At 71.5% G+C, this 57,671-nt stretch carries 47 protein-coding genes and 2 riboswitches (2 of these 49 only partly in view); of the genes, 25 read left to right on the top strand and 22 right to left on the bottom strand.

Annotated features, from left to right (window positions below; translation table 11 throughout):
* From pdxA to E1B22_RS12830, 7 genes are all read right to left on the bottom strand, one after another.
* On the bottom strand, positions 1-82 hold the beginning of the coding sequence (gene pdxA / locus E1B22_RS01420) for a 4-hydroxythreonine-4-phosphate dehydrogenase PdxA (RefSeq protein ID WP_207669932.1). It extends 959 nt beyond the left edge of the window; the window shows 82 of its 1,041 coding nt (coding positions 1-82); the start codon lies at positions 80-82; its stop codon lies off the left edge, out of view.
* A gap of 38 nt (positions 83-120) precedes the next feature.
* Entirely contained in the window at positions 121-1,476 is a 1,356-nt protein-coding gene (locus tag E1B22_RS01415; RefSeq protein ID WP_135224267.1) for a four-carbon acid sugar kinase family protein, read from the bottom strand.
* A 40-nt stretch (positions 1,477-1,516) separates the two neighbouring features.
* On the bottom strand, positions 1,517-2,458 hold the full coding sequence (locus tag E1B22_RS01410) for a 2-keto-3-deoxygluconate permease (RefSeq protein WP_207669905.1): 942 nt from the start codon (positions 2,456-2,458) through the stop codon (positions 1,517-1,519).
* Positions 2,459-2,567: 109 nt separating this feature from the next.
* Positions 2,568-2,936, bottom strand: coding sequence for an adenosylcobinamide-GDP ribazoletransferase (locus tag E1B22_RS01405; RefSeq protein ID WP_135224265.1), 369 nt, complete (start codon positions 2,934-2,936; stop codon positions 2,568-2,570).
* Between the two features lie 30 nt (positions 2,937-2,966).
* On the bottom strand, positions 2,967-3,653 hold the full coding sequence (gene tenA / locus E1B22_RS01400) for a thiaminase II (RefSeq protein ID WP_135224264.1): 687 nt from the start codon (positions 3,651-3,653) through the stop codon (positions 2,967-2,969).
* Between the two features lie 102 nt (positions 3,654-3,755).
* Positions 3,756-3,871: riboswitch (TPP riboswitch) on the bottom strand.
* Between the two features lie 113 nt (positions 3,872-3,984).
* The gene (locus E1B22_RS13680) at positions 3,985-4,326 is read right to left on the bottom strand and encodes an aspartyl-phosphate phosphatase Spo0E family protein (protein WP_167758819.1); all 342 of its coding nucleotides are present in this window, start codon (positions 4,324-4,326) and stop codon (positions 3,985-3,987) included.
* Positions 4,241-4,489, bottom strand: coding sequence for a hypothetical protein (locus tag E1B22_RS12830; protein WP_207669903.1), 249 nt, complete (start codon positions 4,487-4,489; stop codon positions 4,241-4,243). Before E1B22_RS12830 ends, E1B22_RS13680 begins: the two co-directional genes overlap by 86 nt.
* 987 nt (positions 4,490-5,476) lie before the next feature.
* Here E1B22_RS12830 and E1B22_RS01390 point away from each other — a divergent pair.
* The 4 genes from E1B22_RS01390 (at position 5,477) to E1B22_RS01375 (ending at position 10,256) form a co-directional block, all read left to right on the top strand.
* A complete protein-coding gene (locus E1B22_RS01390; protein WP_243123570.1) occupies positions 5,477-6,895 on the top strand; it encodes an ABC transporter substrate-binding protein in 1,419 nt (472 codons plus the stop codon).
* Between the two features lie 224 nt (positions 6,896-7,119).
* A complete protein-coding gene (locus E1B22_RS01385) occupies positions 7,120-8,109 on the top strand; it encodes a carbohydrate ABC transporter permease (RefSeq protein ID WP_207669902.1) in 990 nt (329 codons plus the stop codon).
* Positions 8,110-8,211: 102 nt separating this feature from the next.
* Positions 8,212-9,048, top strand: coding sequence for a carbohydrate ABC transporter permease (locus tag E1B22_RS01380; RefSeq protein WP_135224261.1), 837 nt, complete (start codon positions 8,212-8,214; stop codon positions 9,046-9,048).
* On the top strand, positions 9,045-10,256 hold the full coding sequence (locus E1B22_RS01375) for an ABC transporter ATP-binding protein (protein ID WP_135224260.1): 1,212 nt from the start codon (positions 9,045-9,047) through the stop codon (positions 10,254-10,256). Before E1B22_RS01380 ends, E1B22_RS01375 begins: the two co-directional genes overlap by 4 nt.
* 286 nt (positions 10,257-10,542) lie before the next feature.
* On the opposite strand, the gene E1B22_RS01365 is transcribed toward E1B22_RS01375, so the two are convergent.
* The 5 genes from E1B22_RS01365 to thiD all read right to left on the bottom strand — a co-directional run bounded on the left by E1B22_RS01365 (position 10,543) and on the right by thiD (position 16,126).
* A complete protein-coding gene (locus E1B22_RS01365) occupies positions 10,543-11,901 on the bottom strand; it encodes an MFS transporter (RefSeq protein ID WP_243123568.1) in 1,359 nt (452 codons plus the stop codon).
* Positions 11,902-12,301: 400 nt separating this feature from the next.
* Positions 12,302-13,423, bottom strand: coding sequence for a thiamine phosphate synthase (gene thiE / locus E1B22_RS01360; protein ID WP_243123567.1), 1,122 nt, complete (start codon positions 13,421-13,423; stop codon positions 12,302-12,304).
* The gene (thiM, locus tag E1B22_RS01355) at positions 13,420-14,370 is read right to left on the bottom strand and encodes a hydroxyethylthiazole kinase (RefSeq protein ID WP_135224259.1); all 951 of its coding nucleotides are present in this window, start codon (positions 14,368-14,370) and stop codon (positions 13,420-13,422) included. The genes thiE and thiM overlap by 4 nt, the downstream gene beginning before the upstream one ends.
* Before the next feature lie 162 nt (positions 14,371-14,532).
* Complete coding sequence (thiW, locus tag E1B22_RS01350; RefSeq protein ID WP_135224258.1) at positions 14,533-15,132, bottom strand: energy coupling factor transporter S component ThiW; 600 nt, start codon at positions 15,130-15,132, stop codon at positions 14,533-14,535.
* Complete coding sequence (gene thiD / locus E1B22_RS01345; RefSeq protein WP_243123563.1) at positions 15,125-16,126, bottom strand: bifunctional hydroxymethylpyrimidine kinase/phosphomethylpyrimidine kinase; 1,002 nt, start codon at positions 16,124-16,126, stop codon at positions 15,125-15,127. Before thiD ends, thiW begins: the two co-directional genes overlap by 8 nt.
* A gap of 134 nt (positions 16,127-16,260) precedes the next feature.
* Positions 16,261-16,370, bottom strand: a riboswitch (TPP riboswitch).
* Between the two features lie 536 nt (positions 16,371-16,906).
* Here thiD and E1B22_RS01340 point away from each other — a divergent pair.
* From E1B22_RS01340 to E1B22_RS01305, 8 genes are all read left to right on the top strand, one after another.
* Positions 16,907-17,266, top strand: coding sequence for a hypothetical protein (locus tag E1B22_RS01340; RefSeq protein ID WP_135224257.1), 360 nt, complete (start codon positions 16,907-16,909; stop codon positions 17,264-17,266).
* Entirely contained in the window at positions 17,251-18,429 is a 1,179-nt protein-coding gene (locus E1B22_RS01335) for a lysine exporter LysO family protein (RefSeq protein ID WP_135224256.1), read from the top strand. Before E1B22_RS01340 ends, E1B22_RS01335 begins: the two co-directional genes overlap by 16 nt.
* A gap of 564 nt (positions 18,430-18,993) precedes the next feature.
* Positions 18,994-20,847 carry a Mur ligase family protein gene (locus E1B22_RS01330; protein ID WP_243123561.1) on the top strand — a complete coding sequence of 618 codons (1,854 nt, stop codon included), beginning with the start codon at positions 18,994-18,996 and terminating at the stop codon, positions 20,845-20,847.
* A gap of 895 nt (positions 20,848-21,742) precedes the next feature.
* Complete coding sequence (locus tag E1B22_RS01325; protein WP_135224255.1) at positions 21,743-22,399, top strand: hypothetical protein; 657 nt, start codon at positions 21,743-21,745, stop codon at positions 22,397-22,399.
* Between the two features lie 158 nt (positions 22,400-22,557).
* A complete protein-coding gene (locus tag E1B22_RS01320) occupies positions 22,558-23,403 on the top strand; it encodes a metal ABC transporter ATP-binding protein (RefSeq protein ID WP_243123558.1) in 846 nt (281 codons plus the stop codon).
* Positions 23,400-25,253 carry a metal ABC transporter permease gene (locus E1B22_RS01315; RefSeq protein ID WP_135224254.1) on the top strand — a complete coding sequence of 618 codons (1,854 nt, stop codon included), beginning with the start codon at positions 23,400-23,402 and terminating at the stop codon, positions 25,251-25,253. The genes E1B22_RS01320 and E1B22_RS01315 overlap by 4 nt, the downstream gene beginning before the upstream one ends.
* A gap of 145 nt (positions 25,254-25,398) precedes the next feature.
* Positions 25,399-26,361, top strand: a complete 963-nt coding sequence (locus E1B22_RS01310; RefSeq protein ID WP_243123556.1) for a metal ABC transporter solute-binding protein, Zn/Mn family — start codon at positions 25,399-25,401, stop codon at positions 26,359-26,361.
* Between the two features lie 140 nt (positions 26,362-26,501).
* On the top strand, positions 26,502-27,131 hold the full coding sequence (locus tag E1B22_RS01305; protein ID WP_135224253.1) for a hypothetical protein: 630 nt from the start codon (positions 26,502-26,504) through the stop codon (positions 27,129-27,131).
* A 317-nt stretch (positions 27,132-27,448) separates the two neighbouring features.
* Here the strand turns inward: E1B22_RS01305 and E1B22_RS01300 are convergent, their stop codons facing one another.
* Positions 27,449-28,432: a transketolase family protein gene (locus E1B22_RS01300; protein ID WP_135224252.1), complete on the bottom strand. Its 984-nt coding sequence runs from the start codon at positions 28,430-28,432 to the stop codon at positions 27,449-27,451.
* 92 nt (positions 28,433-28,524) lie between these two features.
* Complete coding sequence (locus E1B22_RS01295) at positions 28,525-29,397, bottom strand: transketolase (RefSeq protein WP_135224251.1); 873 nt, start codon at positions 29,395-29,397, stop codon at positions 28,525-28,527.
* A gap of 300 nt (positions 29,398-29,697) precedes the next feature.
* Between E1B22_RS01295 and E1B22_RS01290 the strand changes: the two genes are divergently transcribed.
* Positions 29,698-30,003, top strand: coding sequence for a metal-sulfur cluster assembly factor (locus E1B22_RS01290; protein ID WP_135224250.1), 306 nt, complete (start codon positions 29,698-29,700; stop codon positions 30,001-30,003).
* A gap of 82 nt (positions 30,004-30,085) precedes the next feature.
* Entirely contained in the window at positions 30,086-30,652 is a 567-nt protein-coding gene (locus E1B22_RS01285) for a thioesterase family protein (protein WP_243123554.1), read from the top strand.
* A gap of 223 nt (positions 30,653-30,875) precedes the next feature.
* Here the strand turns inward: E1B22_RS01285 and E1B22_RS01280 are convergent, their stop codons facing one another.
* On the bottom strand, positions 30,876-31,871 hold the full coding sequence (locus E1B22_RS01280; RefSeq protein WP_256369302.1) for an ROK family protein: 996 nt from the start codon (positions 31,869-31,871) through the stop codon (positions 30,876-30,878).
* A gap of 101 nt (positions 31,872-31,972) precedes the next feature.
* Here E1B22_RS01280 and E1B22_RS01275 point away from each other — a divergent pair, with 101 nt between their 5' ends.
* Together E1B22_RS01275 and xylB are read left to right on the top strand one after the other, a co-directional pair.
* Positions 31,973-32,467, top strand: coding sequence for a hypothetical protein (locus E1B22_RS01275; protein ID WP_135224248.1), 495 nt, complete (start codon positions 31,973-31,975; stop codon positions 32,465-32,467).
* A 9-nt stretch (positions 32,468-32,476) separates the two neighbouring features.
* Positions 32,477-34,060, top strand: coding sequence for a xylulokinase (gene xylB, locus E1B22_RS01270; protein WP_135224247.1), 1,584 nt, complete (start codon positions 32,477-32,479; stop codon positions 34,058-34,060).
* A 196-nt stretch (positions 34,061-34,256) separates the two neighbouring features.
* On the opposite strand, the gene E1B22_RS01265 is transcribed toward xylB, so the two are convergent.
* Entirely contained in the window at positions 34,257-35,486 is a 1,230-nt protein-coding gene (locus tag E1B22_RS01265; RefSeq protein ID WP_135224084.1) for an IS256 family transposase, read from the bottom strand.
* A 96-nt stretch (positions 35,487-35,582) separates the two neighbouring features.
* Here E1B22_RS01265 and E1B22_RS01260 point away from each other — a divergent pair, with 96 nt between their 5' ends.
* Positions 35,583-36,281: a glycoside hydrolase family 5 protein gene (locus tag E1B22_RS01260; protein WP_135224246.1), complete on the top strand. Its 699-nt coding sequence runs from the start codon at positions 35,583-35,585 to the stop codon at positions 36,279-36,281.
* Here E1B22_RS01260 and E1B22_RS01255 read toward each other — a convergent pair.
* Complete coding sequence (locus E1B22_RS01255) at positions 36,212-37,498, bottom strand: IS256 family transposase (protein ID WP_135224104.1); 1,287 nt, start codon at positions 37,496-37,498, stop codon at positions 36,212-36,214. The two genes, E1B22_RS01260 and E1B22_RS01255, sit on opposite strands and share 70 nt — an antisense overlap.
* A gap of 140 nt (positions 37,499-37,638) precedes the next feature.
* Between E1B22_RS01255 and E1B22_RS01250 the strand changes: the two genes are divergently transcribed.
* A complete protein-coding gene (locus tag E1B22_RS01250) occupies positions 37,639-38,157 on the top strand; it encodes a hypothetical protein (RefSeq protein ID WP_135224245.1) in 519 nt (172 codons plus the stop codon).
* Between the two features lie 13 nt (positions 38,158-38,170).
* On the opposite strand, the gene E1B22_RS01245 is transcribed toward E1B22_RS01250, so the two are convergent.
* Positions 38,171-38,878: a TlpA disulfide reductase family protein gene (locus E1B22_RS01245; protein WP_135224244.1), complete on the bottom strand. Its 708-nt coding sequence runs from the start codon at positions 38,876-38,878 to the stop codon at positions 38,171-38,173.
* 382 nt (positions 38,879-39,260) lie between these two features.
* On the opposite strand from E1B22_RS01245, the gene E1B22_RS01240 reads away from it, so the two are divergent.
* Positions 39,261-41,627: a thioredoxin domain-containing protein gene (locus E1B22_RS01240; protein WP_135224243.1), complete on the top strand. Its 2,367-nt coding sequence runs from the start codon at positions 39,261-39,263 to the stop codon at positions 41,625-41,627.
* Positions 41,628-41,762: 135 nt separating this feature from the next.
* Here E1B22_RS01240 and E1B22_RS01235 read toward each other — a convergent pair whose 3' ends face one another.
* Positions 41,763-43,262 carry a class I SAM-dependent methyltransferase gene (locus E1B22_RS01235; RefSeq protein ID WP_135224242.1) on the bottom strand — a complete coding sequence of 500 codons (1,500 nt, stop codon included), beginning with the start codon at positions 43,260-43,262 and terminating at the stop codon, positions 41,763-41,765.
* A gap of 543 nt (positions 43,263-43,805) precedes the next feature.
* Between E1B22_RS01235 and E1B22_RS01230 the strand changes: the two genes are divergently transcribed.
* A complete protein-coding gene (locus tag E1B22_RS01230; RefSeq protein ID WP_135224241.1) occupies positions 43,806-44,825 on the top strand; it encodes a nitronate monooxygenase family protein in 1,020 nt (339 codons plus the stop codon).
* Positions 44,826-45,093: 268 nt separating this feature from the next.
* Positions 45,094-45,360, top strand: a complete 267-nt coding sequence (locus E1B22_RS01225; protein WP_135224240.1) for a hypothetical protein — start codon at positions 45,094-45,096, stop codon at positions 45,358-45,360.
* Positions 45,361-45,527: 167 nt separating this feature from the next.
* On the opposite strand, the gene E1B22_RS01220 is transcribed toward E1B22_RS01225, so the two are convergent.
* Positions 45,528-46,841, bottom strand: coding sequence for an acyl-CoA desaturase (locus E1B22_RS01220; protein ID WP_243123548.1), 1,314 nt, complete (start codon positions 46,839-46,841; stop codon positions 45,528-45,530).
* Between the two features lie 492 nt (positions 46,842-47,333).
* Positions 47,334-50,186, bottom strand: a complete 2,853-nt coding sequence (locus E1B22_RS01215; protein WP_135224238.1) for a DEAD/DEAH box helicase — start codon at positions 50,184-50,186, stop codon at positions 47,334-47,336.
* A 306-nt stretch (positions 50,187-50,492) separates the two neighbouring features.
* Between E1B22_RS01215 and E1B22_RS01210 the strand changes: the two genes are divergently transcribed.
* Positions 50,493-50,966, top strand: coding sequence for a type I restriction-modification system subunit M N-terminal domain-containing protein (locus E1B22_RS01210; protein WP_207669901.1), 474 nt, complete (start codon positions 50,493-50,495; stop codon positions 50,964-50,966).
* Here the strand turns inward: E1B22_RS01210 and E1B22_RS01205 are convergent.
* Positions 50,866-52,152: an IS256 family transposase gene (locus E1B22_RS01205; protein ID WP_135224104.1), complete on the bottom strand. Its 1,287-nt coding sequence runs from the start codon at positions 52,150-52,152 to the stop codon at positions 50,866-50,868. The genes E1B22_RS01210 and E1B22_RS01205 overlap by 101 nt on opposite strands.
* Positions 52,153-52,308: 156 nt before the next feature.
* Between E1B22_RS01205 and E1B22_RS01200 the strand changes: the two genes are divergently transcribed.
* The 3 genes in view from E1B22_RS01200 to E1B22_RS01190 are tightly spaced (at most 10 nt apart) and all read left to right on the top strand, a layout consistent with a single transcriptional unit that may run on beyond the window.
* Complete coding sequence (locus E1B22_RS01200) at positions 52,309-53,556, top strand: N-6 DNA methylase (RefSeq protein ID WP_243123547.1); 1,248 nt, start codon at positions 52,309-52,311, stop codon at positions 53,554-53,556.
* Positions 53,549-54,889: a restriction endonuclease subunit S gene (locus E1B22_RS01195; protein ID WP_135224236.1), complete on the top strand. Its 1,341-nt coding sequence runs from the start codon at positions 53,549-53,551 to the stop codon at positions 54,887-54,889. The genes E1B22_RS01200 and E1B22_RS01195 overlap by 8 nt, the downstream gene beginning before the upstream one ends.
* 10 nt (positions 54,890-54,899) lie before the next feature.
* Positions 54,900-57,671 carry the 5' portion of a type I restriction endonuclease subunit R gene (locus tag E1B22_RS01190; protein ID WP_243123545.1) on the top strand. Its footprint extends 93 nt past the window's final position, so the window shows 2,772 of its 2,865 coding nt (coding positions 1-2,772); its start codon is at positions 54,900-54,902; its stop codon lies off the right edge, out of view.

Below are 57,671 nucleotides of genomic sequence, written 5' to 3'. Positions count from 1 at the left end.
GAGCGAGCGCCTTAACGATGATCTCAGGCCCGATGCCGGCCGCATCGCCCATGGTAATGGCCAGAATGGGACGGTTGTCCACCAAGGTTGCATCCCCCCACACCACGCGGTGGAAGGTCGTCACGGAAGACGCAAGAGATACTCCACTGCCAGGGCCAAAGCCTCCCGGCTTCCAAAGCCACCCGCTTTAGTTATTACCCACAACCCGGGCCGCCGGCCGCTATTGAGCGTGCCAGCCGGGATGCCGGGTTGAACCTCCGAAATCAGGTCGATGCCAGCTGCCCCAAGGCGGTCCAGAAGCGCCCGGGCCGTGTCGCCACCGGTGAGAACGACTCCAGCCACCTTCAGCCGATCCAGAGCTCCTGCCGCAACCTCAGCCAGTGCTTCGGCAATACGCCTAGCTACTTCCACTGCGCCCAGGCTGTGCGCCGAGCCAGCACGGCGCGCGGCTTCAACGTCCGCGGGGTCACCGCGGGTGGTCAACACTAACACACGGCCTTCGGTCGCAGCCCGCCCGACCACTTGCCGTACCGAGTGCTTTGCCTGCTGCCATGCGTCTCCCCCCTGCAGAGCGGCGTTTACGTCCAGGTGCACGACCAGGGTGTCCTGCTGGGAGGTCAGCCAGGCCAGCTGTTCTCGCGAGACAGGGTTTACCGACCCGACCACCACCAACACAATGCGCCGAGCTTCCCGACTCGTTCCAGGATGCCGCCGAAGACCGGCCGTCAGACGACGAGCCAACGGGCGTGCCAGGCCCGCCGAGCCAACCAGCACGACCCCACCCTTCCGTCCGTTTACAACGGAGCCGGCATGGGTCACAAACGACCCGCTTTCCACCATAGAAGCTGCTTCGACGATAACCTCCAAGTCCCCGTCGCTAACGGCGTCGATGACCACCACGCTACCTCCAGGCTGGCGTGCAGCGCCCAAGGCAGTGCACAAACGTTCGGCCCCTGCTTCGACAACCTGCAGGCCGATATGGCGCACGGAACGCCGCGTTTGAGAGGCGAGCAACGTCGGCACGTGGCTTTCCCTGACCGGCGCGACAGGGTCACGACCGATGGCTGTCCGGGCAACGGGCTGACCGCTTACGAGCAAGTACCCTCCTATCAGGATGCGGCCGTTGTCGGGGAAGGCGGGGCACACGATAGCCATGTCCAGTCCGAACATATCCAGCAGTGCGTCGAGTTCTGCGCCCACGGGTCCCCGCATCGTGGAATCAATCTTCTTATAGATTGGGATCGCGCCGGCTGCTCGGAGCTCCGCGGCGGTGCGGGCAATCCGTTCATAGGCTTCCTCTGGTTCTAGCGCTCGGCTCTCCGTATTGATAACAACGACGTCCGCTCCTTGAACCGCATGTACCGACCAGGTTCCGATTAACGCGCGGGTGCGCAACCCAGCGCGGGCAAATTGAACGCCAGTGTCGCCCGCTCCCGTTAGATCATCGGCAATGACAGCGTACAGCGGCTTTTCCATGGCTACCCCTTCTTCACAGTCTGAAGCCTCTGTTGGGTCGTCAGCTCTGTAGCCGACGGTGCAGGTAGTGGGTGATGAGCGGGGTCACGACGGCCGTCACCAACACCGAAACCGCCACCTGCGCCGTTGCGACCGAGACGAAGGGGGTGAAGCTTGGATCCGCCTGGGCCACGATTGCTGGGGTGGCTACGGAGTTTCCTGCCGTGGTGCCAACAGCGAAGCCCACCGCGCTACGCTCGCGCAGCAGGTACCGGTAAGCCCAGTATCCCAGCGCACCCGTTATAAACGCGACTAGAAGGCCCAGCACCAACCCTGTGACGCCGCCAACCGCCAGCGACCGGAGGTCGATGCCGGCGCCCAGGGCAAAGGCGAAAAACGGTACTGTAATAGCGGCAGTCGGCTTCATCATCTCCGCAAACTTTGCATCCAAGTTACCCAGGATGAACCCGATAAGAAACGGAAGGATGGCAGCCACAATGTACTCGAACGGAATGGCCCCAAGCCCACTCAAGCCCAGGAATAGCAGGGTGAAGAAGGGACCGTCGTTGAGGGCACTTGCGATGTACGCTCCACGGTCCTCGTCATCCCCGTACTGGGTCGCCAATGCCAGCCACAGCCCACCGTTGGAGTTGATGAACGCAATCATTGCCGCCAGAAGCGAAATGCCGAGGATACCGTCTCGTCCGAACAGATAACCATAAAGAATGACGAGCAGAGCTGGCAATACCGTCTTGGCCAGCAACAAGACGCCCGTCTTGGCTAGTACAGCCCCGCTCTGTCGGACATTGATTTGAGCGCCGGTGGCGAGGATAAGCAGGGCGATGAGGGGCAGCGCTCCGTCTTTAAACAGCGCCGTGGTGAAGGATCCAAGCTCAAGGAAACCAGGCCAGAAAGTTCGCACTACCGAACCGGCTAACAGAGGGATCAGCATCATACCGCCGGGAACACGTTGCAAAGTATCAACGATAGGAACTCTCCCCACCGGGGTTGGCCCTCCTTTGCTTGGCATCATTGACAACGCCTGTATCCGTGACGGTAGGTTGGAGCGCTATGGGAATTGTACCTGAAACCTAGCAACATGCCACAACGATCTACGATTTCGCGAGGAGGAGGAGGCCGCCTCCAGCGACGCCGAAGGCGCCCACGTGCTCATCCCGCATGATGCGGAGGCGTTCCTCCGGGGTGTGTCCTCCGAACAAGCCGTCGCACGTGTCCAACCACCCGTCGAAGTGGAGGCCGCCGGTCAACGCGAGTCCCAGTCCGACCACGAGGACGGCCCGGACATCGGGGGGGATGACCTCTGTCACGGCGGCGTTGGCGGCTGCGAGGAGTCCTCCGAGGATCACGCCGACCAGGGGGAAGTACCCCACCGCTCGACCCAGCGCGGGTGCCTGCAAGGGGCGCCGGCCGGGCGCAGGCAGGACCGTCAGAAAGCGCAAGGCGGCCCAGAACGCGGTCACGGTGCGGCCTCACCAACCTATCGAACCCCTTCAGACCGGCCAGGCAAGATCGCGGTAGGCCTGGTCCCAGAACATCCACTCGTAACGGAGACTGCGGGCGAACCACCGCTCCATGCGCTCCCGTTCATTGCTGCCGGCGGCCGTCGCAAGCCGATCGATCAGCCTCAGTTGTTCGTCGACGCTGCGGTGGAAATCGCGATCGGCGTAGGTCAGGATCCAGCGCCGGTAGATCTCGTCCTCCGGCAGCCGATTCGCCAGGCGCTCCCCGACCCGGGCATAGACCCAGTAGCAGGGCAGCACCGCCGCGACCAGCTCGCTGAGTCCGCCCGTGTGGGCGACTCGGAGCAGGTGATCGGTGTAAGCGACGGTGACCGGCGCGGGCTCCTTCTGACGCACAGCGTCCCAGTCCAACCCGAGACGCGACGCCAGTTCCGCGTGCAGCCGTTCTTCCACCCGGGCGACGTTGGCCGCGTGGCGGAGGAACATCTCGCGCGTCTTCGGGGTGTCTGCCAGGGTGGCCCCGCGGGCCAGCACCTTGGCAAATTGCTCGAGGTAGAGGACGTCTTGGGCGAGGAAGTAGGCGAAACGATCCCTGGCCAGCGTTCCGGCGGCCAGCTCCTGGAGAAACGGGAGCTGGAAGATGGCCTCCCAAAGGGTACGCGTCTGGGCGTCGAGCCACTGGTGAAACGGCTCGGCCGTGCCCCTGCTCGCCGGCATGGCGTCTCCCTCCCCCGTCCGTGGCGTGGAAGCACCGCGGAGAACGAAAGAGGCCGCCGAGCAGCTCGGCGGCAGGAGGCATGCCCGGCCGCATCCAACGGCCCGGTCCTTGGACCGCGCTCCCGACGCCGGCATGACCCGGATCCGGTGATCGGGGTCGGCGACGCCGATCAGTCGCCCTCTCAGCCCGGTTGACCCGGACTCCCCCCGCGGCCTCTCATCTCACAGTGGGTAGAATACGGCGATCCTCGCCATGTCCCTGCCGGGCCGCGTGGCCCCCGGAAGGCGATGGGCGGAACGCGAACGGAAGGAGGCCTGGGGCCGTCGGCCGTCACCCTTGGCGGACAGGACGCCGTTCGGCCAGGGCCTGCTGGGCGCGGACGATCAGATCGTCGAGCCGTTGGCTGAGGGCCAGGACGTCTTCCCGGCGGAGATCGGTGGGCGCTTGGACGGCGCTCATGAGGGCGCGCCGCAGGTCCTCGACCTCCCGCGCCAGCTGACCCCACGGGGGTGTCCCGTCCCCCCGGTGGCCGGTGCTCGCGCGGTGGCCGGCATCGGAACGGCCATCGCCCTCATTCTGCCCGCCCTCAATCCGCCCGTTGGTCGGAACCGTCGTCGGCGTGCGGGGGCGGACCGCCAGCGGCCGGTTCGTCCCCTGGCTCCTTGCCTCCACGTTTTCCCTCCAACGCTTCCAAGATCTCCAGGGTGCGCAACAGACGAGCCAGGACCTCGAGCTCATCGTGAATCGCGGCCAGGAGCTCGCGGTCTCCTTCGGCACCCATGGCATCGCGCAGGGCCTTCAATCGCCGGAGCTGGTGCCGGATCTGCCTGCGCAATTCAGCCGCTGCCCAACTCGGGGGTTTGTGGCCGGGGCTGCGACGGTCGCTGCGATGGTTGGGTTGCTTGTCCGTAGGCACCACGACGACCATCATACGGTGACGGGGCCGGCCGGCGGCATCGGGTCATCACCCGATTGACACCACCGCGCCGCCTTTCCGTTCGGGCCCAACGCAGATGATCGAGCCCGACGCCAATGCGTGGCGCGGCTCGTCCCCCGTCACGGCCCGGATCGCGATCCGCCAGGGAGTGCCTTAACTTGACATCCCGTTTAGCTTGAGGATATATTCCAATTGCTTGTTAGCACTCGTCGCGCTCGTCTGCTAACAGACCGGTCGTGGACAGGCCGGTCACGTTCACGAGCCTTCCTGTAGCGGTCATTGACGGAGATTCGTCGGCGGCCGGTTCCCGGCGCGTCCCGGGGACCGGTGCGCCAGGCGTGGGCGGCCGCGAGGTCGTCCCGAACGGATCGACCCGCTGGGTCGATCGCAGCGCGCACATCGCATCCCGAACCGGCCGACGAACCGGCCACCTGGACGGGGCCAACCGGCAGAGGGTCGACATGCGAGCCGACCGGGCGTGGCATGTCCGGCTACGGCCTGTCGCGCAACCGGTGGCGGTCCACCCCGTCGTGACCGAAGCCGCGCGACGGGGGACGACGGCTCGCGGCGGATCGCGTGCGCAGATGCGGCCGGTTCGTCATGCCGGGCGAGAGGGACCCGTGCGCCGGGGCGGGTGCGAGGCGCCCGTTCCGTGCGGGGCTCGTTGGCCGGGTCTCCCCGCCAAGCCGTTCATCGCCTCATCGCCGAACCGATGGCGAACCCATCGAGCGCAAAGCCGCGGCGGATCACCCCCGCGGGGTAGCCAGGCGCGCCTGCGCGGGTCCTTGCGGACTGGACCGGAAGGCACGGGTCGGCAGGAACAGGAGGTGACCGTTCGTGGTGGGTCGGTGGACGGAGCGGAGGTCGCGGAGGACGCTGCGCGTCGTGGGCGGGCGCGCGCCGTGGCGGGCGCTGGCTGCCGTGCTCGTGGCGTCGCTGGTGCTCCTGGCCGGTTGCGGCGGCCAGGGTAGCCAGGCGCCGGCCGGCGACCAGGAGGCGGGCGGTGCCGGTTCGTCCGGCGGGGAGCAGGGCGTCCAGACCGTCACCCTGCGCGCCATGACCATCGGCAAGCCCACGGAGCACTGGCGGTTCGACAACCTGAAGGAGGCCGTCGATCGGCTCAACCAGAAGCTCGAGCAGGAGGGCGCCAACGTCCGCGTCCAGCTGGAAGGCACCCACGAGGACCGGCCGTGGGACGAGTATAAGCAGCGCTTCATCCTGGCGGCGGAGGCCGGGAAGGCGCCGGACATCATCCTCAGCGGCCACGAGGACGTGGCGCCGTGGGCCGCGGCGGGGCACATCATCCCGCTGGACGAGTACGTCAAGGACAGCCCGGTGTACCAGGACGTGTTCCCGACGCTGTGGGAGTCCGTGACGCTGGACGGGAAGATCTGGGGCATCCCGCAGGATACCGAGGCGCGGCCGCTCTACTTCTGGAAGTCGCACCTCAAGCAGCTGGGATGGACCGACGAGCAGATCGCCCAGCTGCCGGAGCGCATCGAGAAGGGCGAGTTCACGCTGGATGACCTGCTCGACCTGGCCAAGCAGCTGCAGGATCGCGGCATCGTGCCGGAGGGGCAGGGCTTCTGGACGCGGCCGCAGGCGGGTGTGGACTTCTACATGTTCTACCTGGCCTACGGCGGCGCGATGCAGGATCCCGAGACGGGCAAGCTGGTGCTGGACAAGGAGGCGCTCCTGAAGGAGTACCAGTTCTTCGCACGGGCGCGCGAGCTGGGCGTGCTCAAGCCGTCGCTGCTGGGGACCGACTGGTCCATCTGGCACCGGACGGTGACCAGCAAGCAGGTGGGCCTCTGGGTCGGCGGCTCCTGGCAGGTGGCCGAGTGGCAGGACCAGTACGGCCTGAGCGACGCCGACGTCCAGGATCTGGGCTACGCGCTGCTGCCGGCGGGCGAGAAGGGCAAGCCGGGGGTCACCCTCTCGCACCCGCTGGTGTACATGGTGACGAAGTACTCGCAGCACCCCGAGCTGGCGGCGCGGCTGATCCTGGAGGCGACGAATCCCGAGTTCAACACGCGGCACGCGGTGGAGAGCAACCACCTGGCGATCATGAAGTCGCAGCTCGACCAGCCGGCGTACAAGGAGAACCGGCTGCTGGGTGACCTCGCGTACATGGTCGAGTACGCCGGGTTCGTCCCGCTGCACGAGCAGTTCGGCAACTACGACCAGGCCATCTACCGCGGCCTGTCGGCGGTCGTCGCCGGGCAGATGACGCCCGAGCAGGCCGTCGACACGGTGGTCCAGCAGCTGCAGTCGCAGCTCCGGGACGAGGTGATCATCCGGTGAGCCGGGTTCGGCGGGCGGTCGAACCGGCCGCCGGCGGGGCCGGGGCCGCGGCCGGCGCCGCCGGCGGGCCGGGGAGCGGGGTCGCTGCGGCCACGGCGTGCGAAGGGCCCATCCCGGACCCGGGTCGCGAGGCGCGGCCCGGGGCGGCGGGCCTCGCGGCGGCACCGGGCCGGAGCGGCGACGCCGCGGCGAGGGCGCTCCCTGGGGTCGGCCAGGGAGGCCCCGTGAGTGAATCGGGTGCAGGGACGGGCGCGGCGTCGCATGGCCGGGCGGCCGCGGTCCTCGCGGCCGCCCGGCCGGCGGCGCCGTGGCGGCTGGGGGCAGGGTTCCTCCTGCCCTTCGCGCTGGTGGTGGCCGTGTTCTTCCTGATCCCGGCGGTGCTGACGGTGATCCTGAGCCTGACCGACGTCAGCGTGGTCACGGGGCTCCGGGATTTCCGCTGGGTCGGCCTGGAGAACTACCGGCGCATCCTCACCGACCCGGTGGCGGGCCTGGTGTTGCGCAACACGCTGCTCTACGTGGGCGCCACCCTGACGCTGTTCAACGTCGGGCTGGCGTTGGTGCTGGCGCTGGCCACGGCGTTCCTGCCCCAGCGCTGGGGCGGGTTCTTCCGGGCGGTGTGGCTGTTGCCCCGTATCACGCCGTCGGTGGTCTACGTCTTGATGTGGAAGTACTTCGCGGCCGAGCCGCCCTACGGCGTGATCAACCAGGTGCTGGCCGCGCTGGGCCTGCCGGCGGGCGGCAACTGGCTCTACGAGCACCCGTGGCCCATGGTCATCGCCATCAACGGCTTCGTCGGGGCGTCCATGGGGATGATCATCTTCAGCGCCGCCATCCAGGCCATCCCGCGGGAACAGCTGATCGCGGCCCAGGTGGACGGCGCGGGCACCTGGGCGCTGGTGCGGCGGGTGGTGCTGCCCCAGCTGCGGTGGCCGGCGCTGTTCGTCGCCGCGTACCAGACCCTGTCGCTGCTGGCTTCCTACGAGTACATCCTGCTGGCCACCGATGGCGGGCCGGGCTTCTACACCACCGAGGTCTGGGCGCTCTACGCCTTCCACACGGCGCTGTCCAACTACTTCGGCAACGCCCAGTACGGCCTCGGTGCCGCCCTGGCCACGGTGCTGGTGGTCATCGGGCTGGTGGCATCGCTGCTCTACCTGCGCTTCTTCAACTTCCGGCAGCTGACCCAGCGGCCGCGCATCGAGGTGAGCTGAGCGCGGCGCGGCTCGCGGGCATCGAGGCGGGTGGAGCGCGAGGGGGATCGAGCCCTCAGGTGAGCGGATCGCGGCGCGGATCGCGGGAAGGGAGGTGGCGGCGTGCTCGGCAGCCTGAGCGAGACCCAGCGGCCGGCGCGGTGGGCGTGGCTGTTGCTGGTGCCCGTCACGCTGCCGGTGCTGCTGCTCTATGCGTGGCTACTGCTGGCGTCCTGGAGCGACGGGATGGAGGGCTTCCGGCCGCTGGGATTCACCCTGGAGAACTGGTCGTTCCTTTGGCAGCCCGATCCCTTCGGGCCCAACATCGCCCAGCTGACCCTGAACACGTTGCTCTTCGCCGCGCTCGTGGCCGTGGGGGAGGTCCTCCTGGCCAGCACGGCTGCCTACGCCCTGGCGCGCCTCTCCGTGCCGGGGCGGCGGCTGTGGCTGGCGATGCTCATCGTCCTCCACGCGTTCCCGGGGATCACCCTGCTGGTCGCGCTGTTCCTGCTGCTGCGGCAGCTGGGCCTCTATGACACCCTGGCGGGCGTGGTGCTGGCCAAGATCGCCCTGGAGCTGCCCTTCCACGTCTGGGTGCTCAAGGGCTTCTACGACCAGGTGTCCTGGGACCACGAGATGGCGGCGCTGCTCGATGGCGCCAGCCGCCTGACCACGTGGTGCCGGGTGGTGCTGCCCATCATCCGGCCGGGCCTGATGGCGTCGGCGGTCTTCGCCTTCCTGTCCGGGTGGAGCGAGTTCCTGCTGCCCTACGTGCTGGCGCCGGGCGCCGACGTCCAGACCCTGCCGGTGTACCTGGGGTCGCTGCTCTCCCAGGCCGACGTGGCCCGGTACGGCACCGTGACGGCCGTGGCCGTCTTCTACATGATCCCGGTCATGCTGGTCTACCTGTTCCTGCAGCGCTACCTGATGGTGCTGTACACGGGGGGTGTGAAGCGGTGAGGATCCGGCTGGACGGCGTGACGAAGCGCTTCGGTGCGGTGACGGCCGTCGACGGCTTGACCCTGGAGCTGGAGCCCGGTCGGCTGGTGGCGCTTTTGGGGCCGTCCGGCTGCGGCAAGTCCACCACCCTGTACATGCTGGCCGGGGTGCTGCGGCCGACGGCGGGCGACATCTACTTCGACGACGTGCGGGTCAACGACGTGCCGCCCCAGCGGCGCAACGTGGGCATGGTCTTCCAGAGCTACGCCCTCTACCCGCACATGACGGTGTTCGAGAACATCGCCTTCCCGCTGCGGATGCAGCGGCTCCCCGAGGCGGAGATCCGGCGCCGCGTCCACGAGATGGCGGAGCTCGTGCGGGTCGAGGCGCTGCTGGACCGGCGGCCGGAACAGCTCTCGGGCGGCCAGCAGCAGCGGGTGGCGCTGGCTCGCGCCCTGGTCAAGCGGCCGGCCCTGCTCCTGTTGGACGAGCCGCTCTCGAACCTGGACGCCCAGCTGCGCCAGGCCATGCGCGCCGAGATCCGGCGCATCCAGCGGGAGCTGGGCGTGACCGCGGTCCTGGTCACCCATGACCAGACCGAGGCGATGACCATCGCCGACTGGGTCGTGCTGATGAACGCGGGCCGCTGCGTCGCCCAGGGCACCCCGTACGAGCTCTACCAGACGCCGCCGAACCGCTTCACCGCCTCCTTCATCGGCCACCCGCCCATGAACTGGCTGCAGGGTCGGGTGAGCGGGACGCGCCTGCAGGTGGACGGCCTGCCCGTGTACCTGCCGCTGCCGGCGGCGGCGCGGGACGACGAGGTGGCCATCGGCATCCGGCCGCACCACGTGCAGCTGGTGGCGCCCGGTCGCGGGCACCTGGACGGCCGGGTGACCATGATCGAGCTCCTCGGCCACGAGAAGCTGGTCACGGTGGAAGCCGGTCGCAGCGTGACCTCGATGCCGGCCGGCGCCGGGGATGGCGCGGCCGGCGCGGGCTTGCGGCTGCAGGCCCTGGTGCCGGCGGACGCCGCCGTGGTCGAGGGGGAGGCGGTGGGCGTCCGGCTGCCGGTGTCGCGCCTCCACCTGTTCCGGTTGTCGGACGGCAGCCGCGTGGCTCTGCCGGGCGCGGCGGCGCGCCGGCCGGTGGCAGGGCCGATGGCGGCGGCCCCCGGCGATGCGGTGGCGGACGAACCGGCCGAAGAGAGCGCGGGCACGGCCGGTTAAGCCCGCGGGCCGGCGTCTAGGCTGGCGCGGGCCGGCGTCTACGCCGAGGCCTCGTCGGCCACCGTCCTGGCCGCGGCCCTGCGCCTGCGGGACGAGGGCTGGCTGCGCGCCGGCGACCGGGTGGTGCTGGTGGTGACCTCCCACGGCTTCAAGGACGGTGCCGAGATGGCGCGGGCACCCGGCCGGTGACGGGCGTGCCGTGCACCTTCGCGTCGTGGGCCTCGGGCCGATACGGCGGGCAGAAGACGGCTCGACACCGTTGCTGCGGTGCGGCGTGGCCGAGCCGTCAGGCCGGGGCGTTCCGCAGCGCCGTCCGCCGCTCCTCCTCCCGGTTCTTCAGGAAGAGGGATGCCAGGGCACCGGCGGCGGCGAGGACGCCCAGGACCACGTAAGCTTGCTCGTAACCCGCCACGTCGCCGGCGTGGGAGGCCACCATGGCCCCCATCGCGGCGCTGCCGACGATCTGTCCCATGTTGCTGGCCACGGTCAGGAGGGACTGGGCGGCCGCCCGATGCTCGCCGCCGGCCTCGTTCAACACCACGTAACGCAGGGGTGCGCCGGTCAGGCTGGCCAGTCCGAATCCCACCACCACCCCGTCTGCTACGAAGAGGGGAAGATTGCCGGTGACCCCGGGGACCGCCAGCAGGCCCGCCGCCAGCACGACGGTGCCGCCCACGAGGACCGCCCGCGAACCCAGTTGATCCAGCAGACGGCCGACCACCGGCGCGCCGACCGCACTGGCCAGCACCGCCGGAGCCAGCAGGTACGCGGCGGTGGCGGGCGTGACCCCGAAGGCGGCCACGGCCAGGGACGGCACGAAGACCAGCCCCGCCTGCAGCAGACCGCTCAGGCCCGCCAGGCCGTTGGCCAGCCGCAGCTGCCGATTGCGCCAGAGAGCCGGGTCGATCAACGGCGCCGGCGCCGCGTTCTCGACCCGTTGGAAGGCCACCAGGGCGGCGACGCCCGCCAGCAGCAACCCCCACACCCGCGGTGCGCTGAGGCTGCTCAGGATCTGGCGGCTGTCCACCTGGTTGATCGCCAGGGCGATGGCCACCAGCCCGCCCCCCAGCAAGGCCATGCCCAACCCATCGAAGGCCCGGCGCCCTGCCGGTCGCGGGGGCGGCAGCACGCGGCGGGCCCACACGAGGATCAGCGCCGCCAGGGGCACGTTGATCAGGAACAGCCACGGCCATCCGAAGGGCAGCAGCACGCCGCCGATCACCGGCCCCACCAGGAAGGCCAGGCCGAACATGGCGCCGGTCATGCCGAGGGCGCGCCCCCGGCGCTCGGGCGGGAAGGTCTCGCCGATGGTGGCGCTGGCCACGGGGAAGATGCCGCCCGACGCCAGCCCCTGCACGGCACGTCCGACCAGCAGGACGGCAAAGGACGGGGCCGCGGCCACCACCACGGACCCCAGGGCGAAGAGGCCGACGTCCAGCATGTAGATCGGCCGGCGCCCGTAGAGGTCGGACAGGCGGGCCATCAAGGGATTGCCGACCAGGTTGCAGAGCACATAGGTGGTGAAGATCCAGCTCAGCTGGCGTTCGCTGACGCCCAGGTCCCGCCCGATGGCGGCCAGCGCCGGCCCGACGATGGCGATGTCGAGCGCGCCCAGGAAGACGCCCAGCAACAGGACCCCGAGCACACGCGGGGTGCGGTCCTGCGTGCCGCGGTGGGCGGTCCCGGCCCGGCGAGCGTTCCCCACCGTGGACGAACCGGCACCGCGGCCCGTCGCGGTCGGTGCGCTGGGACCCGACGAGGACGACAGGCGGCGCGACACGTCCCCTCATCTCCCATCCCTCAACCGGCCGGGAGCGTCTGGTCGCTCCCGCCCCTGCTCCACGGCCACAACGGGAGTGTAGCACGGAGCAAGATGGCGTGTGCCATCGGTTGGAAGAAGAAGTACGCCATCCTCTAGGGGGCCGGGGCGCAAGCCTGGTTACAGCGTCAGCCTGGAGATCGTCGTGCGTTCCGCACGTCGTCGTACGCGGGTTCGCGTAGGTCGCCATGCCGGGACTCGAACCGCACCGGAAGGCGACGCAGCATCAGCCGGATGCCCTCTGCCATGCCCGGACGAACGCGGCCGCCGCCCGGCCGGGATCGGGCGCCCGGGCGATGGCCGACGCCACGGCCACCCCCGCCATGCCCGCCCGCCGCAGCGCGGGCAGGTCGGCCACGGTGATCCCCCCGATGGCCACCACCGGCAGGCGGGTGGCCGTGGCGACGCGCTCGAGTCCCTCGAGGCCGATGACCCGGGCGTCGTCCTTGGTGGCGGTGGATCGCAGGGCGCCGGCCCCCACGTAGTCCGCCCCCGCGGTCTCGGCGGCCCGGGCCTCCGCCGGCGTTCGCACCGATACGCCCAGCAAGCCGTCGGGCCAGAGCCGCCGCACCACGTCGGCGGGGAGGTCGTCCTGGCCGACGTGGACGCCATCGGCGCCCACCGCCAGGGCGAGGTCGAGGCGGTCGTTGATCACCAGCAGGGCGCCGTGGTGCGCCGTGAGCCGGCGCACGGCGCGCGCCAGCCGGTAGGCGAGGCCGTCGGGCACCGCCTTGGCCCGGAACTGGACGGCCCGCACCCCCGCCCCCAGCACGGCCTCCAGCACCGGCGCCGGATCGCCCGTCCCCACCAGGCCGACGTCGTAGACGAAGTACACCGCCAGCTCGCCGGTGCGCCGACGCGGCGCCCGCGGTGCCCGTCCATCGGCGTCGGCGCCCGCGGCGTCCTCGGCCCCGGTGGTCGCGGCGGGGGGCTCGAGCCCGGTGAGCCCTTGGGCGCCCTCGTGAGCCTTGGCCGTCGCATCCGCCGAACCGTGGTCCGGGCGCTGGGGCGCGAGCGGTCCCCTGGGATCCCCGGTGGGTGGCGCGTCGCCGACGGACTCCGGACCGCGGCTCGGTCCCCCGCCGGGACCGCGACCCTCCGGTGACATCGGGGTCCACCACCCACCCGGCCGGATGACCGTCCCCGCCGGCACCGGCATGCGCTGCTGCCCACCCGGCCGGATGGCCGTCCCCGCCGGCACCGGCATGCGCTGCTGCCCACCCGGCCGGATGACCGTCCCCGCCGGCACCGGCATGCGCTGCTGCCCGCCCGGCCGGATGGCCGTCTCCCTTGGCACCGGCGCCGGACCGGGAGCGGCGCCGGACCCCATGGACCTTGGCCCGCTCATCGCGCCGCCTCCTCCTCGTTCCATCGGATGTCAAGTCCCTCCGGTTCTTCCGTCCCCGCCGCGCCGAGGGCGTAGAGCGCATCGAGGAACGCCGGCTGGAAGGAGCCGGGGCCCGCCGCCCGCGCCGCAGCCCGCTGGGCCGCCAGCCCGTAGACGGCCATGGCCAGGGTCGCGTCCCGCAGCGGATCCGCCGACCCGGCCAGGAAGGCCGCCACCGCCGTGGTGGCGCCACAGCCGCCCCCGGTCACCGCCGTCAGCCACGGGTGGCCGTTGGCCACGCGCCAGACCTGGTGCCCGTCGGTGACCACGTCCACCGGCCCGCTGGCCACCACGACGCAGTCGTACCGCCGAGCCAGCGTCCGGGCCGCCGCCGCCACCTCGGCCTCGGCCACCCGGCCGCTGTCGACGCCGCGGGTGGGGCCCTTCCCGCCGCCCGCCAGGGCGAGGATCTCGCCGCCGTTGCCCCGGAGCGCGGTCACCCCGCCCTCCAGCAGCTGCCGGGCGACGTCGGTGCGCAGGGGCGTGAACCCTGCCCCGACCGGGTCCAGCACGACCGCCAGTCCACGGCGGCGCGCCTCGGCCTGCGCCGCCCGGAAGACCGCGGCGTCGTGCGCCCGCAGGCTACCGATGTTGAGGACCAGGGCCCCGGCGGCCCCCGCGATGGTGGGGAACTCGGCGGGTTCGGGGGCCATCAGGGGCGACGCCCCGAGTGCCAGGGTGATGTTGGCCGTCCAGTGCATGACCACCTGGTTGGTCAGGTGGTGGATCAGGGGACGACGCCGGCGCAACCGTCCGAGCACCTCGCGCGCCGCCGCCTCCCATGGCGGCGGCGTCGACGCGGGCTGGACGGGCGACGCCTCCGGGTTCCGCCCCCGGGTGGGGTGGGGTCCCACCGGGGATGCGGACGCCGGGCTCCGGTCGTCGACGGGCGTTTCGCGATGGATCATCGAGGGCCCCTCCTTCGCACGGCTCTGCCCAGGCCGCAGCCGGCCCGAGCCCCCCTGCCGCCTCCGCCGCACGCCCTTCTCCCGCGGCCGACGGCGAACCGAGCGCCGGGGCCGGTTCGTCGCGGGACGAACCGGCCCCCAGGCCCCACCTGCTTCCCGCCATCAGCGGGCGGCCGGCCCCTGCCCGCCGCCAGGGGGTTCCGTCGATCGCAGGCCAGGGGGCTCCATCGGCGGCAGCCAGCGCAGCAGCAGGCCTGCCACCAGGGCCCCCAGCAGGCTGCTGACGCCGAAGGGCACCACGTAGAAGAACCAGGCCCCCGTCGTCTGGCCCAGGAGCCACCGGGCCAGGGGAAAGGCGACGAGGCCGCCCACCAGGCCGGTCCCCAGTACCTCGCCGGCCATCGCGGCGACGGGACGACGCCAGACCCGGTGTGCCAAGCCGGCCAGGGCCGCGCCGAAGAGGCTACCGGGGAACGCCAGGAGCGTGCCAAGGCCCAGCAGGTTGCGCAGAAGACTGATCCCGAAGGCCACGGCGACGGCACCGCCGGGGCCGAACCAGACGGCGGCCAGCACGTTGACGGCATGCTGCACGGGCGTGGCCGTGGCCACGCCGACGGGGACGCGGATCATCCCCGCCAGCACGGTGCCGAGGGCGATCAGCACCGCGGCCCGGGCCAGGGTGCGCAGCTGGCTGGCGGGACCCGCTGGCGCTTCCGCCGGTCCGTCGCCCTTCGCCGAGGCCGCGGCGGGAGCCCTACGCATCCCTCGCCACCCGGCCCGCACCACCCGGTGGCGCCCCCTCCTGGTTCGACGTGGGGGGCTGCTCGCCGCGTCCCCCGGTGCCTCCGTCGGGGTCCGCCGGGGATGCGGCCGCGGCGGCCGATGCGGGCCCGGCCGCCGGCTCCCAGGGGTAGAAGGAGCACGTCGGGCCGTGGCCGCGGCCGATGGCCGGCGCGCGTCGGATCGCCTCGGTGATGTACGCCTTGGCCTCCTGCAGGGCGCGCAAGACCGGGTAGCCCCGGGCGAGGTACGCGGTGATGGCCGCCGAGAAGGTGCAGCCGGTGCCGTGGGTCGACCGGGTGACGATGCGGGGCGCCCGGAGCAGGTGCCACTCCCGGCCGTCGTAGACCACGTCGACGGCCTCGGCGGCGTCTTCCGCCACGTGGCCGCCCTTGACCACCGCCCAGCGCGCCCCCAGCGCGTGGAGCGCCCGGGCCGCGCGCCGCGCGTCGTCCAGGCTGCGGACCGGGATGCCGCTGAGTTCCTCCGCCTCGTGGCGGTTGGGCGTCAGGACCGTGGCCAGGGGCAGGAGCAGCCGCCGCACCGCGTCCCGCGCCGGTTCGTCCAGGAGGGGGGCGCCGCTCTTGGCGATCATCACCGGGTCGACCACCAGGGGGAAGGGACCCAGGCGATCCCGCCAGTAGCGGATGCGCTCGGCCACCGCCTCGACGATGGCCGTGGTGCCCAGCATGCCCGTCTTGGCGGCGTCGGTCCCGATGTCGTCCAGGACTGCGTCGATCTGGGCGGCCACCATCTCCGGGGGCACCAGGTGGACATCCCGCACCCCCTCGGTGTTCTGGGCCGTCAGGGCGGTGATGGCCGACGTGCCGAAGACCCGCAGGGCGTTGAAGGTCTTGAGGTCCGCCTGGATCCCCGCGCCGCCGCCGCTGTCGGAGCCGGCGATGGTCATGGCCCGGGGCGGGGGGGCCGCGGGGCCGGTTCGTCCGGAGGAACCGGCGAGGGTCGAGGCGACCATGGCGCGTCGCTCCCTTCATGGCGTCGGTGGGGGTCCCGGCTGCCGGGGAAGGACGGGGTGCGGGGCATCACGAAAGAAGGGCCGCGGGAAGAACGCGGCCCCGGTGCCTGGAAGCGATCGAGCGGCGATCGTCGAGGCTGGACCGCACCGTTCCCTCCGGTGGCATTACCCACGTCAGGTTCGAGGGGTTCGAGCCGCTGGGCTCGTCTCAGCCGGCGTGACGCCAGCACCCCCACGGTGCTACCATCTCCAGTATCGGATCCCGCCGGCCCCAGGTCAACGGCTCCCGGTCGACGGGGGTCGGAATCGGCGCCTGCCCCGCCCGAGCGGGAGTGGGGACCGGTACCCCAACCCCGCGAGCGGGAGTCGCAACCGGTGCCCGACCCCGCGAACGGGAGCCCGAGCCGTCGCCCGACCCGCCCGTCGAGCGCCGTCGCGGCGGGGGCCGCCACCGGCGGCATGTCCACGATGAAGGGCGCCAGGGTGACCCGCCCGCGCGGCGCGGTCGCGGCGTTGGGGGGGCGGCGCGCGGCGCCGGCCGCGGCGGCCGGGCAGCGGCGCGCAACGGTCGCACGGCGGGTGGGCGGGAACCGCGGTGACCGGGGTGAGGGGAGAACGGACGTGCAAGGAAAGCAGCGGTCAGCCCGACGCCCCGGCAGCGCGGGGGCGGGAACCAGGGCGCGTCCGACGGAGCGGGGCCGCCGACGCACCCAGCGGTCCGACGCGCCTGGGGACGCGACGGCGAGCACCGGCGGGACGCCGGGGAAGCGAGGGAACGACGTGCGGGAACGACTGAAGCCCCTGGTCCGGGGCATGGCGTTGGTGGCGTTCGCGGCGATCGCCGTGCTGTGGCAGCGGCGCACCGGCGGCTCCGTCGCCGGGCTGGTGGTGGCGACGGCGGGGATGGCGGTGGCGCTGGTGGCCGCGGTGGCGCTCTTCGCCCGGGTGATGTCCGGACTCCAGCGGCGGGGCGCGGAGGTGGGTGCGGGCGGGGTGCCGGCGGGACCGTGGCCCCCGGCTGGCGCGGGCGACCGGGGCGGCTCCCCCGCCCGTCGAGGTCGGGGAGCGGCCGTCGCCGGCTCCCGCCGTCCCCGGCGCCCCACCCGGAAGAGCGGGGGAGGCCCATGGCGGGCGTCCTGATCGCCCTCGCCGCCGGCATGGCGGCGGGGCGGGCCGGCCTCGTCCGGCACCGCGTCGAGGCCTGGGGGCCGACGGCATCCCGCTGGGCGTTGGGGCTCATGCTGGCGTGCATCGGATTGCGGCTGGGCCTCGATCCGGCGGTCGGCGGGCAGCTCGGTCGGCTGGGCGTCCAGGCCGCGGTGTTCGCGGTCGCGACGGCCGGCGGCGCGGTGGTGGCGGGGATCCTCGCGGCGGGCGGGATGGCCCTGGTGCGGAGGCGGCTTGCACGGGGCCGGATCGCGCCGCGACGGGTCCCGGGGCGCGGGACCGCTCCCACGGCGTCAAGGACGGACTCGGGGGCCGACGGGACGGCGGCCGGGGCAGGGGCGCCCCGCCCGGTGGCACCGGGCCCCGCGGTCGCGGCGCTGCGGATGAGCGGGGCGGCCGTGCTGGCGGTGGCCGCCGGTTGGGCGGCCGGAGGGCTCGTCCTCCACCTGGCGGGCTCGCCGGACGCGGTGGCCGGAACCCTGGCCGGGACCCCGGTCGCGAGCGGCTTCGATGCCGGGGCCGTCGCAGCCGGTTCGTCCGCAGTCGCCGACCCGACCAGGGACGGGGCGGGGCCGGGGATCGCCCTGGTGCACTGGGTCCGCCGGATGGCGGGAGCCGCTGCCGGCTACGCCCTGCTCCTGCTGATGGCCCTCTTCGGCTGGGAGTTCGGTCGGCAGTGGCCCGCGACCCGCGCCAGCCTGCGGGCGGCCCGGGCCAAGGCGGTGGTCCTCCCGGTGGTGGGCGGGCTGGGCAGCCTGGGCGGCGGTTGGCTGGCCGGTCGGCTGCTGGGCGAGCCGCCCGGCCTCGCCCTGGCCGTCGCCGCCGCCTTCGGGTGGTACAGCATGGCGGGCGTCGTGGTCGCCCAGCTATGGGGACCGGCCGCCGGTGCCCTCGCCTTCCTGGCCAACGTGTTCCGCGAGCTGCTCACGGTGGTGGCCGTCCCCCTGCTCGCCCGCCGGGCGGGCGGCCGGGCGTGGCTGACGGTGCTGCCGGGCGGCGCGACCACCATGGACACGACCTTGCCGGTCATCGCCGCCGCCGTCCGCGATGCCGGCATCACGGCCCTGGCCTTCGTCCACGGGTTGGTGCTCACCCTGGCCGCTCCGGCCCTGATCGGTTGGCTGGCCCGCCCGTAGCCCGCCTCGGTGCGGCCCTTCATCGGCTGCCTGACCCGCTCCGGTAGCCCGGCTTGGTGCGGCCCCCCATCGGCTGCCTGACCCGCCCGGTAGCCCGCCTCGGTGCGGCCTTCATCGGCTGCCGGACCCGCCCTTAACGTGCCTCGCTGCAGCCTTCATCGCCGGCCTGACCCGCCCCGCCCTCGTCGCGCCGCAGCGCGCGGCGCCGGCGAACGGCCCTCGGCGCCTTCGCGGGCCTCTGCCTTGAACCCGCCCTGGTCCCCGACCGGCCGACGCCGTGCGGCTGGCCGCCCGCCCTGTCGGTCCTCGGGGCATCCCCTCGACCCCCGACCCCTCGACTCGGTTCGCGACGCCCGTGTCGGTTCGCGACGCCCGTGGACGGCCGGCTCGTCCGGGCCGCGGGCCTTCGGCGGTGCCGCCTCTCGCCTCCGACCTCGCTTCCGTCCGCGGGCGGCGCCTTCGGCCCCGAGGTGCCGGTGCGGGAGGAGCCCATTGCCCTGGCCCGTGACACCCGCCCGGCGGATGCGACATACGCCTATCGGGGAACCCCAGGGAGGGGGGCGGATGGGCTCGATGGCGCTGGACCTCGGGCAGCTGCTCGACGGCTTGACCTTCGTCGCCAGCGGCGATCCGTTGCCGGCGCGGGTGGCGGAGATCCGCAGCCACTCGGCGCAGGTCGAACCCGGCGACCTCTTCGTCGCGGTCCCCGGTCGTCGTCACGACGGCGCGGCCTTCGCGGGCGAGGCGCTGCGCCGCGGCGCGCGGGTGGTGGTCGCCGAGCAGGCGCCGGCGCTGCCGCTTCCGCCCGGCGTGACCTGGCTCCGGGCCCCCTCGGCGCGCAGGGCCCTCTCGCGGCTGGCGGCCAACCGCTACGGCCATCCCTCCCGCCGCCTGGTGGTCGTCGGCGTGACGGGCACCACGGGGAAGACGACCACCACCTTGCTGTTGCACCACCTGCTGACGGCGGCGGGGATCGCGACCGGCGTGATGGGCTCACTGGTGGTCGACACCGGCCGTCGCCGCCGGCCGGGCCACTTGACGACCCCGGACCCCCTCGACCTCCACCGCCATCTCCGGGAGATGGTGGACGACGGCTGTCGGGCGGCGGTCATGGAGGTGTCGTCCCAGGGCGCCGATCAGGGACGGGTCGACGACGTGGCCTTCGACCTCGGGGTGGTGACGAACCTCGCGCCGCTCGAGCACCTGGAATACCATCCCACCTACGAGCACTACGCCGCCGCCAAGGGACGATTCGTGGCGATGGTGCCCGCCGACGGCGGCCTGTTGATGCACGCCGGGGAGGCGGCCCTGCGGCTCGGTCGCTTCGCCCGGGCGCCGGTGGTCCCGTTTGGACGGGGCCCCCAGGGAGCGCTGCGGCTGCTCGCCGAGGCGATGGTGCCGTTGGCGGAACCCGGCGGGCACGGGGCCGGGGCCTGCCGCGATGGCACTCCCCCGCGGCGCGACGGCGCCCTCCCCCACGGTGCGCAGGGGCCGGCCCCGGCCTCCCTCCCCTGGACGAACCGGCTCTGGCTGGAGCTGCCGTCCGGGTGGCCGTCGTCCGTGCGTAGGCGCGCGGCCGACCTGGCGCCGCCGGCGGGCCGGGTTCGTCCGGAAGAGGGGACCGCGGCGCGGCGCCTTGCCGTCGACACCCAGCTGCTGGGCTCCCACCACGCGCTGAACGTGGTGGCGGCCGTCGGCGCCGCCCTGTGGCTTGGCCTCAGTCCGCAGCAGGTGGCCCAGGCGGTGCCGCGTTTTCGCCCGCCACGGCGGCGCACCGAGGTGGTCCTGCGCGAACCGTTCACGGTGATCGACGACACCGCCGGCCGGCCGGACAGCCTGGCGGCCTGCTTCGGCGTGGCCTCCCGCCTGCCCCACCGGCGGTTGGTGGCGGTCTACGCCGTGCGCGGTGGACGCGGGGAGGCGATCAACTACGCCAACGGGCTGCAGCTGGCCTGCGAGGCGCGGCGGACGGGGGCGGAGGTCGTGGTGACGGCCAGCCACGGCGACACGGCGCCCCGTGATGCGGTGCAGCCCGGCGAATGGGAGGCGTGTCTGGCGGGCCTGGCAGCCGGAGGCCTCGAACCGCCGCAGGTCCTCACCTTCGCCCGGCTGCCCGACGCCGTGGCCGCGGCCGTCGCGCGCCTTGGAGCGGGGGACCTGCTGCTGCTCCTCGGGGCGCAGGGGATGGATGCGGGGGCCGCCTATCTACGCGCCATCCTTGCCGAGGGCCGGGGTGCCGACGGGCGACGGCACGGGCCCGATGCCGCCGCGGCGCTGGACGGCTCCGTTGCCGAGGCCGTCCCCCCTGCGGCGGGTCGCCGGGTCGTCCCAGGCGGGGCGGCCGGGCCGGCCCGCGGGGCGGTGACGATGCCCGCCCGTCAGGCCTTGGCACGGACCCCCGGCGGCGACCGGCCGTAGCCTGGGCCGGGTGGGATGGGCGGTAGAGGGGGCCGCGCCGGTGGTGGGTGGGCCGGAGCAGGGCGTTTTGCCTTTCCGCCGGCGGTCGAACCGGCGCCCGCTCGGGCGCGGGGGCGTCACCTGGGGTCATATGGGGACGTGCGGCCTCGGCTTGTCGGGCGTCGAGCGTGGGGTCTCGGGCCGCCGCGCATCGGGCGCGGGGGATCGGCGTGGGGTCGGCCGGGGACGTGGGGTCGTGGGGACGGAGCCGTGGGGTCGTGCGGGGCCGTGGGGTGGTCGGGGCGGGGTGTAGGGTCGCGGGGGCGACGGGCGGGCGTCGGGACGGGGTGGGGGGTGTGGGGGTGGGGGACGGCCGTCGGGGCGGCCGGGGGTCGTGGGGGCGACGAGCGGGCGTCGGGACGGGGTGGAGGGCATGGGTGTGGCGGACGGCCGTCAGGGGGCCGCGGGTCGTGGGGGTGTGGGGGCCGTCGTCGGGCCTGCGGGGGGAAGGCTGTGCTATCATTCATCGTTAGGCGACGGAGGCGAGCCCCGGTCGGCCAGGGGGCCGCGAGGCCAGGCCGACCAGGGGCCCGCCGGCCGAGGTCGGCCAGGGCCCGGGCTCGGGACCGCCGGCCCGTGGACGGGCGGCCCCAGGGCCAGCGGGATCCGCCCCGGACGCGACCTGGCCCCGCTCCCGGATCCGGCGCGAGACCCGCCCTCGGCTCGCCCCGGGTCCGGCAGGGCGGAACCCGCCCGAGCGTCCGCTGCGGCACCCGGGTCGGCCGGCGGGGCGGGCCAGCGCGGGCGGCCTGCCCGGCGCGGCGGGCGGCACCGTCGCCCGAAGGCGTCCGCGGTCCGGGTGCAGGCCGGGAGGGCGTCCCGCCCTGCCGCGGGCCGACAAGCGAGGCGACGTGTCATGGATCGAGAGCACGGGGACCACGGGGCACCCTCCCCCGACGGGTCTCCCGAGGCCGGAGGCGAAGGACCCGGCGCCGAGCCCGGCCGCCGCCCCGGCGCGGGGCGGCCGGTGCGCCAGGGCTACTCCCGCCCGCGCCGCGACCACCCCTACGACCCGCGGGTGCTGAACGATCTGGCCCAGGTCTTCATGGAGACCACGCTGCGGGAAGACGGCACGGTGGTCCGCCCCGACCGCCGGGAGGCGCTGGCCCTGGCGGAGCAGGTGTTGGACATCCTGTACTACTCCGGCTTCTACAACGCGGCGGACGTCGCGGGACTGCGCTTTCACCTCTACCCCCGCCTGGAGGCGGACGGGCAGCCCGACCTGATCTACGCCAACACCTGGATGGACGGCCGCTGGATGGAGATCGCCGTGATCGAGGTGCCGCGGCCCAACGCGCGCCCTCCCGAAGACGGCGGCGACGCGGATCCCGGCGGCGGAGAGGCCGGTTCGTCCCGCCCCGGGACCGGCGGGGCTGCCCCCAGGCGGACCGCCCAAGGCGGACGGGACCGCATGGCGGACGAACCCGGCCGCAACGGCCGCGTCCCCGCCGACGCGCGCGTCCGACCCGCGGTCCCGCGCCCCCAGGGCGGACCGACGGGCTGGGACGGCTAGGGTCGCCGGCGACACGCCGCGGCCCGCCTCTGCGCCTCGCCGGCGGCACTCGGGGCGACGGGGCTTGCCCCGGATTTGCACTTGTGCAAAAATGTTGGGTGAAGCGAATTCCGCAGCGATTCCGCAGCGCATCCGTCGAAGGAAACGGGGGCATCGCCATGGATGACCCGAAGGGCCGCGACGGGCCGAGATCCCCCGCGGCCAAGGCACGACGGGCGTGGGCGCCGTCCAGGGGGGATTCGGCGTCCGCACCGCCGCCCGCCGTCGAGCTGCGCAACCTCTACGTGGCCTACGATCACCGACCCGTGCTGCGCGGCGTCCGCCTGACCGTGCCGCCGGGGCTCTTGGTGGCCTTCGTCGGCCCCAACGGGGCCGGCAAGTCCACGCTCTTCAAGGCGATCCTGGGACTGGTGCGGCCGGCGGCGGGCACGGTGCGCATCTTCGGCAAGCCCGTGGCCACCCAGCGGCGGCGCATCGCCTACGTGCCCCAGCGGGAGCTGATCGACTGGGACTTCCCGGCCACTGTGGCCGACGTGGTCATGATGGGGCGCGTGCCGCACCTGGGGTGGTTGCGCCGCCCCGGCCCCGCCGACCGTCGCCGGGTCGCGGAGGCCCTGGAGGAGGTGGGGATGGCGGCCTACGCCGACCGGCCCCTGGCCGCCCTCTCCGGCGGCCAGCAGCAGCGGGTGTTCATCGCCCGCGCCCTGGCCCAGGACGCCGATCTCATCCTCCTCGACGAGCCCTTTGCCGGCGTGGACGCGGCCACCCAGGAGGTGGTGCGGCGGCTGCTGGCCCGGCTGCGGGACGCGGGCCGGACGATCCTGGTGGTCGACCACGACCTGGGCGGGATCGACCACTACGACCGGGTGGCGCTGGTCAACGGGCGCATCATCGCCTTCGGGCCGCCGGCCGAGGTCATGACTCCCGAGCGGCTGCGCCAGACCTACGGCGGCCGCCTGACCTACCTCGATCGCGTCGCCCTGGCGGGGGTGGTGCGCCCGTGAGCGGTGAGCCCGGCTGGCTGGGGATCCTGGTGGAGCCGCTGCGGTACCCCTTCATGGTGCGCGCCCTGCTGGCCGGCGTGCTGGTGGCCGTGGCCGGCGCCGTCACCGGCAGCTTCCTCCTGGTCCGCCGCTGGTCCCTCCTGGGCGACGCCATCTCCCACGCGGTGCTGCCCGGCGTCGCTGTCGCCTACCTGCTCGGCTGGCCCTACTTCACCGGCGCCCTCGCCAGCGCCCTCCTGACGGCGGTCGGCATCGGCTTCCTCGAGCGCAACACCCGCCTCAAGTCCGACGCGGCGACGGGATTGCTGTTCCTCGGCGCCTTCGCCGCGGGTCTCGCCATCCTGAGCCGCGCCCGCAGCAGCGTGGACGTGTTCCACATCCTGTTCGGCAACGTGCTCGGCGTGTCGCGGACGGACCTGGTGCTGATGGTCGGGGTGGCCGCGGCCGCCGTGGGGCTGGTCCTGCTGCTCTTCAAGGAGCTGCAGCTGTGGGCCTTCGATCCCCTGACCGCCGAGGTGGCGGGCCTGCCCACCCGCGCCCTGCACTACCTGATGATGCTGCTCGTCTCGGCGACGCTGGTCGCCGCCCTGCAGGCCGTCGGGGTGGTCCTGGCCCTGGCCATGCTGGTGACACCGCCGGCCACGGCGTATCTCCTCGTGCGACGCTTCCCGGCGATGATCGGGCTGGCGGTGGGGCTCGGCGTCGTGGCCGCCATCACGGGGCTCTACCTCTCGTTCTACCTCAACGTGGCCTCGGGACCGGCCATGGTGCTGGTGGCCATGGGGGCGTTCGCCGTGGCGCTGGTCCTGGCGCCGGAACAGGGGCTGCTCGCCCGCACCCTGGAGCGTCGTCGCCTGGCGCGAGTGGTGGCGGCGGAGGACGTGCTCAAGGCGCTCCACGAGCTGGGCACCGAGGAGGGCGCGGCGGACGGCAGGTCGGCTGCGCCCGTGGCAGTGGAGGCCCTGGTGGCCTGGACGGGTCTCTCCCGGCGCGAGGTGCACGGGGCCCTGGCTCGCCTAGTGGCCCGCGGACTGGCAACGTGGGAGGCCGGCGACCGCCCCCGGCCCGGTGCCCGCCGCGCCGGGGGACTGGCAAGCGTCCGCCGGCTCGGCCGCTTCGGCCGGCTCGCCGGGCTCGGCATGGGGGTCCCCGGGGGCGCCCGCCTGACGGCGGCGGGGGTGCGGGAGGCGCGCCGGCTCATTCGCACCCACCGCCTCTGGGAGCGGTACCTGACGGACGTGGCGGGCATGGCGTGGGAGGACGTCCACGAGGTCGCCCACCAGCTGGAGCACGCCACGCCGCCCCACCTGGCGGAGGAGATGGCCGAGGCCCTGGGCCATCCCGCGCGGGATCCCCACGGGGCGCCGATCCCGACCGCGGCGGGCGAGGTCCCGGGGGAGGCGGGGCCCCGGCCGGTCGGCCTGGATCGAATCCCGGCGGGTCGGGAGGCCGTGGTGGTCCGGGTGGACGACGAGGACTCGCACCTCCTGGCCCGGCTCCGCCGCAGCGGCCTGGTGCCGGGCGCCCGGGTCCGGGTGCTGGGGCGGGAGGCAGGGCGCATCCGGCTCCAGGTGCGGCCGCGGGACGCAGGCGACGGGCAGCCGGGGGCCGGCGCACCCGCCGGGCCCGGCTCCACCCTCTGGCTGGGCGACCGGGAGGCGGGCTGTCTCTACGTCGCCCCGGTGGACGCGGCGCCTGCCGAGGGGGCGCAGCGCGCCTCGGACGAGGGGCCGCCCAGTGGGGCGGCGGGGGCGGCGGGGACGGTGGGGACGGCCGACGACGGGGATCCCCCCGGCGAAGGGTCGACGCGGCCGGGCGACGGTGCCGACGGCCCGGTGAAGCGGCCATGAGGGGCACCGGCCGGCGGACGGGGTACGCCCTGCCCGCCGAGGGACGCGACCCGTGCTCGTCCGGGCACGGGGCATCGCGGCCCCGCGGCGTGGGGCAGGCCGCCCCCCGCCGGCCCATGGGGCCGGCGCCTCGACCCCCCGCGCCGTGGACCGGGTCCTGCGCCGCCTCCCCCGGGCCCTGCCGGTGATCCTGCTGCTGGTGCTGATGGCCTTCGCCGCGGTGCTCGCCGCCGGTCGCGGCTGGAGGGCGCAGATCGCCGGCCCCGGGGATCCGCGGCCGCTGGTGGTGGCCAGCACCACGATCCTGGCGGACCTCGCCACCCAGGTGGGCGGGCCGCGGGTACGGGTCCACAGCCTGCTGGCCCCCGGCCAGGACCCGCACAGCTACGAGCCCGTGCCGCGGGACGCCCTGGCCGTGCACCGCGCCCACCTGGTGTTGCTCAACGGGTACGGGCTCGACCTCTGGGCCGAGCGCCTGCTGGACGCACGCCCGGACCGCCGGGCGCTTCCCCGGGTCGTGCGGGTCGCGGAGGCCGTGGATGCCGATCCCCTGCCCTGGCCCGGCGATCCCGGCCGCGCCGATCCCCACCTGTGGATGGACCCGGTGCGGGTGATGGGCTACGTGGACGTGATCCGCGACGCCCTGATCGGGATCGACCCCGCGGGCGCCGCCTTCTACCGGCGGCAGGCCGACCGGTACCGGGCGGAGCTGGCGGAGCTGGACCGCTGGATCGCGCGGCAGGTGGCGGCGGTGCCCCCGGAGCGGCGGCTCCTGGTCACCACCCACGACGCCTACCGGTACTTCGGCCGGCGCTACGGACTGCGGGTGGTGGACACCGTCTGGGGCATCAGCACCGAAGAGGAGCCGTCGGCGGCCGACCTGGCCCGCCTGATGGGGAACCTGCGGCGCTACGGCGTCCCGGCCTTCGTCGAGTCGACCATCAACCCCAAGCTGATGGAAGAACTGGCGGCCCAGGCGGGCGTACCCATCGGCGGTCGCCTCTACGCCGACTCGGTGGGGCCGCCGGGCAGCGGCGCGGAGACGTACCTCGGCATGATGCGCCACAACGTGCGGGTCATCACCGCCGCCCTGCGATCCGGACGATGAGGCCGCTGAACGGGATGCGGGTCGGACTCGCGGCGGGTCCGGCGACCTGCCCGCCGCTGGCACCGCCGGGCGGCTTGGCACGGCGCTAACCGCGGGCTACCATGGCCTTGGCAGGACGTTCCTGGCCGGGGAGGGAGAGGATGGCCCCCTGGTGGCGGCGGGTGACCGCCGGGTTGACCGTCGCGGTGCTGGCAGGCGCCGTGGCCTGGCTGTTCACGCCGGCCGGCGGTGCCTGGCGCGAGGCGGCCCTGGCCGTCCTGGGCGGGGGCCGCGAACCCGACGCCGAGCGGATCCAGGCCATCAGCCAGAGCCTCGCCGCCGCCACGCCCGAGGAGCTCGAACGGGCCGAGAAGAACGTCCGCGCCGTCCACGAGCGGATGAACCAGATCGCCGGCTGGGGGCACCTCTCGCTCCTGCGCGACCGGCAGAGCCCGGCCTGGGACGCGGTGCGCGAGGTGCTGGAAGGCGACGCCCTGCGCTTCCTGCGCGACGTGGCGCCGCGGCTCACGCCCGCCAGCGTGGGGAGGGACCTGCAAGCCTTCGCCAAGGCGCTCGAGGAAGGCTATGCCCGGCGCGACGCCGATCGCGTCCGGGTGGCCCATCGCATCGTCCACGACCTGGACTACTTCGTGTTCAACCACGAGACGGTGCCGGGCGGCGACCGCCACTACTGGGGGGTCACCATCACCCTGGAGGGCGAGGACTCCCTCGCCCAGGAGGTCCTCGGCCCCGCTGGGGAGGCGGGCACCCCTGCGGGCGGCCGCCCATGATCGCGCCCGCCTCCCGCGCTCCACGGCAACCCCGAGGGCGTCGACGGCAACGCACGCCACGCTCGATCGCTCGAGTCAGGCGGCGCGTTGGGACGGCCGGGGCCCGGCCCGGGCAGCCGGGCCGGGCCCCGGCCGGGGCGGCACGGGCGGCCGTGGGCCGGGGGCCGCGCGGCCGCCCGCGGCAGCCGGAGGGGGCGCGAGGGCCGGACCCAGGCGGAGTGGACGGCGTGGGCCCGGCAGGGCGAGGTGCCACCGGGAGCCCGGGCGCGGCCGGGCTCCCAGAGCCCGGCCGCGCCCGGGCGGGCGGAGCCACCGCCTCAGTGCCGCGAGGCAGTGCCCGCCACGCCCGCCCGCTTCCGCTCCAGCGCCCGCCGGGCCGCCGTCACGATGGCGTCGGGGCTGAGGCCGTACTTCTGCATCAGCTGCTCCGGGTCCCCGGACTCGGCGTAGGTGTCCTGGATGGCCACGAACTCGGCCGGCACCGGGACCGTCTCCGCCAGGGCCATGGCGATGGCGCTGCCCAGGCCGCCGGCCTTGAGGTGCTCCTCGGCCACCACCAGGGCCCCCGTCTCCTCGGCCGCCGCCTGCACGGCGTCCCGGTCCAGGGGCTTGACGCAGGCGAAGTCCAGCACCCGCGCCTCGATGCCCTCGGCCGCCAGCCGCTCGGCAGCGACCAGGGCGGCGGCCACCATCAGGCCGTTGGCGGCGATGGTCAGATCCCTTCCCTCGCGCACCGTGACCGCCTTGCCGATGGCGAAGTCGAAGGGACGCGAATCGTAGACCAGGGGCGCCTTGGGCCGCCCCACCCGGATGTAGACCGGCCCCGGGTGGTCCAGGGCCGCGGCCACCACGCGGCGGGTGGCCGGTTCGTCCGCGGGGACCAGGACCACGAAGCCCGGCAGCGCCTGGGCCAGGGCCACGTCCTCCACCGCCATTTGGCTGACGCCGTCCTCACCGATGCTGATGCCGCCGTGGCTGCCGACGAACTTGACGTTCAGCCCGGCGTAGTTGACCGCGATGCGCATCTGGTCGAAGGCCTTGCACATGAGGAAGGCCGCGAAGCTCGCGCAGACCGGGATCTTGCCGCAGGAGGCCAGCCCGGCCGCCAGGCCGACCATGTTCGCCTCGGCGATGCCCACGTTGAAGAACCGGTCCGGAAACTCCTTGGCGAAGTACCGCGTGTAGGTCGACTTGGACAGGTCGCCGTCCAGGACCACCAGCTCCGGGCGCTGGCGTCCCAGTTCGACCAGGGTCTCGCCGAAGGCCTGGCGCGTGGGCTTCCCCGTTGGGAGGCCGAACATCCCCATCCCCTCCTCGCCCTTCGTCCCGTCCGGGTCCGCGGAGGCCCGACCTCGGGTCGGCGGCGCGCCCTGCGCTCCGGACCGCCGGGGACCTAGGACGGACCGGCGCCCGGGGCGCTCGCCGGCGTGCCGCCCTCCAGCTCCGCCAGCGCCCGCTGGGTCTCCTCGGGTGTCGGCGCGCGGCCATGGAACTCGTTGTTGTTCTCCATGAACGAGACGCCCTTGCCCTTGACGGTGTGGGCGACGATCATCACCGGGCGGCCCGTGCCCGCCCGCGCCCGCTCCAGGGCCGCGACCACCTGCGCCAGGTCGTGGCCGTCGATCTCCTCCACGTCCCAGCCGAAGGCGCGCCACTTGTCGGCCACCGGCTCCAGGGAGACGATGGCGTCCACCGCGTCATCCAGCTGGTAGCGGTTGTAGTCCAGGATCGCGATCAGGTTGTCCAGGCGGTGGTGCCCGGCGAACATCGCCGCCTCCCAGACCTGGCCCTCCTGGATCTCGCCGTCGCCCAGCAGGACGAACACGCGGTAGTCCTTGCCGTCCAGCTTGCCGGCCAGGGCCATCCCCGCGGCGATGGAGAGCCCCTGGCCCAAGGAGCCGGTGGATGCCTCGATGCCCGGACAGTCGCGCCGCGACGGGTGTCCCTGGAGGGGGCTGCCCAGCTTGCGCAGCGTCTCGAGCCAGCCCACGGGGAAGTAGCCGGCCTCGGCCAGGGCGGCGTAGACGATGGGCACCCCGTGCCCCTTGCTCAGGACGAACCGGTCGCGGTCCGCCCAGTTGGGGCGGGCCGGATCGTGGCGCATCACGTGGAAGTACAGCGCGGTGACGATCTCCGTCGCGGACAGGGAGCCGCCCGGGTGGCCCGAGCCCGCCGCGGCGATCATGCGGATCACGTGGCGGCGCAGCTGGCGCGCCCTTTCTTCCAGCGACGCCAGCGTCTCTGCCGGAACCGTCGGTGCAGGCACGTGCATCGCCTCCTGCCGGCCGTGCATCCAGGGGAACGCGAGGCCGCTGCGCGTGGGGGACCGCGCAGGGGTTGGACTTGGCCCGATTATGCCCGGCTTGCCCGCGGGACTCAACCGGGGGCGGTCGGTCCCGCCGGGGGGCCGGCGGCCGCCGCCGCGGCGCGGCCCGCCCCTAGGATACACGACGGGCGGAGCCGTTGCGTTATCCTTATGGGTGAGCCGGCCGCCGCGGGCCGTCGTCGGGGGTCGCCCGTGCCCCGGGCCTGCGGACCGCGGCTTGCCGGCGCGGGAGGTGAGACCATGGCCAAGGTCACCGAGGAACAGGTGCGGGAGGCCCTGACCGACGTGATCGACCCGGAGATCGGCCTCAACGTCGTCGACCTGGGGCTGGTCTACCGGTGCGAGGTCGACGACGACGGCGTCGTGGAGGTCGACATGACCCTGACGGCGCTGGGCTGCCCCCTGGGCGATCAGATCGTCAGCCAGGCGAAGCAGGCCATCGAGCGCCTGGAGGGGGTCAAGGAGGCGCGCGTCCGGCTGGTGTGGAACCCGCCGTGGCGGCCCGACATGATGTCGGAACGGGCCCGGATGCTGCTGGGGTTCTGACCGGACATCCACCGGGGGATGGTGGCGGGGAGAGGCGGTGCGGGGCGCCGCCGCGGGAGGGCGGCGGGGGCGAGGACGACCGATGGCAGACGGCGCGACACCGGATGCGATGCGAGGACGGGTGGTGCGCTCCCCCCTGCGGGTCCGCTTCGCGGAGACGGACGCGCAGGGGGTGGTCTATTACGGGAACTACTTCGTCTACTTCGAGGTCGGGCGGGTCGACCTGCTGCGGGAGGCGCGCGGCGCCTCGCCGGAGGGACGGCTCGCCCCCGCGGGCGCTGCGGTGCCCACGGCGGGGGAGAGCATGGCGGCCACCGCTGCCCGGGCTGGTTCGTCCGGCAACGGCGCCGGGGCCGAGAGGGGCGGCGGGATCGGCGCGCTGGTGGTCGCCCACGCCGAGTGCGACTATCGCGCGCCGGCCCGGTTCGACGATCGGTTGGAGGTGCAGACCTGGATCGAGGCGCTGGGTCGGACGAGCATCACCTTCGGCCACCGGGTCGTGCGGCTGCCCGAAGCGGAGGAACTCGCCCGCGGGCGGGTGGTGGCCGTCCACCTGGGGCCCACCGGGCGGCCCGCACCCCTCCCCGACGACTGGCGTCGCGCCCTGGAGCGCTACCGGCTGGTGGAGGGAGCGCCCGTCGCGGACTGACAGGCCAGCACCCGCCGCCGACCTCCCTCCGGTCGCCGTACCGGATCCCGCACCTGGGGGTGCATCGCGGCGTCCATCCGGACCCAGCGGACGGGGGCGCATCGCCGGATCCAGCCGGACCCCGCGGATGGGGACGCATCGCGGGCTCCAGCCGGATCCAACGGGCGGGGGCGCATCGCTGGATCCGGGGGACGGTGGCGCGCACCCGGTGACGACGTCGCGCTCACCCCGTCACGACCCGTACCCGGAACAGGTCCTGCAGGGCCATGACCCCGGCGCCGATGGCGCAGGCGTCGGGGCCGCACTCGGCCAGCACGATCCTGGTCCGGCGCTGCATCAACGGGAGGGCGCGTTCCGTGGCGATCTGCCGGATCGGCTCCAGGATGAACCGGCCCGCCTCCACCAGCGGCCCCCCGATGATCACCATGTCCGGATTGAAGGTGTTGATGGCGTTGGCGACGCTCACCCCGAGGTAGGTGGCGACGCGGTTCAGGGCCGCGGTGGCCGCCGCGTCGCCCCCCTTGGCCGCCTCGACGATGTCGTGGGTGCTGGGCGGGGTGTCGTCCGTCCCCGCTGCCCCGTTCGGCCGGCCATCGGCCGCCTCCTCGCCGCGGGGATGGCGGCCGCGATCCGCGGCCTGCGGCCCCGCCAGCTGCTGGTAGAACCGCCGCAGCGCCGCCTCCGAGGCGTAGACCTCGAGGCAGCCGCGGTTGCCGCACGCGCACCGCGGACCCGTGACGTCGACGGTGGTGTGGCCGATCTCCCCCGCCATCCCGCCGCTCCCGCGGACCAGCTCCCCCTGGATGATGATCCCCGTGCCGACGCCGATGCCGACGCTGTAGTAGACCGCGTGCCGGGTGCCGCGCGCGACGCCGCACCACGCCTCGGCCATCGCCCCGGCATTGGCCTCGTTCTCCACCTGGACGGGGACACCGAAGCGCTCGGCGAAGTAGGGGCCGACCGCCACGTCTTCCCACCGCAGGTTGGGCGCGTAGAGCAACACGCCCCGCTCCTGGTCCACCAGCCCGGGCACGCCGATGCCGATGCCCAGCAGGCCCCGCGGGGTGTCCCGCTGGCGCGCGGCGGCAGCCGCCATGAGCTCGGCCAGCCGCGCCATGGTCTCCGCGGGCCGGCGCCGGTTGTCGGCCTGTTCCCGCACCTTCCAGACCACCTGGCCCGTCAGGTCCAGCACCGTGACGTTCAGGAAGTCGACCCCGATCTCGCCGCCGAGGACGAACCCGGCACCCCGGTTGAGGCGGAGCAGCCGCGGGCGTCGTCCGACCCGTCCGGTGCCGACCCCGACCTCTTCGCAACATCGGGATGGCCCTGTTCATCATCAAGAAGCTGGCCGAGATGGGGACCGACGTCTCACGGGTCAAGATCAACATGGACTGGCAGCACCTGATCATGAACGGCGAGCCCCTGGGCGAGTACGCCGGGCTGCTGCTGGCGGAGGGGCTCCTGGGGCACCAGCACGCCAACTCGGGTTGGGGCTCGTTCGACGACGACAACATGGTCGGCACGCAGTTCATCGAGCAGCAGGTGGACCTGCTGCGGGAGCTGCTCAAGGGCGGCTACGACGGGTACATCGGCTTCGACCTCTACCCCTACACGGAAGACCCCATCGCCGCGGTGCGCCAGTCGGTGATCCAGCTGGAGTTCCTGCTGGCCATCGCCGAACGCATGGATGACGAGGCCCTGGCCGCGGCCAAGGCCCGCGCCGATGCGGTGGGCGCCTACCGCGCCTTCTGGCGGGCCTTCGGCCTCGACGAGGAGTTCGAGCGCCAGGTCGTGGCCAAGTACAGCCGTTCGTAGGTGAGGCGGATGGCCGCCGAGCTCTTCGTGGGAATCGACGTCGGGACCACCGGGTGCCGGGCGCTGGCCGTCGACGCCGAAGGCGTCGTGCGGGCGGAGGCCACCACGGAATACGGCTTCGCGATGCCGAGGCCCGGGTGGACGGAGCAGGATCCCGAGGAATGGTGGAGCGGCGCCGTCCGGTGCCTGCGCAGCCTCGTCGCGCAGGTGGGCGCCGGGGCGATCCGGGGCGTCGGCCTGACCGGCCAGATGCACGGGTCCGTCTTCCTCGACGGCCGCGGAGCGGTGATCCGTCCGGCCCTGCTCTGGAACGACCAGCGGACCGTGGCGCAGTGCGACGCCATCGAGGCGCGGGTGGGGAGCGAGCGGCTGTACGCCCTGGCGGGCAACCCGGCACTGACGGGCTTCACCGCCCCCAAGCTCCTCTGGCTGAGGGAGCACGAACCCGACGCCTACGCCCGGCTGGCCCACCTGCTCCTTCCCAAGGACTACGTGCGCTTCCGCCTGACCGGGGCGATCGCCACCGACGTGACCGATGCGTCGGGGACGCTGCTCCTGGACGTCGCCGGCCGGCGGTGGTCCCAGGAGATCCTCGCCGCCCTGGACATCGACGAGCGCATCCTCCCCGCCTTGTACGAGAGCGCCGACGTGACGGGCGCCGTGTCGGAGGAGGCGGCGCGGGCGACCGGGCTGGCCGCGGGCACGCCCGTGGTGGCCGGAGCGGGCGACCAGGCGGCGGGGGCCGTGGCGGCAGGGGCGGTCACACCCGGCATCGCCGCGGTGGCGGTCGGCACCTCGGGGGTGGTCTTCCTGCCCAGCGAGGAGCCGGTGCACCCCAGGGCCGACGATGTCGCGGCACCGCCAGGGCTGGAACCCGAGAGCTTGAAGACCGTGCACAGCTTCTGCCACGCGGTGCCGGGCCTGTGGCATGCCATGGGCGTCATGCTCAGCGCCGGCGGGTCCCTGCGCTGGTTGCGGGATGCCCTCTACGCGGCCGAGGCCGCCGAGGCCGCCCGGCAGGGCGCCGACGTCTACGACCGGATCACCGCGGACGCCGCCGAGGTCCCTCCCGGTGCCGAGGGGCTCCTCTTCCTCCCCTACCTGGCCGGCGAGCGGACGCCCCACTTCGACCCCTTCGTCCGCGGCAGCTTCCTCGGCCTGAGCCTCGGCCACCGGCGCCAGCACCTGGCCCGCGCCGTCCGGGAGGGGATCGCCTTCGGGTTGCGGGATTGCCTGGACCTGGTGCGGCGCCTGGCGGGGGAACCGGCGGAGGTCCGCATCATGGGGGGAGGTGCCAAGAGCGAGGTCTGGCGGGAGATCATCGCCGCGGTCCTCGGGGTTCCCTTGCGGCGCCTGGGCGTCGACGAGGGACCGGCGTTGGGGGCCGCGATCTTGGCGGCGGTGGGCGTGGGGGCCTTCGCCGACGTGCGCTCGGCGTGCCAGGCGATGGTGCGCCTGGGCAGCGTGACCGAGCCGCCGGCGTCGTGGCCGTCGCTGTACGAGGCCCTGCTGCTGGCGTACCGCGGAGCGTATCGCCAGGTGGCGCCGGTCTTTCGGGAGGCGCCGATCGGACCACCCAACGAGGGGAGATGACGGATGCCCTCGCGAGGATATGGGCGCGGGGCGTGGGCAGGCCAGGGTGTTCCTCCGGCGCATCGGGGTGACCGCCGTGCGGATCCCCTTCAACTACCGCATGTTCGAGAGCGACATGAATCCAGGGACGTACGACGAGCGGGGGCCGTGTCCCGGCAAGTGGTGGAAAAGCGGCTCCCCCTCGGGTTCCATGGGCTTACCTCGCTGCAACAGCCAAGGCGCTCACCGAGTCACTCCCCAACGCGTCACCGCCCTTGAGCTTCGCCATCGACGCCTGGCTAAAGTACCGCCGCTGCACCAGCCACTCGTCCTGCTGCTCCTCCAGCAGCGCACCCAGCAGGCGCAGCACCGCCGCCACGTTCGGGAAGATGCCCACCACGTCGCACCGCCGCGCCAGCTCGCGGTTCAGCCGCTCCAGGACGTTCGTCGAGTGGATCCCCCGCCAGTGCTCCGGCGGGAAGTCCATGTAGGCCAAAACCTCCTCCGCGGCCTCCCGCAGCAGGCTCGCCACCTGGGGGAACCGCCGCTCCAAGTTTGCCGCCACCTGCTCCAGCTGCTGCCGAGCCGAGGCACGGTCCGGCTGGGCGAAGATGGTCCGTACCAGCGCTGCCACCATGGACTGGGCGTGCTTGGGCACCCGCGCCAGCAGGTTCCGCATGAAGTGCACCCGGCACCGCTGCCACGTGGCGCCTGCCAGCACCTCACCGATGGCTCGCTTGAGGCCCTCGTGGGCGTCCGAGATCACCAGCCGCACGCCCTTCAGCCCCCGGGCCACCAGGCGACGTAGGAAGTCCAGCCAGAACTCGTACGTCTCGGCCGCGCCCACGTCGAACCCCAGGACCTCCCGTTCCCCTGTCTCCCGCACACCCACGGCGATCACGGCCGCCATGTTCACCACCCGTCCGTCTTGCCGCACCTTCACCGCCTTGGCGTCCAGCCACACGTAGGGGTACTCGCCTTCCAGCGGCCGGTTCCGAAAGCGCTCCATGTGCTCGTCCAGCTCGGCGCAGATGCGGGAGACCTCGCTCTTGCTCAAGCCCCCGACGCCCAGCGCCTGGACCAGCTCGTCCACCTTGCGCGTGCTCACCCCGTGCACGTAGGCCTCCTGCACCACGGCCAGCAAGGCCCGCTCCGCGCGCCGCCGCGGCTTCAAGAGGCTGGGGAAGTAGCTGCCGCGGCGTAACTTCGGGATCTGCAGCTCGATGGTGCCCACGCGCGTGTCCCAGCGCCGGGGGCGGTACCCGTTTCGGTAGGTAGTGCGCGACGGGGTGCGCTCGTAGCGCTGGGCGCCGATGAGTTCGCTGACCTCGACCTCCATCAGCTGCTGGGCGAGCCAGCGCAGGCCCTCCCGCAGGGCGTCGACCTCGGGCTCGCCCTGGTACTGGCGCAGCAGTTCGAGAAGTGCCATCCTGAAGTCAGCGGTCACCGGTGGTCCGACCTCCCTTCGTGCTCGGGTTTGTCCAACCCGAAGGGAAGCCGCCGGTGACCGCTGCTGTCAACGGCCACCAGCCACGCCTAAACCCTGGCCGGAAAGTCCACCACTACCCGGGACTTTAACCGAGCGCGGGGATTCCATCACCTCGACCGGGCCATCGCGGCTGCGCGCGAGGCTGGCATCTACGTGATCCTCGACTTGCATGCGGCTCCGGGATGGCAGAACGAACACTGGCACTCGGACAACGCCCACGGCGTCTCGTTGTTGTGGCACGACCGGAATTATCAGATCCGGGGGCGTGAGCTCTGGCGACACATCGCGCGGCACTATCGCGGGGAGCCCGCCGTCGCGGGATACAATCTCTTGAACGAGCCCAACGCGCCCTCCATCCAGATGCTCAACGATCTCTACAACGAATGGATCGCCGCCATCCGCGAGGTGGATCCCGATCACATCGTGTTCCTCGAAGGGAACAACTTCTCCCGCGACTTCGCGGGGCTCGAGGTGGACTTCAAGGACAACATCGTCTTCAGTTCGCACAACTACACCATCGTCACCCATCGGGCGCGCATGTATCCCGGCTGGATCGGTGACCTCTACGTCGACCGCTCCTTCATGGAGAGGACGTTCCTCGAGGTCAGCCGATGGCTGATCGAGCAAGACCATCCGGCATGGGTCGGGGTCAAGTCCCGAACTGTCTGTAAAAGCGGTCTGGGTCATGCCACGGTGGCAGCGGGTGAAACCTCTTTCTGCGCCGCTCTTTGCCGTTGCCGCTCCTCGATGTAGCGCTCCAGCTGCTTTCGTTCGTGCTCGCTGAACTGCACCCGCCGCCAGCGCTCACTCGCCCGCCACAGCACGGCGAAGACTAGCTTCAGGCACTCCCGCTCGCTCCGAAACCGCGGGATCACCTTGGCGCGCCGCCGCTCCTCCTCGAAGCTGCGCTCCACCAGGTTGGTGGTCCGGACATGCTTGCGGTGGGCGGCGGGTAGCCGCAGGTGCGCCAGGCTCGCTTCCAGGTCCTCCTGCAGGCTCCGCATGGCCGAGGGATACTCCCGCCCGAACCGCTCCACCACCTCGGCCACCAGCCGCCGGCCCTGCTCGATATCCGGTGCGTCCCGGATCGCCTCCAGGTAGGGCTTGAGCACGGGCCGCGCCTCCTCCGGCACCTTGTCCAGCACGTTCCGCATCTTGTGCACCCAGCAGCGGATGCGCTCCGCCTCCGGCCACATGGCTTCCACCGCCTGGATCAGCCCCGGCGCCCCGTCCGTCGTCACCGTCAGCGGCGTCTTCAGCCCCCGGCGCACCAGATCCCGGAAGTGCTCCAGCCAGTCCTCGTAGCGCTCCTTGTTGCCCAGGCTCAGGTGCACCAGCACCTTGCTGCCGTCGCTCAAGATGGCCCAGGTGACCAGGATGCCCTCACGGCAGCCCGCCTGCCGGCGCAGCGACTCGTAGATGGCGTCGGCGAACAGGTACACCACGTCGAGGCCTGACAGGTCCCGCTGGGCAAAGGCCTCGAACTCCTCGTGGAGCGCCTCGGTGATCCGGCTCACGGTGGACCGGCTCAAAAGCGGCGCTTCGCTGCCCGCCAGCTCCGCCAGCGCATCCTCGATGTCCCGGGTAGAGAGGCCCCGGGCGTACATCTCCACCACCAGGCGCTCCAGCACGTCCGTCCGCCGCTTGAGGGCCCTCCACAGCGTGGGCTGGCACAGTCCCTCCATGCCCCGCACCTGGGGGACGTCGATCTCGAGCCGCCCCTCGGCGCAACGCAGCGTCCGCGGCTTGTAGCCGTTGCGGGCGCCTTCCTGGCCAGGCTCGCGCCGCTCGTAGCGTCCGCGCCCCAAAAGCTCCGTGACCTCTGCCTCCAGCAGCTCCTGGATGAGCTTGCGGGCGCCCAGGCGGACGAGGGCATGGGTCAGGTCCTCGACCTCAGTACCCTCCCGGGCCTGCGCGGCCAGCTGCCGGGCCAGCTCCGCCAACTGCTGGCTGGGTGGTATCCTGGACATAGGTCTGGGTCCTCCTCGGTGTGCCCCAGCTGGGGCGAGTTTTCCGACGCCACCGATGGTAGCCCAGACCGCTTCGCGTTTACAGACAGTTTAGGACGTCACCATGGGTCGGCGAGTTCGGAGCCCTCTTCGACGGCCCCGTGAACCAGTGGTCGAACAGCGATGCGGCGCGGCTCAAAGCCCTGGCGGATCAGCTGGACATCTTCAACGCGTACGACCAGCACTGGACGATCTGGACCTACAAGGACGTCGGCGTCCAGGGTCTGGCGGTCTCGGATCCCAACTGCGAGTACATGCGCCGAATCCGGCCGATTCTCGCCTTGAAGCGACGCCTGGGGACCGATGCCTGGCTGGCGCGGGAGGAGGGATGGTTGGTCGGGCGGGTTCGCGCCCTGGTCGAGGACGCCATGGCCATGGTCGACGACTTCAGCCTGGATCGGCAGCGCATTGTCCGCGGACTGGTGGAACGGGGCATCTTCAGCTACTTCGCGAACCAGCTGGCGCCGCTGTACGTGAACTGCTTCGCGGACCTGACGGCGAACGAGATCCGGGAGATGATGACCGAAGCCTTCGCCTTCTCCCACTGCGTGATCCGCCAGCGGCTGGTCGAGGTGATCGAGGCGGCCCTGAAGGGATCGCCGGCGCCGCGGTCGACCTGAGTCGGCCGGGCCCTCACTCCGTCGCGCCGGCCGTGCGGGCGCGTTGGACGTACTCGCGCATCTGCTCCACGGTCATCGGTCCGATGTATCGCGCCCGCACGACGCCGCCCGGGTCGATGAAGTAGCTGGTCGGGATGAAGGTGACGCGGTAGAGCCGTCCCACGCGGCTCCCCTCATCGTAGACGAACGTCCAGTCGTAGCCATTTGCTTCCACGAAGTCTTTGATCTCCTGGGGGCTGGCCTTGTCGCTGGTGGTGACGCCCAGGACCACCAGGTCGTCGGGTTCCTCCGCGACCAACTTCCGGATCTCGGGCATCTCCTGGCGGCACGGGTAGCACCAGCTCGCCCAGAAGTTGAGGAAGACCACCTTGCCCCGGAAGTCCGACAGTCGAACCGGTCGCCCGTCCAGGTTCCGGAGCTCGAAGTCCGGCGCGGGCGTGCCGGGCGCCACCACCGGGGTGCCCGGGGGCGGGGGAACGGGGGTGCGGACGGACGAATCCGGCGCGGGCGCCGGGGCATCGCCGGGCGCCTCCCCGGGGTCCCCGGGCGGTCCGCCCGGGGACGGCGTGTCGGGCGCGGGCGTCGCGGGCCCTGCGCCTTCGCCCGCCCCGGGCCCACGGGGGTCATGGTCGACGCGGCCCGCTAGGCCGGTGGCGAGGGCGATCCCCGCCAGCAGCAAGAGCAGGCCCACGGTCAGCGCGATCCGCTGGCGCGCTCCCATGCCGATCCCCCTCGGGGGACGGGTGCCGCCCGTCCCCCTGGTTGCGCACCTCTTGTGCCCGTGCCGATTCGTTCGCCCTCAGTATATCGCCCGCCGTCTCCGCCATTGCTCGGGTGCGGGCCGGATTCGCCCGGGCCCGCGAGGGGGACGGCCGGCGCCTAGCCCGAGGGCACGGGGCACGCCGGCGAGGGCCGCCGCGGCGAGCATCGGCGGCGAGCATGATACGATGGGAAGAGCGGCGGCGGCTGCACCCGGCGCAGCGGCGTCACCCGCCCCTGCCGGTGCCGGCGGCTTGAGCCGCCGCCGCACCGCCGCTCCGGGGACCGCGGGCCCGTCTGGCCCCAACGGCCCACCCGAAGCCGCGAAGAAGGGAGGCCGTCCCATGGCCGCGCCGCACCGACGGCCCAACCGGCTGATCCACGAGGCCTCGCCCTACCTGCAGCAGCACGCCTACAATCCCGTGGACTGGTACCCGTGGGGCCCTGAAGCGTTGGAGCGCGCCCGGGCCGAGGACCGGCCCATCCTGCTCAGCATCGGCTATGCGGCCTGCCACTGGTGCCACGTCATGGAGCGGGAGTGCTTCGAGGACCCGGCCATCGCCGAGCGGATGAATCGCGGGTTCGTCAACGTCAAGGTCGACCGCGAGGAGCGACCCGATCTCGACCAGGTGTACCAGACGGCGGCCCAGATCCTGGGTTCCGGCGGCGGCTGGCCGCTCACGGTGTTCCTGACGCCCGACCTGAAGCCCTTCTTCGCCGGGACCTACTTCCCGCCGGAAGACCGCCACGGCCTGCCGGGTTTCCCCAAGGTGCTCGAGGCGGTGCTGGACGCGTACCGGAACCGGCGGGACGAGGTGGAGCGGGTGGCCAACCGCGTCGTGGAGATCCTGCGGCGTTCGGCGGGGGGACCGGCGGGCGCGGACGAACCGGCGGAAACGGTGCGGGCCGGGGCCGGTGACGGGGACGGTGGACGGGCCGGGGGCGATGAAGACCCAGGCGCGGCGCGGGGCGAGGGCCGGGTGGCGGATGCGACCGTCGCCGCCATCCCCGTAGGAACGGGACCCTCCCGCGAGGCGGCCCGGCGGTGGCTCGAGCGGGCGGCGTCCCGCATCGCCCGCAGCTACGACCCCGAATACGGGGGCTTCGGGCGGGCGCCCAAGTTCCCGCACGCCACGGGGGTGGCGGTCCTGCTGCGGGCGGGGGCGCTCGGACCCAGGGCGCCGCTCTCGAGCCGTCGGGGAGCGACCGACCCGGCTGCGGCCCACCTCACCCCCTCCGCCGGCGGCCCGGGGCCCGCCCCGGGACCCCGGAACCCGGCCGACCCGAGCTCCCCGTCCACCGATCCCGGCGGTGCCCAGCGCTACCTGGACATGGCCCTCCACACCCTGCAGGCCATGGCCATGGGGGGCCTGTTCGACCACCTGGGAGGCGGCTTCCACCGCTACGCCACCGACCGGGCGTGGCTCGTCCCCCACTTCGAGAAGATGCTCTACGACCAGGCGCAGCTGGTGCCGCTCTACCTCGACGCCCACCGGGTCACCGGCGACCCCTTCTACGCCGGGGTGGCGCGGCGGACCCTGGACTTCGTGCTCCGGGAGATGGCGGCGCCCGAGGGCGCCTTCATCAGCACCCTGGACGCGGACAGCGACGGGCGCGAGGGCGCCTACTACGTCTGGACGCCGGACCAGCTGCGGGAGGCCCTGGGCGATCCTGACGACGCCGATCTGGCCGCCCGCTGGTTCGGCGTCACCGAGGAGGGCAACTTCGAGGACGGGACCACGGTGCTCTACCGGGCGGTGGCGGATGCGGACCTGCCGGCGTTGGCCCGGGAGCTCGGGACCGACCCCGCCGAGCTGACCCGGCGCCTGGAGTCCATCCGCCGGCGCCTCTTGGAGGCCCGGCGGCGTCGCACCCCGCCCGGTCGCGACGACAAGATCCTGGTGGGCTGGAACGGCCTCATGATCGCCGCCTTGGCCCAGGCCGCCCCCGTGCTGGACGAACCCGGCTACGCCGCGGCGGCCCGCCGGGCGGCCGCGTTCGTCCTGGATACCTTGCGACGGCCGGACGGGCGGCTGCTCCACGCCTACCGCGGCCGGCCCCTGGACGTGCCCGGCTTCTTGCAGGACTACGCCTTCCTGATGGAGGGGCTGCTGGCCCTCCACGCCGCCGACGGCGACCCGCGGTGGCTGGACGAGGCCGATCGGCTGGCGCGGCCGATGATCGACGGGTTCTGGGACGAGACGGCCGGGGTCTTCTACGACGCGCCCGAGGAGGCGGGGACGCCCCTGGTGCGACCGGTGGAGCTCTTCGACCAGGCCGTTCCGGCGGGAGGCGCGGCGGCGGCCTCGGCCCTGGCGCGGCTGGCGGTGATCACGGGGGATCCGGCCTACCGGCGCACGGCCGAGGCGTACCTGCGCCGGACGGCGGCCATGGCGGAGGAGCAGCCGCTGGCCATGGCCAGCACGGTGCTGCTCCAAGCCGATCAGCTGGAGGGGTACACCGAGGTCACCCTGGTGGGCGACCCGGCGGCGCCGGTGATCGCCGAATGGCGCCGGCGGCTGGCCGGGTACTACCTGCCGGGGCTTCTCTTGACGGTGCGGTCGCCCGGCGCCGGTACCGAGCGGCGGGCGGTGTGGGAGGGACGCGACCCGGTGGACGGGCGGCCCGTGGCGTACGTCTGCCGCAACTTCACCTGCTCGCCGCCGCAGACGGACTGGGAGGGGCTGCGGCGGGCGCTGGGCGTGGGCTGACCTTGGCAGCGCCCGCGATGTCGTCCTTCGCGGTGGGATGCGTCTCGGCCGGCGAAGGCGGCCCGTGGCAGGCGCGGACGCGCGATGGCCGCGTCCATCGGGTGAACACCGAGGGCAGGGCGGGGCAGGGGGCGCCTACGCTTGCCGGGCCTTGGCCATCAGCTCGCCCAGCGATGGCGGCGTCGGCCAGGGGGATCGCAGGCCCTTGAGGCGCGGCGCGCGCCAGCGAAATCCCCGGGCCTGGATCAGCACCCAGAACGCCTCGCCCAACCCCTCGGGTGCGTACAGGGCGTACACCCGCTGCATCTCCTGGTCGGCCGCCAGGTCCCCCTGCCACGCCCTCCGGGCCAGCGGCAGGGCCTCGGCCTCCTCGATGCCCAGGTTCAGCAGGAAGGCGCCCTGCGGGATCAGGCCCAGGTCGCGCAGGCCGAGGCTGCGGCCGACGCGCTGCAGGTAGGTGAAGTCCAGGTCGGCCGTGATGTCCTGCTCGCCCGGGCGGGCGAAGGGGTCGTCGAGGACCTGCTGCCGGTAGTAGCCGCGGAGGGTGCCCTGCGGCCGCTGGGGGCTGTAGACCACCTCCGCCGGGCCGCCGTAGTCGACGGTGATGACGAACGCCCGTGGCGCCAGGGCGCCGGCGATGGTGCGCAGCATGTCCCCCGCCGCCACGTTGACGTCGACGATCTGGCCCGGCTGCGGCTCGACCCCCTCCTGGCGAAGGATCTCCACGGCCCGCGGCTCGCTGACCGGCCCCTCCACCTGGACGAACCGGCCGTCCTGCACCGTGACGTACAGCTCCCGCCACTCGCACGGGTGCTGGTGATCACCGCTTCGTCCCGGTGGCCGCCGACCCGCACCGGGGACGCCGCCGACGCCGGCCCCAAACTGCGGGCTGCCGCTGCGGCCGCCGCTCCCGCCACCCATCGCGGCCGGCACGGCTCCGCCGCCGGCCGGGACCCCGATGCCCGCAGGCGGGGGGTTGGCCGAGCCAGCCTGCTCCGCCGGCCTGCACACCAGGCGGTGCACCGGGAAGGCGCTCATGAGCTCGTTCATCAGGACGACGTGCACGGGGCCGGCCTGTTCCACCCGCGGCACCCAGCGCACGGGCGCCTCGGGCCAGGCGGCGGCGATCAACGCCCGCTGGCGCTCCTGGAGCCGGCGGCTCTCGTCGACGATGACGTACTCCAGCTCGCCGGGACCGTAGCCGTCGGCCCGAGCCGCCAGCAGCAGGTCGCGGGCCAGGTGGCCCCCGCCGGCGCCGATCTCCAGGATGCGGGCCGGGGAGCGCCGCCGGCGGGCACCATCGCGCAGCGTGCCGACGACCCCCTTGAGGCCCCGCCGGTCCCGCGGTGCGCCGGTGGCGTGGGGGCGCCCGACGGCCGCAGCCGACGCGCCCGGCCGGAATCCGAGCACCGCCAGCATCTCTCGCACCTGCCGCCACACGGTGCGCGCGAAGGCGGGGTGGAAGGAGGGCGAGGTGAGGAAGTCCCCCTCCCGCCCGATGAGCGGCCGCTCCTGGGCGTAGTAGCCGTGCTCGGGGTGGTGGAGGGCCAGGTCCATGTAGCGCGCGAAGGGGATGGCGCCGTGGCGCCGGATCTCCTCGTGGATCAGCCGCACGAGTTCGGGGTTCCCCGGCACGGTCCACCCTCCCTGGCCGGTCGCGTCCGCCGATCCCCCACGCGGACCCGTGGCACCCGGCTCGGATCGGACCCGGGCGGCGCCTCGGCCGGACGAACCGGCGCGGGGCCGACCCAGGAGCCGTGGGCCCGAGGATCCCCGGTTCCCCGCCGGAGCCGGCCCGCCGGGGCGTCCGAACCGACGGGGCGTGACGGCCCGGGGAGCACCCCGGCCGGACGGAGGTCTCCGCCGGCCCAACGGCGCCCTGCGTAGCGTGCGCCCGCGGGGGAACCTGACGCGGCCCAAGGTGAGGGCCCGGGACGCGTGGCCCAACGGGCCGCCCTGCGCAACCTGCGGCGCGGGGGCCGCGTTCGTCCGCACGGGACGGGGGCGCGCCGCCAGGAACAGGGTAGCGCAACGCCGCCGGGCAAGGAATCGGCGGTGCGGGCACGGAACCTCTTGGGGCGGGCCACGGCGACCCGGTGCGGCGACCCGGTACGGCGACCCGTTGGTCCGGGAGGACCGGGCCCGCTGGTCCAACCGTCGACGGAGGGGTGTTGCCCGGTGCGGACCCGCTTCACCGAGCGCTTCGGCGTGGAACTGCCCATCGTCCAGGGGGGCCTGGCCTACCTGGCCCGCAGCGAGCTGTGCGCCGCCGTCTCGGCCGCCGGTGGCCTGGGCCAGCTGACGGCGGCCACCATGGAGTCGCCCGAGGTCCTGCGGGAGGAGATCCGGCGCGTCCGGGCGCGGACGGACCGGCCCTTCGGCGTCAACTTCGCCATCGGTCACCGGGACCTGTCCGAGTTCATCCGCGTGACCATCGAGGAACGGGTGGAGATCATCAGCGTCACGGGCGGCAACCCCGAGCCGCTGTTCAAGGCCTTCGCGGGGCACCCCGTGCTCAAGATGGTGCTGGTGGCCGGGGTGCGCCAGGCGCAGAAGGCCGAGGCGCTGGGCGCCGACGCGGTCATCGCCGTCGGCGTCGAGGGGGGCGGCCACATCGGGCGGGACGACATCGGCACCCTGGTCCTGGTGCCACGGGTGGTCGAGAGCGTGAAGATCCCCGTGCTGGCCAGCGGCGGCATCGTGGACGGCCGGGGCCTGGCGGCGGCCCTGGCCCTGGGGGCGGACGGCATCGAGATGGGGACCCGGTTCGTCGCCACGGTGGAGTGCCCGGCCCACCCGGCCTACAAGCAGGCGCTGGTGGAGGCGCGGGAGACGGACACGGTGGTCATCGAGCGCAGCCTGGGCCGTCCGGGCCGGGTGTTGCGGGGCCCCTGGGCGGAACGGATCCTCGAGGCCGAGGCCCGCGGCGCCGGGCTCGAAGAGCTCCTGCCCCTGATCTCGGGGCGGGCCAACACCCGGGCGGCCCTGGAGGGCAAGCTGGACGAGGGCTTCGTCTGGGCGGGCCAGGGGGTGGGCCTGATCCGCGACATCCCGCCCGTGGCCGAGCTGCTGCGGCGCATGGTGGACGAGGCCGCTTTGGCCTTGCGGGAGGCCGCGGAGCGGCTGCAGGCGCCGGCAGGGGAAGTCACCAGGCGCCTCGCCCGCCAGGAACCGGGTGCGGGTTCCCCAGGGGCGTGAAGGTGGGGTCCGCAGGGGCGAAGGTGCGGAAGGTCGCCTGCCTGAGGGCGTCCACGCCGTGCAGCCGCGCGGGGGAACTTCGTACTGTCCCCCACCTTCGGTGGCCCATGGGCGACGCAGGGCCTCCTACGCCCGGGTGCGGTGCGCTGGGCGTGGGTGACCAGCCCGGTGCGCAGGACGATCACCGAGCGGTCACCGAGCCCTTCCCTGCAACCACCCGGAGCGGGGCGCAACCGGTCGAAGGCGGAGGGACGGGGAGGTACCTGGCATGACCCTGCGACAACGGCTCTTGATGCCGCTTGCAGTGATGCTCGCCCTCGCCCAGTGGGCGGTGGTGGGCCTCGTCGTGCGGGTGCAGCTGGCCATTGCCTTCGTCCTGCTCAAGCCCCTTCTGATCCGCGACCGCGTCGGATGGGGCTACCTCGCCCTCGCGCTGGCTCTCGTCGTGCTGGACGTCGCCCTTTACCTGCGCCTGCCGGACGAGCTCACGGATTCACAGAAGCTAGCCCGGCGGCTCCTGCGGCTGCCCGATTGACCCCGGGCGGGTTCCGCGTCGCTGGGCCGACGCCTCGCGCACGGCCGGCGGACCAGCGCGCGGGAACCCGGGCCCGCCTCGCCTTGCCATGCCGGTCGCCGGCATGCATGGAGGAATGCCGTCCAAATCTTCACATAGCCTTCGCCCGCCCTCCGCGGCCGTAACGGTCACGGCGTGGTTGTCCTGGGCGCCACGCCGCCACGACGGCGGTTGCGGCGATCTGCGGTGCGCGTCGCAGGCCGTTCCGCGGACGGCCCCGGTGATTGCGGAGGAGCGGTGTCGGACGCAGGGGCGGCGGGCGGAGAGAGCTGCGTGCCATCCGTCAAGCCGGCGGACACGGGCACTGGGGCGGGCACGGAGTGCGCGCGGTTCCCTGTTCCGGCCCCGGCCAACCGCTCGAGCCCGTGGCCGAGAACCGGGTATGCCTGCTGCCGCACCGGGTCGATCAGGGCCGTCGGCCGCTCGTAGACCCGCGGCGTCGTGCAGACCAGCCACAGGGCGCGCCAGTGGGGCATCTCGTGATACCGCTCCGGCCACAGGGTCTTGCACCACCGCTTGACCAGCGGCGCGTACTTGCTGCTGAGGCCGGGGAACACGTGGTGCTCCGTGTGGTGCGAGAAGTTGAAGTGCAGGACGTCGACCCACCTTGGGACCGTGACCGAAAGGCTGTTGGCCAGGGGATCGTTGACCGGCGTCAGCGGGCTCAGCAGGTGATTGGTCACGATGTAGCTCATGACGGTGAAGTTGGCGACCAGCAGCGGCACCAGGTAGGCGAACACCCAGTCACCGAACCCCATCCAGGCGCCGAGGGCCACCCAGCTCGCCACCGGCAGGAGGAACTGGGCCACCACCACCGGCCGCTCGCGGCGTGGCATCTCGGGCAGGAAGCGCCGCAGCATCTGGACGGAGTGCAGCGAGAACCACACGCTGAGGGAGAGCAGCGTCAGCACCGCCCGCACCGGCGGCGCGATGCGGTAGACGTACTGCAGGGCCGGGCGGGCGTGGAACTCCTCCAGGGTGTGCATGGCGTCGGGGTCCTCGCCGTGCTCCTGGGTATGGCCGTGATGCTCGACGTTGTGCCAGCGCCGCCACAGGCGCGGCCCGATGGCGAAGGGCCAGAGGCAGACCTGGCCGGCCAGGTTGCGCAGCCAGGGCGTGCGCACCACGCTGCCGTGCAGCACCTCGTGGCCGAACAGGCCCAGGCTGGCGAAGGCCTGGCCGATGACCACCGCCAGGGCCAGGTCGATGCCCCAGTGCAGGTCGAACCGGGTGACCGCGACGATGGCCGCCACGGCGACGGCCAGCAGCGGAAGCAACCAGAGGATCCGCCACGGCTCGGGCTGGAAGATGTGCCGGGGCAAGACGCCCTTCAAGGTGCGGGTGTACTCGCCCAGGGGCTTGAGGGCTGCCTCAAGGGAGGCCGCGGCCATGGAGGCCGTAACCGTTGCGGCGGGCGTGGCCGCGGGGAGGAGCTTGGGCATCCCTTCCCGTGTCGCGTCTCCTCCCGCACCGGCATGATCCTCGCGAGATTCGGGGATGGATTCGGGAGATCCGTGGGGGCGGCGCTGCGGTTCCGGCGTCGTCGGCATGTCTCGGGGTCCTTTCGTTGGCAGCGCAGGCCTGACGGGCTCGACTCCCGGCGTGCTTCCCGCACCGCGTGTTCCTCGCCCCGAGCCGGCGGCCACGCGACGAGTCTCTTCATTCTATGTCATCGGTGAGGCCCGGTCTACTGGGCTGTTGCCACCAGGCGCGGCCCGCCGGCCTGTGGCGGGGCGAGAGCTGGGGAAACCTCCAGGTTTCACGTGTGCCAAGTGACGCGTTCCAACGTGCCGCGGGGATCCCGACTTCCCACGGCCGCTGGTCGGCTTATCCCCAACGTCCGCAGCCCGTGGGGAGCCACGCGGGCGTGTCTACGGGACGGCAGGCCGGTTCGCGTGATCCACGACCGGCAACGCCCGGGCCATGTACCGCATTCAGGATGAAGACCGTGGCGTGATGGTGCCATCCATCAGGTTGTACAGGCCCAGGCGGCTCTCTCCGTGAATAGGGATCAGATTGGTCACAGGTACCAAGGTGATGAGGGTGGGGTCGCCGGCGGGTGTCGAGGCGTGGCGGCCTCGGTAACAGAGCGTTCCCGCTACGGCATTGAACACGACCGCCTCGACGAAGAACTCCTCATGGTTGCGCATCGCGTCGAGCCCGACGCTGCCTGGGAGGATGACCTCGACGACGTGGTCGTCCGACGGTTCCTGGGTCAGTGCGGCTTCGGGAGTCAACAGCTCCGGGACATCGACGGGCACGTGGGTCTCCGCCATTCGCCGGGCCTCTTCGAGCCAGGCGGCGCTGGTTCGGCTCAGACCTCCGGACACATCGACGGATTCGGCGGCCTTGGCCAGGACCTGGCGTACCACTTCGGGTTCGGCCAGCCTCCCGCTGAGCCGCAGACTGCCATAGGTCTGGTCATAGATGGCGATGAAGCGGGCGCCGGGGTAGAGGGGACGGGGCGGCGTGCCGCCCAACTGGCCGGCAGCATAGTCAATGTCCTGGCGCTCGAAGGGCAGAATCAGCAGGAAGGCATCGTAGATCCGTTGAGCGAGCCGGGTCAGTTCCACATCGTCCTGTAAGCCGGGGTGAAAGAGGACGACGCCTGTCGTGTAGTAGTACCGGGTGAAGGCCGGCTGGCGGAAGTAGCCCTTCTCCAACGGCAGGGGATACCGCTCCGTGATCTCGGTGCTGCCCCTGCGTTCCCGGTATCCTTCGACCTTCTCCTGGATCTGCACCTGCGTCTCGAGCAGCACCAGCTCGCCCCAGCGCTTCGCGCGGTAGACCTCGCCGGGTTGCAGGTACGGCCGGACGATGGAGATCGGGCCGAGAGGCCGGGTCGTGTAGTGACGGTGTTCGCGGCGAACCTTGACCACGCGCCGGGTGCGGTGGACCTGGGTGACCCGGTAGGGCTGGGTCAAGTAGTAGTAGATCGCGCCGGGATAGGCCTCGCGCATCAACTGCCCATGCGAGATCGAACCCAGATCCTCTCGTTCCCAGCCTACGTGGAGCTCGATGTGAAACTGGGCGTCCACGTCCCGCAGGGGGAACACGGCATGGGGGGTATCCCCGGCCTCCACCTTCATGGGCTGTAAATTGGGTGGCGTCGCACCCACGCGTTCCCGGCGGCACAGTTCGAGGAAGCCTTCCGGCCAATCCACGGGTGATGAGAAGTCTGCCCCGTCCTCGGTGCGTCCGGCACGGATGGCGGCCTGGTCGTGCTCGCCCCCCGGACGCGCCAGGCACATGGCGTGGATGTACTGAATGCGTTGGTTTTCCAGGTAGAGGGCACTCTCCGCCGGGGGGAGGTTCAAGATGGTCTCCGGGTGTCGAAAGACCATCTCGCTGTTGAAGTCCCGGTTGTTGACGATGATGACCGTGCCCGGACCGTGTCGCCCAATGCGTCCCATCCGCTGTTGCAGACTGGTCGCCGAGTGGGGCACCCCGACCAGCACCCCCACGTCCAGATGGGGGACGTCGATGCCGAGCTCCAGCGCGCTGGTGCTGATGATACCGCGTAGGTTGCCCGTGGCCAGGCGCTGCTCGATCAGCGCGCGATCCTCCTCCTCGAGGCCGGCCCGGTAAGGCAGCACGTCGAGAGCGGTCCACTCGTGGCCGCGGCGCCCCTTGCGGCGGTCCGCGGAGGGTTCGACCACTCCGAGGCTGCCCGTTCCATCCCCTCCATCCTCGAGGATGCCGTCCACGCTTGCCTCCCCACTTCCATCTCCGCCCCGAGCCCCGGCACGCTCCCGCTTGATGATGGTTGCGAGGAGTTCCGTCTGCTTGCGGCTGTCGACGAAGGCGATGAACCGGTGGTCCGTGGAGCGGACGATCCCCGCCAGAAAGGCAGACAGGCGGCTCATCAGGTCTTCCGTCGCCGAGGTCTCGACGAGGATGAGATCGAGTTCGTGTTGGCCCGACGTGTCGAAGGTGTCGTCGATGACGTCGAAGGGCCGGCCGAAGAGGGCCCTGAAGTGCTGGTGGGGGTCGCGCACCGTCGCCGACGCCGCCAGGTAGTGGTAACGCCGCTCTCCCAGCGCGCATACGTGCTCGAGACGGCGGAACAGCATGGCGGCGTTGGAGCCGAACACCCCGGTGTAGACATGGACCTCGTCAACCACGACCAGACGGAGTGTGGTGAGAAACGACCACACGGTGTTGTCGCCGACGTTGGGGACGAGCCACGCGTGCAGGATGTCCGGGGTCGCGAGCAGTACCGTGGCCCGGCGCAGCTGCTGCAACCGTTCCGCAGCGTGGGTGTCGCCGTCGATCCGGGCGACGGTCGCGGGGTCCAATCCTGCTGCCTGAAACGCCTGTCGCCAGCGTGCCTCCTGCTCTCGGGCGAGCGCCTTGAGCGGGTAGACGGCCAGGATCCGAGCCCGTGGATCGCGCGCCTGGTGTTCGACAGCCACCGCTTGGAACACCAGCGTCTTCCCCGAAGCCGTGCGGGCCGTGACGCCGACGTCCGCGCCCCTGCGGCTGCGGGTGATGCCCTCGACCTGGTGCAGGTACAGACCTTGGGGCGCCCGGGCGGCCAGAAACCGGCAGGTCGCTTCCGTCAAGCCGAGCCGGTCGAAGGGGAAGACCTCCTGGGTTCGTCCAGGCCGGCGGGTCCGGTAGACGACACGAAAGCCGTGCTGTTGCAAAAGGTGCAGGAGCGGGGCGCTGTCTCCTTGTTCCATCCCCAACCCTCCGTTCCGGCGCCAAGCCACGACTCGGAGCCACCGAGGCGATGGCGGGCTCCGACTACATCGTACGGACAGGACGATGACAAATCGTGTCATGTACTCACTGGAGGCGGCGACGGGGGGGATGTCCGCTCTCTGCTCGACATGGTGCTGGGAGACGACGAGAGGACCACGGGGCGGCGGAGCCTGGCCAACAGCAAAACGGTGACGTGGGTGGTTCCTGGGGGATGGCCGGGGGATCGGGGGACGTAAGTCTTACGCCCCGCGACATTCTTGCTTGGTCTTCGCGAGGTGCTGCATCCGGGACCAGGCTCGATCAGCCGCGGGATATCACGTTCGGGGACCTGCAGTAGGGAGGCAACTGGGCTTGCCGGCTCGGGTAGGCACCCCGATACTTGGGGTATGGGATCCGCGGACGAACCCAAGTCGAGAGCCGCCCGTGTGGTTCGTTACGGTCCCGAGGTGTGTGGAGGTGGCACCATGGAGCTCTCCACTCTGGAGAACTGGCTTTGGGAAGCGGCCTGCTCGATCCGCGGGGCGGTGGACGCGCCGAAGTTCAAGGATTACATCTTACCATTGATCTTCCTTAAGCGGCTCTCGGACGTGTTCGAGGACGAGGTGGCGCACCTGGCCCACGAGTTCGGGGACGTGAAGACGGCGGCCCGGCTGGTGGAGCAGGACCACAGGCTGGTGCGGTTCTACCTTCCGCCTGAAGCCCGCTGGGACGCCATCCGCCGGCGGTCAAGTCCCGAACTGTCTGTAAAAGCGGTCTGGGTCATGCCACGGTGGCAGCGGGTGAAACCTCTTTCTGCGCCGCTCTTTGCCGTTGCCGCTCCTCGATGTAGCGCTCCAGCTGCTTTCGTTCGTGCTCGCTGAACTGCACCCGCCGCCAGCGCTCACTCGCCCGCCACAGCACGGCGAAGACTAGCTTCAGGCACTCCCGCTCGCTCCGAAACCGCGGGATCACCTTGGCGCGCCGCCGCTCCTCCTCGAAGCTGCGCTCCACCAGGTTGGTGGTCCGGACATGCTTGCGGTGGGCGGCGGGTAGCCGCAGGTGCGCCAGGCTCGCTTCCAGGTCCTCCTGCAGGCTCCGCATGGCCGAGGGATACTCCCGCCCGAACCGCTCCACCACCTCGGCCACCAGCCGCCGGCCCTGCTCGATATCCGGTGCGTCCCGGATCGCCTCCAGGTAGGGCTTGAGCACGGGCCGCGCCTCCTCCGGCACCTTGTCCAGCACGTTCCGCATCTTGTGCACCCAGCAGCGGATGCGCTCCGCCTCCGGCCACATGGCTTCCACCGCCTGGATCAGCCCCGGCGCCCCGTCCGTCGTCACCGTCAGCGGCGTCTTCAGCCCCCGGCGCACCAGATCCCGGAAGTGCTCCAGCCAGTCCTCGTAGCGCTCCTTGTTGCCCAGGCTCAGGTGCACCAGCACCTTGCTGCCGTCGCTCAAGATGGCCCAGGTGACCAGGATGCCCTCACGGCAGCCCGCCTGCCGGCGCAGCGACTCGTAGATGGCGTCGGCGAACAGGTACACCACGTCGAGGCCTGACAGGTCCCGCTGGGCAAAGGCCTCGAACTCCTCGTGGAGCGCCTCGGTGATCCGGCTCACGGTGGACCGGCTCAAAAGCGGCGCTTCGCTGCCCGCCAGCTCCGCCAGCGCATCCTCGATGTCCCGGGTAGAGAGGCCCCGGGCGTACATCTCCACCACCAGGCGCTCCAGCACGTCCGTCCGCCGCTTGAGGGCCCTCCACAGCGTGGGCTGGCACAGTCCCTCCATGCCCCGCACCTGGGGGACGTCGATCTCGAGCCGCCCCTCGGCGCAACGCAGCGTCCGCGGCTTGTAGCCGTTGCGGGCGCCTTCCTGGCCAGGCTCGCGCCGCTCGTAGCGTCCGCGCCCCAAAAGCTCCGTGACCTCTGCCTCCAGCAGCTCCTGGATGAGCTTGCGGGCGCCCAGGCGGACGAGGGCATGGGTCAGGTCCTCGACCTCAGTACCCTCCCGGGCCTGCGCGGCCAGCTGCCGGGCCAGCTCCGCCAACTGCTGGCTGGGTGGTATCCTGGACATAGGTCTGGGTCCTCCTCGGTGTGCCCCAGCTGGGGCGAGTTTTCCGACGCCACCGATGGTAGCCCAGACCGCTTCGCGTTTACAGACAGTTTAGGACGTCACCTCCGCCGGCGCACCACAGGCCTGGGCGAGTACCTGACGGATGTTGTGCGGGCGGTGGCGCGGGAGAACCCGAAGCTGCAAGGCGTCATCGACGCCGTGGACTTCAACGCCACCGCCGCCGGGCAACGGATCATCGACGACGGACCGCTGGCCCGGCTTATCGAGGTGCTGAGCAGGCACCGGCTGGGCTTGAACGACGTCGAGCCGGACATCCTGGGCCGGGCGTACGAATACCTGCTACGCAAGTTCGCCGAGGGGCAGGGACAGAGCGCCGGCGAGTTCTACACGCCGCGCGAGGTAGCCATCCTCATGGCCCGGATCCTGGAGCCGGAGCCTGGCATGACGGTCTACGACCCCTGCTGCGGTTCCGGCGGTTTGCTCATCAAGTGCCACCTGCGGCTTCTGGAACGCTACGGGGTGCGGGAGAACGGGCGTCTGAAGCTGCCGTCCCATGTGGCTCCCTTGAAAGTCTACGGTCAGGAATGGATACCCACGACCTTTGCCATGGCCCGGATGAACGCCTTCATCCATGACATCGAGGCGGACATCGTGGTCGGGGACACCATGCGCCGCCCGGCGTTCCGGGCGCCAGACGGGCGCCTACAGCAGTTCGACCTGGTGGCGGCCAATCCCATGTGGAACCAGAAGTTCCCGCTGGAGACTTACGAGCATGACCCCTTCGACCGGTTCCGGTTCGGGACACCGCCGGCGTCCACCGCCGACTGGGGATGGATCCAACACATGTACACCGCCCTCAAGGACGGCGGCCGCATGGCGGTGGTACTGGACACCGGCGCGGTGAGCCGGGGCAGCGGCAACCAGGGGTCGAGCCGGGAGCGAGACATTCGTAAGGCCTTCGTCGAGCGGGACCTGATTGAAGCTGTGATCCTGCTTCCGGAGAACCTTTTCTATAACACGACGGCGCCCGGGATCATCCTGGTGATCAACAAGGCCAAGAAGCACCCGCGCGAGATCCTACTTATTAACGCCTCAAAGCTTTTCCTGAAGGGGCGGCCGAAGAACTATCTCAGCGAGGAGCATGTTGAGCACATAGCCTCGGTCTATCACGGGTGGACGGCGGAAGATGGGCTTTCCACCATCATCACCCTGGAAGAGGCCGCCCGCAACGACTACAACCTCTCGCCGGGCCGGTACGTGGTCCAAAACGGCGGAGAGGAAGTCCTTCCGCTGGATGAGGCGGTCTTGCGGCTTCAGGAGGCAGAGGAAGAGAGAGCCGCGGCCGATCGGGAGCTGCAGAGGATCTTGCAATTCCTGGGGATGGGAGGTGCTGTCCGTGGCTGAGACGGTGAAGCTGGCTGACGAGGCAACGGCAGACCTTCCTGAGGATTTCAATATGACGGAGCTGGGGCCACTACCACGTGACTGGCAAGCATTACCTTTAGGGGAAACAGCCCGTATTACCATGGGGCAATCTCCGCCGTCGTCTACGTATAACACCGACGGGAGGGGTCTTCCTTTCCTCCAAGGCAAAGCAGAATTCGGCGAGCTATTTCCTACACCTGTAAAGTGGTGTTGTGCTCCCCGAAAAGTGGCGCGTCAAGGGTCGGTGCTTATATCTGTTAGAGCCCCGGTTGGTGACGTCAATCTTGCTGATACTGACTACTGCATTGGTCGTGGTCTTGCGTGTATTTACGGAAATGATAAACTGAACAATGATTTCCTATTTTTCTATCTTAAATTCGCCGGTAAATTTTTTGAAGGTCAAGGAGCAGGAACTATATTTAACAGCATAACAAAGGATGTTCTCCAACGTTTTATGGTGCCTTTACCACCTCTTACTGAACAACGCGCTATTGCCTATGTCCTTCGCTGTGTTAAGAGCGCTAAAGAAGCAACCCAAAATGTCCTCGCCGCCGCACGGGAGCTGAAGAAGAGCCTCATGCGGTACTTGTTCACCTACGGCCCGGTGCCGGTGGAAGAAGGCGCGCGGGTGCCGTTGAAGGAGACGGAAGTTGGGTTGATACCAACGCATTGGGATGTGGTAAGGTTTGGTGATGTGGCAAGCTTTATTCGTGGTATTTCGTGGAGGAAATCAGACGAAGATCCTAATGGTGTACCGGTTGTTGCAATACCTAACATAAAAAATGGCCGAGTAATATTTGACGGTCTTTATCGAATCAAGAGCAAGGCCAATAGTTCTAAGCGTTTACTTAGTGGCGATATTTTGCTGGTTGGCTCAAGTGGTAGCGTTGACAATATTGGGCGTGTGGCGATTGTTAATGAGATGCCTTTTCCCGAAGTTTACTTCGCTTCGTTCTTAGTTAAGGTACAGCCGACAGAAAGGTTAGATAAGAGATACTTGTTTCTTCTACTCAGTGGTAAGGTTGTGAATTTTGCGTCTTGCAGTAAACGGGCTGCAGATGGCAAATACAATCTTCAACTGGAGGCCTTACGTTCCTCTCTTATCCCCTTACCATCACTCCGTGAACAGGAGGAAATTGCCCATCTACTCGCAGCAGTAGATCTAAAGATTCAAGCGGAGGAAGCCCGTATACATGCCCTGGACACCCTGTTTAAGACACTACTCCACCTCCTCATGACTGGCCGAGTTCGGGTCAAGGACCTGTCCCTTCCCGAGACGGAGGGAGTGGCGTCCGGTGCCTCTCGGGAATGAGCGTGCTGCGGTGCAAAATCCTCTCATCCGCTACGCCGTGGAGGTCGGCTGGACGTACCTGCCGCCGGACGAGGCCCTGCGCCTGCGCCGGGGCGAGACGGGCATCGTGCTGCACGAGGTTCTGATCCGGCAGCTCCAGCGGCTGAACCCCGGCGCGGTGGACGATGTGGTCAAGGCGGAGGAAGTCATCGGGCGGCTGACCCGCGTCATGCCCAACATCGAGGGCAACCTGCAGGCGTGGGAGTGGCTGAAGGGCCTCAAGACAGTCTTTGTGGCGGCTGAGCGGCGGGAGCGCAACGTCCGGCTGCTCGATCCCGACACGCCGGAGGCCAACACGCTCCACGTCACCGACGAGCTGCGGTTCATCAGCGGCACGAAAACCGTCCGGCCGGACGCGGTCTTCTTCGTCAACGGCATTCCCGTCATCGTGGTGGAGACGAAGGCGGCGCACCGCGTCGAGGGCATCGCCGAGGCTTTCGATCAGATCCGCCGGTACCACCGGGAGGGTCCCGAGCTGCTGGCCGTCCTCCAGGTGCACGCCCTCACGCACCTGGTCCGGTTTTACTACGGCGCCACGTGGAGCCTGTCCCGGAAGGATCTGTACAACTGGCGGGCCGAGCAGGCCGGCGACTTCGAGACCCTCGTGAAGCACTTCTTCGCCCCCAGGCGCGTCCTGCGGATGCTCACCGACTACATTCTCTTCGCCCGCAAGGACGGCGAGCTCAGCAAGGTCGTGCTGCGGCCCCACCAGATGCGAGCCGTGGAGCGGGTGCTGCAGCGGTGCCGCGACCCGGAGAAGCGGCGGGGCCTGATCTGGCACACCCAGGGGTCCGGGAAGACCTACACGATGATCACCGTGGCCAAGCGGTTGCTGGAGGACCCCGCCTTCGGGAATCCCACGGTGCTCATGTTGGTGGACCGGAACGAGCTGGAGCAGCAGCTGTTCACCAACTTGGAGGCGGTCGGCTTCGGGCACGTCACAGTCGCCCAGTCCAAGCGGCACCTTTACGAGCTCCTCCGCTCGGACCAGCGGGGGCTCATCGTGTCCATGATCCACAAGTTCGACGACATGCCGGCCAACGTGAACACGCGCCGGAACATCTTTGTGCTGGTGGACGAGGCGCACCGCAGCACGGGTGGCGACCTGGGGAACTACCTCATGGGGGCGCTGCCCAACGCCACCTACCTCGGGTTCACGGGCACCCCCATCGACAAGACGGCCCACGGCAAGGGAACCTTCAAGGTCTTCGGCGTCGACGACCAGCCGAAGGGCTACCTGGACAAGTACTCCATCCGCGAGTCCATCGAAGATGGGACCACCGTACCGCTCCACTACGCCCTAGCGCCCAACGACCTGCGGGTGGACCGGGAGATTCTGGAACGCGAGTTCTTGGACCTCGCGGAGCTGGAAGGGGTCAGTGACGTCGAAGAACTGAACCGGGTGCTGGAACGGGCGGTCACCCTGAAGAACATGCTCAAGAACGCGGATCGGGTGGACCGGGTGGCCGCCTTCGTGGCCCAGCATTTCCGGGAGACCGTCGAGCCGATGGGCTACAAGGCGTTCCTTGTGGCTGTTGACCGGGAAGCCTGCGCTCTGTACAAGGAGGCGTTGGACCGCCACCTGCCGCCGGATTACTCGGCCGTGGTCATCAGTCGCGGCCACAACGACCCGCCGGAATTGGCACGGTGGCACCTCACGACGGAGAAGGAGCAGGAGATCCGGAAGGCCTTCCGTCGGCCGGATGCGCTGCCCAAGGTCCTCATCGTGACGGAGAAACTGCTTACGGGGTACGACGCGCCCATCCTCTACTGCATGTACCTGGACAAGCCCATGCGCGACCACGTGCTGCTCCAGGCCATCGCCCGCGTCAACCGTCCCTACGAGGATGAGGAGGGGCGGAAGAAGCCGGCCGGGTTCGTGCTGGACTTCGTGGGCATCTTCGACAACCTGGAGAAGGCCCTGGCCTTCGACTCGGAGGACGTGCAGTCGGTGGTCCAGGGGATCGACGTCCTCAAGGAACGCTTCGCGACCATGATGGCCGAAGCCCGGTGTGACCTGCTCCCCCTAGTGTCTGGGAAGCCGCAGGACAAGGCGGGCGAGGCCGTATTGGAGCATTTCCGGGACAGGGAGGAGCGCCACAGGTTCTTCGAGTTCTTCCGGGAACTGCAAGAACTCTACGAGATCCTGTCGCCTGATCCGTTCCTGCGGCCATACATGGCCGACTATGAAGAATTGGCGCGCATGTCCCGTCTGTTGCGCTCGGCGTACGAGCCGGCCATCCTGATCGACCGGGGCTTCTTGCGTAAGACGGAGCAGCTTGTTCGTGAGCACACGGAGACGTATTTCGTCGGCCCGCCCAAGGGCATGGCCAGGCTGACCGTCGAGGCCCTGGAGAGGCTTGCTGCCTCGGATCAACCCGACACGGTCAAAGTTTTCAACCTTCTCAAGGCCATTCGGGATCTCGTTGAGGAAGAGGGCACGCGTTCGCCCTTCCTGATCTCCATCGGAGACAGGGCGGAAGCGATCGCTCAGGCTTATCAGGATCGGCAGGCGACAACCCAAGAAACCTTGCAGCAGCTGCAGATCTTGGTTCAGGAATATCGCGAGGCTCGGGAGGCCCAGAATCTAATCAAACTGTCTCCTGAGGCCTTTGCCGTGTACTGGTTCCTCCGCAAGGAAGGGGTTGCGGAGGCCGAAGAGGTGGCACGCCGCGTCGGTCAGGCCCTGGAGCGATATCCCCACTGGCGTCTGAGCGAGGAGCAGGGGCGTGAACTGCGTATT

It is taken from the genome of Thermaerobacter sp. FW80 (assembly GCF_004634385.1).
Lineage (GTDB): Bacteria > Bacillota > Sulfobacillia > Thermaerobacterales > Thermaerobacteraceae > Thermaerobacter > Thermaerobacter composti.
The sequence above is the reverse complement of the archived record's forward strand: the minus strand, read 5'-3'. Positions and strand labels throughout refer to the sequence as shown.

Bases quoted from the DNA above. Each gene is read 5' to 3' on its own strand.
- E1B22_RS01415 (WP_135224267.1), bottom strand. From the start codon at position 1,476: ATGGAAAAGCCGCTGTACGCTGTCATTGCCGATGATCTAACGGGAGCG.
- tenA (WP_135224264.1), bottom strand. From the start codon at position 3,653: ATGCCGGCGAGCAGGGGCACGGCCGAGCCGTTTCACCAGTGGCTCGAC.
- thiE (WP_243123567.1), bottom strand. From the start codon at position 13,423: ATGAGCGGGCCAAGGTCCATGGGGTCCGGCGCCGCTCCCGGTCCGGCG.
- thiM (WP_135224259.1), bottom strand. From the start codon at position 14,370: ATGATCCATCGCGAAACGCCCGTCGACGACCGGAGCCCGGCGTCCGCA.
- thiW (WP_135224258.1), bottom strand. From the start codon at position 15,132: ATGCGTAGGGCTCCCGCCGCGGCCTCGGCGAAGGGCGACGGACCGGCG.
- thiD (WP_243123563.1), bottom strand. From the start codon at position 16,126: ATGGTCGCCTCGACCCTCGCCGGTTCCTCCGGACGAACCGGCCCCGCG.
- E1B22_RS01335 (WP_135224256.1), top strand. From the start codon at position 17,251: ATGGCGGGCGTCCTGATCGCCCTCGCCGCCGGCATGGCGGCGGGGCGG.
- E1B22_RS01330 (WP_243123561.1), top strand. From the start codon at position 18,994: ATGGGCTCGATGGCGCTGGACCTCGGGCAGCTGCTCGACGGCTTGACC.
- E1B22_RS01325 (WP_135224255.1), top strand. From the start codon at position 21,743: ATGGATCGAGAGCACGGGGACCACGGGGCACCCTCCCCCGACGGGTCT.
- E1B22_RS01320 (WP_243123558.1), top strand. From the start codon at position 22,558: ATGGATGACCCGAAGGGCCGCGACGGGCCGAGATCCCCCGCGGCCAAG.
- E1B22_RS01305 (WP_135224253.1), top strand. From the start codon at position 26,502: ATGGCCCCCTGGTGGCGGCGGGTGACCGCCGGGTTGACCGTCGCGGTG.
- E1B22_RS01300 (WP_135224252.1), bottom strand. From the start codon at position 28,432: ATGTTCGGCCTCCCAACGGGGAAGCCCACGCGCCAGGCCTTCGGCGAG.
- E1B22_RS01290 (WP_135224250.1), top strand. From the start codon at position 29,698: ATGGCCAAGGTCACCGAGGAACAGGTGCGGGAGGCCCTGACCGACGTG.
- E1B22_RS01285 (WP_243123554.1), top strand. From the start codon at position 30,086: ATGGCAGACGGCGCGACACCGGATGCGATGCGAGGACGGGTGGTGCGC.
- E1B22_RS01275 (WP_135224248.1), top strand. From the start codon at position 31,973: ATGGCCCTGTTCATCATCAAGAAGCTGGCCGAGATGGGGACCGACGTC.
- xylB (WP_135224247.1), top strand. From the start codon at position 32,477: ATGGCCGCCGAGCTCTTCGTGGGAATCGACGTCGGGACCACCGGGTGC.
- E1B22_RS01255 (WP_135224104.1), bottom strand. From the start codon at position 37,498: ATGTCCAGGATACCACCCAGCCAGCAGTTGGCGGAGCTGGCCCGGCAG.
- E1B22_RS01245 (WP_135224244.1), bottom strand. From the start codon at position 38,878: ATGGGAGCGCGCCAGCGGATCGCGCTGACCGTGGGCCTGCTCTTGCTG.
- E1B22_RS01240 (WP_135224243.1), top strand. From the start codon at position 39,261: ATGGCCGCGCCGCACCGACGGCCCAACCGGCTGATCCACGAGGCCTCG.
- E1B22_RS01225 (WP_135224240.1), top strand. From the start codon at position 45,094: ATGACCCTGCGACAACGGCTCTTGATGCCGCTTGCAGTGATGCTCGCC.
- E1B22_RS01220 (WP_243123548.1), bottom strand. From the start codon at position 46,841: ATGCCCAAGCTCCTCCCCGCGGCCACGCCCGCCGCAACGGTTACGGCC.
- E1B22_RS01215 (WP_135224238.1), bottom strand. From the start codon at position 50,186: ATGACACGATTTGTCATCGTCCTGTCCGTACGATGTAGTCGGAGCCCG.
- E1B22_RS01210 (WP_207669901.1), top strand. From the start codon at position 50,493: ATGGGATCCGCGGACGAACCCAAGTCGAGAGCCGCCCGTGTGGTTCGT.
- E1B22_RS01205 (WP_135224104.1), bottom strand. From the start codon at position 52,152: ATGTCCAGGATACCACCCAGCCAGCAGTTGGCGGAGCTGGCCCGGCAG.